The 57671-nt window shown below is 42.8% G+C and carries 54 protein-coding genes (1 of these 54 running past the window's edge); 34 read left to right on the plus strand and 20 right to left on the minus strand.

All coding sequences use genetic code 11. From position 1 onward, the window contains the following. On the minus strand, positions 1–1475 hold a 1475-nt coding region (locus BA1DRAFT_RS10640), incomplete at its 3' end, for a condensation domain-containing protein (RefSeq protein WP_235201033.1). A 1015-nt stretch (positions 1476–2490) separates the two neighbouring features. Here BA1DRAFT_RS10640 and hutU point away from each other — a divergent pair. From hutU to BA1DRAFT_RS10680, 8 genes are all read left to right on the plus strand, one after another. Next, positions 2491–4170, plus strand: a complete 1680-nt coding sequence (hutU, locus tag BA1DRAFT_RS10645) for a urocanate hydratase (protein ID WP_036778718.1) — start codon at positions 2491–2493, stop codon at positions 4168–4170. A gap of 8 nt (positions 4171–4178) precedes the next feature. Beyond that, the gene (gene hutH, locus BA1DRAFT_RS10650) at positions 4179–5711 is read left to right on the plus strand and encodes a histidine ammonia-lyase (protein ID WP_036778721.1); all 1533 of its coding nucleotides are present in this window, start codon (positions 4179–4181) and stop codon (positions 5709–5711) included. Positions 5712–5811: 100 nt separating this feature from the next. Further along, entirely contained in the window at positions 5812–7206 is a 1395-nt protein-coding gene (locus BA1DRAFT_RS10655; protein WP_036778723.1) for an amino acid permease, read from the plus strand. 231 nt (positions 7207–7437) lie between these two features. Beyond that, positions 7438–8370, plus strand: coding sequence for a 50S ribosomal protein L3 N(5)-glutamine methyltransferase (gene prmB, locus BA1DRAFT_RS10660; protein ID WP_036778725.1), 933 nt, complete (start codon positions 7438–7440; stop codon positions 8368–8370). Positions 8371–8452: 82 nt separating this feature from the next. Continuing rightward, complete coding sequence (gene aroC / locus BA1DRAFT_RS10665) at positions 8453–9538, plus strand: chorismate synthase (protein ID WP_036778727.1); 1086 nt, start codon at positions 8453–8455, stop codon at positions 9536–9538. Between the two features lie 89 nt (positions 9539–9627). After that, on the plus strand, positions 9628–10431 hold the full coding sequence (locus BA1DRAFT_RS10670) for a sulfite exporter TauE/SafE family protein (RefSeq protein WP_036778730.1): 804 nt from the start codon (positions 9628–9630) through the stop codon (positions 10429–10431). 22 nt (positions 10432–10453) lie between these two features. Next, entirely contained in the window at positions 10454–11005 is a 552-nt protein-coding gene (locus BA1DRAFT_RS10675; RefSeq protein WP_036778732.1) for an elongation factor P hydroxylase, read from the plus strand. Between the two features lie 21 nt (positions 11006–11026). After that, positions 11027–11305, plus strand: coding sequence for a YfcL family protein (locus BA1DRAFT_RS10680; RefSeq protein ID WP_036778735.1), 279 nt, complete (start codon positions 11027–11029; stop codon positions 11303–11305). 121 nt (positions 11306–11426) lie between these two features. Here BA1DRAFT_RS10680 and BA1DRAFT_RS10685 read toward each other — a convergent pair whose 3' ends face one another. The 3 genes from BA1DRAFT_RS10685 to BA1DRAFT_RS10695 form a co-directional block, all read right to left on the minus strand. After that, positions 11427–11714, minus strand: coding sequence for a type II toxin-antitoxin system RelB/DinJ family antitoxin (locus BA1DRAFT_RS10685; RefSeq protein ID WP_036778738.1), 288 nt, complete (start codon positions 11712–11714; stop codon positions 11427–11429). Between the two features lie 120 nt (positions 11715–11834). Then, on the minus strand, positions 11835–13877 hold the full coding sequence (gene mnmC, locus BA1DRAFT_RS10690; RefSeq protein ID WP_036778740.1) for a bifunctional tRNA (5-methylaminomethyl-2-thiouridine)(34)-methyltransferase MnmC2/FAD-dependent 5-carboxymethylaminomethyl-2-thiouridine(34) oxidoreductase MnmC1: 2043 nt from the start codon (positions 13875–13877) through the stop codon (positions 11835–11837). 168 nt (positions 13878–14045) lie between these two features. Continuing rightward, the gene (locus BA1DRAFT_RS10695) at positions 14046–14657 is read right to left on the minus strand and encodes a LysE family translocator (protein ID WP_036778743.1); all 612 of its coding nucleotides are present in this window, start codon (positions 14655–14657) and stop codon (positions 14046–14048) included. A gap of 177 nt (positions 14658–14834) precedes the next feature. Here BA1DRAFT_RS10695 and BA1DRAFT_RS10700 point away from each other — a divergent pair, with 177 nt between their 5' ends. After that, the gene (locus tag BA1DRAFT_RS10700; RefSeq protein WP_036778745.1) at positions 14835–15299 is read left to right on the plus strand and encodes an Lrp/AsnC family transcriptional regulator; all 465 of its coding nucleotides are present in this window, start codon (positions 14835–14837) and stop codon (positions 15297–15299) included. 1174 nt (positions 15300–16473) lie between these two features. Next, positions 16474–17688 (plus strand): beta-ketoacyl-ACP synthase I, encoded by a 1215-nt coding sequence (gene fabB / locus BA1DRAFT_RS10710; protein ID WP_036778748.1) that lies wholly within the window; start codon positions 16474–16476, stop codon positions 17686–17688. 404 nt (positions 17689–18092) lie between these two features. Here the strand turns inward: fabB and BA1DRAFT_RS10715 are convergent, their stop codons facing one another. The 3 genes from BA1DRAFT_RS10715 to BA1DRAFT_RS10725 are packed head-to-tail and all read right to left on the minus strand — an operon-like array spanning position 18093 to position 21049. Beyond that, positions 18093–19613, minus strand: a complete 1521-nt coding sequence (locus BA1DRAFT_RS10715) for a tripartite tricarboxylate transporter permease (protein ID WP_036778750.1) — start codon at positions 19611–19613, stop codon at positions 18093–18095. A gap of 10 nt (positions 19614–19623) precedes the next feature. Next, complete coding sequence (locus BA1DRAFT_RS10720) at positions 19624–20055, minus strand: tripartite tricarboxylate transporter TctB family protein (protein WP_036778752.1); 432 nt, start codon at positions 20053–20055, stop codon at positions 19624–19626. A 13-nt stretch (positions 20056–20068) separates the two neighbouring features. After that, positions 20069–21049, minus strand: coding sequence for a Bug family tripartite tricarboxylate transporter substrate binding protein (locus tag BA1DRAFT_RS10725; RefSeq protein ID WP_036778754.1), 981 nt, complete (start codon positions 21047–21049; stop codon positions 20069–20071). A 375-nt stretch (positions 21050–21424) separates the two neighbouring features. On the opposite strand from BA1DRAFT_RS10725, the gene BA1DRAFT_RS10730 reads away from it, so the two are divergent. The 3 genes from BA1DRAFT_RS10730 (at position 21425) to BA1DRAFT_RS10740 (ending at position 24364) form a co-directional block, all read left to right on the plus strand. Continuing rightward, a complete protein-coding gene (locus tag BA1DRAFT_RS10730) occupies positions 21425–22081 on the plus strand; it encodes a DUF7424 family protein (RefSeq protein WP_036778756.1) in 657 nt (218 codons plus the stop codon). A 197-nt stretch (positions 22082–22278) separates the two neighbouring features. Further along, positions 22279–22956 carry a transcriptional regulator TctD gene (gene tctD / locus BA1DRAFT_RS10735; RefSeq protein ID WP_036778757.1) on the plus strand — a complete coding sequence of 226 codons (678 nt, stop codon included), beginning with the start codon at positions 22279–22281 and terminating at the stop codon, positions 22954–22956. Beyond that, positions 22943–24364 (plus strand): sensor histidine kinase, encoded by a 1422-nt coding sequence (locus BA1DRAFT_RS10740; protein ID WP_036778760.1) that lies wholly within the window; start codon positions 22943–22945, stop codon positions 24362–24364. Before tctD ends, BA1DRAFT_RS10740 begins: the two co-directional genes overlap by 14 nt. On the opposite strand, the gene BA1DRAFT_RS10745 is transcribed toward BA1DRAFT_RS10740, so the two are convergent. Next, positions 24345–25259, minus strand: a complete 915-nt coding sequence (locus tag BA1DRAFT_RS10745) for a DMT family transporter (RefSeq protein ID WP_036778762.1) — start codon at positions 25257–25259, stop codon at positions 24345–24347. The genes BA1DRAFT_RS10740 and BA1DRAFT_RS10745 overlap by 20 nt on opposite strands. A 102-nt stretch (positions 25260–25361) precedes the next feature. Between BA1DRAFT_RS10745 and BA1DRAFT_RS10750 the strand changes: the two genes are divergently transcribed. The 11 genes from BA1DRAFT_RS10750 to BA1DRAFT_RS10800 all read left to right on the plus strand — a co-directional run bounded on the left by BA1DRAFT_RS10750 (position 25362) and on the right by BA1DRAFT_RS10800 (position 35886). Next, positions 25362–26135, plus strand: a complete 774-nt coding sequence (locus BA1DRAFT_RS10750; RefSeq protein WP_036778765.1) for a helix-turn-helix domain-containing protein — start codon at positions 25362–25364, stop codon at positions 26133–26135. An 89-nt stretch (positions 26136–26224) separates the two neighbouring features. After that, entirely contained in the window at positions 26225–27352 is a 1128-nt protein-coding gene (pdxB, locus tag BA1DRAFT_RS10755) for a 4-phosphoerythronate dehydrogenase PdxB (RefSeq protein ID WP_036778767.1), read from the plus strand. 51 nt (positions 27353–27403) lie between these two features. Continuing rightward, positions 27404–28414: an aspartate-semialdehyde dehydrogenase gene (locus BA1DRAFT_RS10760; protein WP_036778770.1), complete on the plus strand. Its 1011-nt coding sequence runs from the start codon at positions 27404–27406 to the stop codon at positions 28412–28414. A 41-nt stretch (positions 28415–28455) separates the two neighbouring features. Beyond that, the gene (gene truA / locus BA1DRAFT_RS10765; RefSeq protein ID WP_181147867.1) at positions 28456–29250 is read left to right on the plus strand and encodes a tRNA pseudouridine(38-40) synthase TruA; all 795 of its coding nucleotides are present in this window, start codon (positions 28456–28458) and stop codon (positions 29248–29250) included. 47 nt (positions 29251–29297) lie between these two features. Beyond that, the gene (locus BA1DRAFT_RS10770) at positions 29298–29987 is read left to right on the plus strand and encodes a DedA family protein (RefSeq protein ID WP_036778774.1); all 690 of its coding nucleotides are present in this window, start codon (positions 29298–29300) and stop codon (positions 29985–29987) included. 103 nt (positions 29988–30090) lie between these two features. Further along, positions 30091–31035, plus strand: coding sequence for an acetyl-CoA carboxylase, carboxyltransferase subunit beta (gene accD, locus BA1DRAFT_RS10775; RefSeq protein ID WP_036778776.1), 945 nt, complete (start codon positions 30091–30093; stop codon positions 31033–31035). Then, positions 31028–32326, plus strand: coding sequence for a bifunctional tetrahydrofolate synthase/dihydrofolate synthase (folC, locus tag BA1DRAFT_RS10780; protein ID WP_036778778.1), 1299 nt, complete (start codon positions 31028–31030; stop codon positions 32324–32326). The genes accD and folC overlap by 8 nt, the downstream gene beginning before the upstream one ends. Then, on the plus strand, positions 32316–32999 hold the full coding sequence (gene dedD, locus BA1DRAFT_RS10785; RefSeq protein WP_036778781.1) for a cell division protein DedD: 684 nt from the start codon (positions 32316–32318) through the stop codon (positions 32997–32999). Before folC ends, dedD begins: the two co-directional genes overlap by 11 nt. A gap of 218 nt (positions 33000–33217) precedes the next feature. Continuing rightward, complete coding sequence (cvpA, locus tag BA1DRAFT_RS10790; RefSeq protein WP_036778783.1) at positions 33218–33724, plus strand: colicin V production protein; 507 nt, start codon at positions 33218–33220, stop codon at positions 33722–33724. 14 nt (positions 33725–33738) lie between these two features. Beyond that, positions 33739–35256 carry an amidophosphoribosyltransferase gene (purF, locus tag BA1DRAFT_RS10795; RefSeq protein ID WP_036778785.1) on the plus strand — a complete coding sequence of 506 codons (1518 nt, stop codon included), beginning with the start codon at positions 33739–33741 and terminating at the stop codon, positions 35254–35256. 45 nt (positions 35257–35301) lie between these two features. After that, positions 35302–35886 (plus strand): UbiX family flavin prenyltransferase, encoded by a 585-nt coding sequence (locus BA1DRAFT_RS10800; RefSeq protein WP_036778787.1) that lies wholly within the window; start codon positions 35302–35304, stop codon positions 35884–35886. On the opposite strand, the gene BA1DRAFT_RS10805 is transcribed toward BA1DRAFT_RS10800, so the two are convergent. From BA1DRAFT_RS10805 to BA1DRAFT_RS10820, 4 genes are all read right to left on the minus strand, one after another. After that, a complete protein-coding gene (locus BA1DRAFT_RS10805) occupies positions 35867–36781 on the minus strand; it encodes a TIGR01777 family oxidoreductase (RefSeq protein WP_036778789.1) in 915 nt (304 codons plus the stop codon). The genes BA1DRAFT_RS10800 and BA1DRAFT_RS10805 overlap by 20 nt on opposite strands. A 154-nt stretch (positions 36782–36935) precedes the next feature. After that, positions 36936–37556 (minus strand): GSH-dependent disulfide bond oxidoreductase, encoded by a 621-nt coding sequence (gene yfcG, locus BA1DRAFT_RS10810; RefSeq protein WP_036778791.1) that lies wholly within the window; start codon positions 37554–37556, stop codon positions 36936–36938. A gap of 172 nt (positions 37557–37728) precedes the next feature. Continuing rightward, complete coding sequence (locus BA1DRAFT_RS10815; RefSeq protein ID WP_051560740.1) at positions 37729–39258, minus strand: hypothetical protein; 1530 nt, start codon at positions 39256–39258, stop codon at positions 37729–37731. A 69-nt stretch (positions 39259–39327) separates the two neighbouring features. After that, positions 39328–39738, minus strand: coding sequence for a type III secretion system chaperone (locus BA1DRAFT_RS10820; RefSeq protein WP_036778794.1), 411 nt, complete (start codon positions 39736–39738; stop codon positions 39328–39330). A gap of 812 nt (positions 39739–40550) precedes the next feature. Here BA1DRAFT_RS10820 and BA1DRAFT_RS10825 point away from each other — a divergent pair. Then, positions 40551–42428 (plus strand): lipase family protein, encoded by a 1878-nt coding sequence (locus BA1DRAFT_RS10825; protein WP_036778796.1) that lies wholly within the window; start codon positions 40551–40553, stop codon positions 42426–42428. A 481-nt stretch (positions 42429–42909) separates the two neighbouring features. Then, positions 42910–43452 (plus strand): NUDIX hydrolase YfcD, encoded by a 543-nt coding sequence (gene yfcD / locus BA1DRAFT_RS10830; protein WP_036778799.1) that lies wholly within the window; start codon positions 42910–42912, stop codon positions 43450–43452. Between the two features lie 182 nt (positions 43453–43634). On the opposite strand, the gene BA1DRAFT_RS10835 is transcribed toward yfcD, so the two are convergent. Then, a complete protein-coding gene (locus BA1DRAFT_RS10835; protein ID WP_036778801.1) occupies positions 43635–44504 on the minus strand; it encodes an AraC family transcriptional regulator in 870 nt (289 codons plus the stop codon). 829 nt (positions 44505–45333) lie between these two features. Between BA1DRAFT_RS10835 and BA1DRAFT_RS21950 the strand changes: the two genes are divergently transcribed. Genes BA1DRAFT_RS21950 through BA1DRAFT_RS10850 form a run of 3 tightly spaced genes read left to right on the plus strand, consistent with a single transcriptional unit; the run spans position 45334 to position 46808 of the window. Continuing rightward, positions 45334–46113, plus strand: a complete 780-nt coding sequence (locus BA1DRAFT_RS21950) for a DUF4225 domain-containing protein (protein WP_036778803.1) — start codon at positions 45334–45336, stop codon at positions 46111–46113. Beyond that, positions 46106–46459, plus strand: a complete 354-nt coding sequence (locus BA1DRAFT_RS10845) for a hypothetical protein (RefSeq protein ID WP_036778806.1) — start codon at positions 46106–46108, stop codon at positions 46457–46459. The genes BA1DRAFT_RS21950 and BA1DRAFT_RS10845 overlap by 8 nt, the downstream gene beginning before the upstream one ends. Further along, positions 46452–46808: a hypothetical protein gene (locus BA1DRAFT_RS10850; RefSeq protein WP_152544305.1), complete on the plus strand. Its 357-nt coding sequence runs from the start codon at positions 46452–46454 to the stop codon at positions 46806–46808. Before BA1DRAFT_RS10845 ends, BA1DRAFT_RS10850 begins: the two co-directional genes overlap by 8 nt. 222 nt (positions 46809–47030) lie before the next feature. Here the strand turns inward: BA1DRAFT_RS10850 and BA1DRAFT_RS10855 are convergent, their stop codons facing one another. Next, positions 47031–47510: an Hcp family type VI secretion system effector gene (locus BA1DRAFT_RS10855; protein WP_011147363.1), complete on the minus strand. Its 480-nt coding sequence runs from the start codon at positions 47508–47510 to the stop codon at positions 47031–47033. A 688-nt stretch (positions 47511–48198) separates the two neighbouring features. On the opposite strand from BA1DRAFT_RS10855, the gene BA1DRAFT_RS10860 reads away from it, so the two are divergent. The 3 genes from BA1DRAFT_RS10860 to BA1DRAFT_RS10870 are packed head-to-tail and all read left to right on the plus strand — an operon-like array spanning position 48199 to position 49090. Beyond that, positions 48199–48513 carry a hypothetical protein gene (locus BA1DRAFT_RS10860; protein ID WP_011147362.1) on the plus strand — a complete coding sequence of 105 codons (315 nt, stop codon included), beginning with the start codon at positions 48199–48201 and terminating at the stop codon, positions 48511–48513. Next, on the plus strand, positions 48504–48683 hold the full coding sequence (locus BA1DRAFT_RS10865; protein WP_011147361.1) for a hypothetical protein: 180 nt from the start codon (positions 48504–48506) through the stop codon (positions 48681–48683). Before BA1DRAFT_RS10860 ends, BA1DRAFT_RS10865 begins: the two co-directional genes overlap by 10 nt. 2 nt (positions 48684–48685) lie before the next feature. Continuing rightward, positions 48686–49090 carry a type II toxin-antitoxin system YafO family toxin gene (locus BA1DRAFT_RS10870; protein WP_011147360.1) on the plus strand — a complete coding sequence of 135 codons (405 nt, stop codon included), beginning with the start codon at positions 48686–48688 and terminating at the stop codon, positions 49088–49090. A 321-nt stretch (positions 49091–49411) separates the two neighbouring features. Here the strand turns inward: BA1DRAFT_RS10870 and lsrG are convergent, their stop codons facing one another. The 6 genes from lsrG to lsrA form a co-directional block, all read right to left on the minus strand. Next, positions 49412–49711: a (4S)-4-hydroxy-5-phosphonooxypentane-2,3-dione isomerase gene (lsrG, locus tag BA1DRAFT_RS10875; protein WP_036778811.1), complete on the minus strand. Its 300-nt coding sequence runs from the start codon at positions 49709–49711 to the stop codon at positions 49412–49414. Positions 49712–49723: 12 nt separating this feature from the next. Next, a complete protein-coding gene (gene lsrF / locus BA1DRAFT_RS10880) occupies positions 49724–50599 on the minus strand; it encodes a 3-hydroxy-5-phosphonooxypentane-2,4-dione thiolase (protein ID WP_011147358.1) in 876 nt (291 codons plus the stop codon). 68 nt (positions 50600–50667) lie between these two features. Beyond that, positions 50668–51687 carry an autoinducer 2 ABC transporter substrate-binding protein LsrB gene (gene lsrB, locus BA1DRAFT_RS10885; RefSeq protein ID WP_036778815.1) on the minus strand — a complete coding sequence of 340 codons (1020 nt, stop codon included), beginning with the start codon at positions 51685–51687 and terminating at the stop codon, positions 50668–50670. 62 nt (positions 51688–51749) lie between these two features. Further along, positions 51750–52751, minus strand: a complete 1002-nt coding sequence (gene lsrD, locus BA1DRAFT_RS10890) for an autoinducer 2 ABC transporter permease LsrD (RefSeq protein WP_036778818.1) — start codon at positions 52749–52751, stop codon at positions 51750–51752. Then, positions 52751–53752, minus strand: a complete 1002-nt coding sequence (gene lsrC / locus BA1DRAFT_RS10895; protein WP_036778821.1) for an autoinducer 2 ABC transporter permease LsrC — start codon at positions 53750–53752, stop codon at positions 52751–52753. Before lsrC ends, lsrD begins: the two co-directional genes overlap by 1 nt. Beyond that, positions 53746–55281, minus strand: a complete 1536-nt coding sequence (gene lsrA, locus BA1DRAFT_RS10900; protein WP_036778824.1) for an autoinducer 2 ABC transporter ATP-binding protein LsrA — start codon at positions 55279–55281, stop codon at positions 53746–53748. The genes lsrC and lsrA overlap by 7 nt, the downstream gene beginning before the upstream one ends. Before the next feature lie 233 nt (positions 55282–55514). Here lsrA and lsrR point away from each other — a divergent pair, with 233 nt between their 5' ends. Both lsrR and lsrK read left to right on the plus strand, forming a co-directional pair. Continuing rightward, complete coding sequence (lsrR, locus tag BA1DRAFT_RS10905; RefSeq protein ID WP_152544306.1) at positions 55515–56507, plus strand: transcriptional regulator LsrR; 993 nt, start codon at positions 55515–55517, stop codon at positions 56505–56507. Positions 56508–56611: 104 nt separating this feature from the next. Beyond that, a protein-coding gene (gene lsrK, locus BA1DRAFT_RS10910) for an autoinducer-2 kinase (protein ID WP_036778825.1) crosses the window boundary here: on the plus strand, positions 56612–57671 show its 5' portion. 533 nt of this gene lie beyond the right edge of the window; 1060 of the gene's 1593 nt are visible here — the first part of the coding sequence; it begins with the start codon at positions 56612–56614; the stop codon falls past the right edge of the window.

Consider the following 57671-nt stretch of genomic DNA (forward strand, 5'->3'; position numbering starts at 1 on the left):
TTATTGTACTGCTGTTGATACTGTTCGCGAATCACTGTGGCCAACTGGTTAGCCCGTTCGTTTAGTTGGCGATAAGTCAGTGTTTTCCCTTCGAACACTAACGCTATGTTGTCTGGTCTGGCTGTTGCCTGAGCCTCAAATTTCTGCTGGAGAGTGCGGTCTTGCGGATAGGATATATCGGGTTGTTTCCAGGTATGCAGTAATGTATAACGCTCCTGCTCTAATAAAATAGGTAATTCACTGACTAATGATGCAGGGTTGTTGAGTAAGGTAATAAACAGGTTTTGCAATCGTTTAAGTATTCTGTTGATATCCTGCTTATTAAAGTATTTCCGCAGATAATCTATCGTTATTTTTAATTTCTGGGCATACCCATAGTTTTTTAATCTAAAGACGATAGGATAAATATTAAATACCCCATTTATGTGATGGTGCTGATTTTCGGTGACTTCGAAGTCTGACTCAGAAAAACGTTCATAGAAAATAGATATATTAGGTAAAGAAAGCTTATGTTTATGAGCAATTCGAGCAAGGTGAGATTGAGGAAATTTACAGTGATAATAACTATTTTTGAGTTCAGATTCGGTTAATTTAATCTGTTCAATCACACTAGCCGCATGAGAAATATGACAATGCACCGGATACATATTTGCATGCATCCCAACAACATCTTTTTCTGATTTTCCTTTTCTTCCATGTGTAATCGTGTTAAAAACCAGCTCTTGTTGCCCTGTAAGTTCAGTCATAATAATGCTGACCAGACTCGAAAAGATGAAAAGCAGATTGGTTTTGTATTCTCTACAAAAAGTACGCAAATCTTCTTTAATTGGAAGAGGTAGTATTAACGTACAATTATCACTACCTGTATTTTGGTAGCAAGGTGTTAATTGATGTATTTCTTTTTGTTTCAGAAAATCAAACCAATAACTCTTATCTTTTTCATATTGAGTGTTATTAAAATATTTTCTCGACTTGATTATTGTAGTTAAATATTGTGGAATTTCTGACAACCATGCGGTAGATGTTTCATTTTCAAGACATTTGTATAATTTATGGACATATTCATGAAGTCGATATACCCCGACACCATCAATCATAATATGATGGAATTTAGTGAAAAAGTAATGTTTTTCATTATTTAAGCGAATTAGTGTAACCTGATATGGAGTTTCTTTTAAATAATCGATAGGAATACCTACTTGTTGCTTCATCCAAAGATAGGCTTTCTTTTCAGGATCAAGCTGCATCGAAACATCGTAGCACTTGATTAATTCTGGCGTACTCTGATTTTGAATATATTGAATAGGTTCATTATTCGAATTAATTGATATACGTAAACGTAACATATCAATGTGTTGATATAGTAAATTCCACACTTTTTGCAGAATAACGATATCAACATTTTTCTCTATCAATGTATACCAGCCGAGGCTGTGTATTGGACTATTCTCATGAAGCATTTGTTCGTAAAACACATCTTCCTGAGAAGGATGAAGACTATATAAGTTCGAATCCAACGAACCCTCAGATGTTCTCATAATCAGTTATACGAATGTATTCCGCTTGTAAGTTATTTGTAGTTTATGGTGCGAATGAGTAGATTTCATTACTTTCCTGACTTTAAATTATTATATTGAGCATTAATTTAATAGGCATTGGCATAATCTATCATAGCGTCATTACAGATAATCTCGCAATCTTTCAACACTCTTCCTCATGAAAAAATAGTTAATATAGTATTTATTGGCTAATGATTCACTTTCTATTAATTTCCTATACACTTAAGCACACATATTTGTCACCAACCTTATTTTTATTAAATTTACTTTCGGAATTATTATTATCTTTGTTTATCATATTATAATCATGATTTTTTGCGGCGTAATAATGATTGTCATTGAAATTGATGTCTATATTGTATAACAAGCTTTTTAATCAGAGCAAGGCCGCGAATATTTTTTAATTACGAATAAAGAATAAATCAGTTGATTCGGAGAAATAGCCGTGATCTTATACTCTCTTTTTGGGAGCAGATACTATGTACTTTGAGCAGGAACTCTTAAAAATTTTCTCAATAGCCAAATTGAAGAAAATACAGACAATGTAATTCTTGACAAGGTAATGCCGTCATTTTCTCCTGTATCTGTAGAACCGCATGCACCACAGTGATAAGGCAATATGTCGATATCAGCTTTTCCACTGCTGAACCTCGTTATGGGTTACGACTGTCGTACCAGGAAAAACATTTTCTCCCTTAAATTATATTTTCGTAAAATTAATGTAAATAATTTGTGATTGTAAACACAAAAATAAGAAAAACATTATTCCTTGATAATTAGAAAGAAATAATATTAACAAATTGATTTGTAAGAAAATAAAAATAATAACTTTGTAAATATGTTATTTTCGTTAATGATTTGGCCTATTGAATATACATGTATATACAACTATACATTTAACAAATATCTAAAGACCAGAAGGAGCCAGATCGTGAACGCCCAGAATAGTAAATTTCGTAATGCCGATATCCGGGCCTCCAGAGGAACACAATTAACAGCCAAAAGTTGGCTAACCGAAGCTCCTCTGCGCATGTTAATGAATAATCTTGATCCGGAAGTTGCTGAAAACCCTCATGAACTGGTGGTGTATGGCGGTATTGGCCGGGCTGCTAGAGATTGGGAATGTTATGACAAGATTATTGAAACACTGAAAAAGTTGGAAGACGATGAAACGTTGTTAATCCAATCGGGTAAGCCAGTTGGGGTATTTAAAACCCACCGTAATGCCCCTCGGGTACTCATTGCGAATTCGAATTTGGTGCCGCACTGGGCGACTTGGGAACACTTCAATGAGCTGGATGCTAAAGGGCTGGCTATGTACGGCCAAATGACGGCGGGTAGCTGGATTTACATTGGCAGTCAGGGAATTGTTCAAGGCACCTATGAAACGTTTGTGGAAGCTGGCCGCCAACATTATAACGGTAGTTTACAGGGTCGTTGGGTGTTAACTGCTGGTTTGGGTGGTATGGGGGGAGCACAACCGCTGGCTGCAACATTGGCTGGAGCGTGTTCACTAAATATTGAATGTCAGCAAAGCAGGATTGATTTCCGTCTGCGTACGGGTTATGTCGATGAACAAGCGAAAGATCTGGATGACGCTCTGGTTCGGATCGAAAAATACACTCAGGAAGGCAAAGCCATCTCTATCGCTCTGTGTGGCAATGCCGCTGAAATCTTGCCGGAATTAGTTCGTCGTGGTGTGCGCCCGGATTTGGTCACTGACCAGACAAGCTCACACGATCCTCTCAATGGCTATTTGCCAAAAGAGTGGAGTTGGGAAGAATATCGCCAACGTGCTATTTCAGCACCGGCAGAGGTCATCAAAGCAGCAAAAGCTTCAATGGTGGAACATGTTGAGGCGATGTTGACTTTCCATAAGCAGGGCATTCCTGTTTTTGATTACGGCAACAATATTCGCCAAATGGCATATGAAGTCGGCGTAGAAAATGCTTTCGATTTCCCTGGTTTTGTTCCTGCTTATATTCGCCCGTTATTTTGCCGTGGTATCGGGCCTTTCCGTTGGGTAGCGCTTTCTGGTGATCCACAGGATATCTATAAAACCGACGCCAAAGTTAAAGAATTACTCCCCGATGATCAACATTTGCATCACTGGCTAGATATGGCGAGGGAACGCATTAGCTTTCAGGGATTACCAGCTCGTATCTGCTGGGTTGGTTTAGGGCAACGCGCCAAACTGGGGCTGGCTTTTAACGAAATGGTACGCAGTGGCGAACTTTCTGCACCGATTGTTATTGGTCGTGACCATCTGGATTCCGGCTCTGTCGCCAGTCCGAACCGCGAAACCGAATCTATGTGTGATGGCTCTGACGCCGTATCGGACTGGCCGTTGTTAAACGCCTTACTTAACACTGCCAGCGGCGCTACTTGGGTTTCTCTGCATCATGGCGGTGGTGTCGGCATGGGTTTCTCACAACATGCCGGTATGGTGATTGTTTGTGATGGAACCGATGAAGCCGCAGAACGTATAGCACGGGTGCTGCATAACGATCCCGCCACTGGGGTTATGCGTCATGCTGATGCAGGCTATGAAATCGCTGTCCATTGTGCCAAAGAGCAAGGATTAAACTTGCCGATGCTTAATACAAAATAAGGAACATTATGAAGCAACTAACTATTTATCCAGGCAAATTGACCCTTGATGAGCTACGTCAGGTTTATCTACAACCGGTGAAAATCACGCTGGATAGTCAGATTTTTCCTGCTATTGAACACAGTGTGGAGTGTGTTAATGCGATTCTTGCTGAAAATCGCACTGCCTATGGAATTAATACCGGGTTCGGGCTATTAGCCAGTACACGGATTGAAAAAGATGATTTAGAAAAACTACAGCGTTCGCTGGTTGTCTCTCATGCTGCCGGGGTCGGCGAGGCGTTGGACGATAATATGACCCGGTTGATCATGGTATTGAAAATTAACAGCCTCTCCCGTGGTTACTCAGGTATTCGTCTTGCTGTTATTCAGGCATTAATCGCGTTAGTCAATGCGGAAATTTATCCTCATATTCCTTGCAAAGGATCGGTAGGGGCTTCTGGTGATTTGGCACCGTTGGCACATATGAGCCTGTTATTACTTGGGGAAGGGCAAGCGCGTTATCAGGGTGAATGGCTGCCAGCCAAAGAAGCGCTGGCAAAGGCCAATTTACAACCCATTACATTAGCGGCTAAAGAAGGTTTAGCATTACTCAATGGAACCCAAGTCTCTACCGCTTTTGCGTTACGTGGATTATTTGAAGCAGAAGATCTACTGGCGGCAGCGATAGTTTGTGGTTCTTTATCCGTAGAGGCGGCATTGGGTTCACGCAAACCATTTGATGCCCGTGTACATGAAGTGCGGGGGCAACAGGGGCAGATCGATGTTGCCGCATTGTATCGTTATGTATTGGAAGAGAGCAGCGAACTATCAGATTCTCATATCAATTGTCCCAAGGTACAGGACCCTTATTCATTACGTTGTCAGCCGCAAGTTATGGGAGCCTGCTTGACTCAATTGCGTCATGCTGCTGATGTTATTCTGACCGAAGCTAATGCCGTATCTGATAACCCATTGGTGTTTGCTGAGCAGGGAGAAGTGATTTCCGGTGGTAACTTCCATGCTGAACCTGTTGCAATGGCGTCTGATAATTTGGCGCTGGTATTAGCAGAAATAGGTGCATTGTCAGAACGACGTATTGCGTTGTTGATGGATTCGCATATGTCACAGCTTCCGCCTTTTCTGGTTGAGAATGGTGGTGTGAATTCAGGTTTTATGATTGCACAGGTGACGGCAGCGGCGCTTGCTAGTGAAAATAAAGCGTTGGCACATCCGGCAAGTGTTGACAGTTTACCGACTTCGGCCAATCAGGAAGATCATGTATCAATGGCGCCGGCTGCGGGGCGTCGTTTATGGCAGATGGCAGAAAATACCCGAGGTATTCTGGCAGTTGAATGGTTATCTGCCTGCCAGGGCATCGATTTCCGTAATGGTCTGAAAAGCAGCCCGATTTTGGAAGAAGCGCGTGATATCTTGCGAGCGAAAGTAGATTATTACGATCAGGATCGTTTTTTTGCGCCTGATATTGATGCTGCTGTGAAATTATTAGCCGAGCAACATCTCTCCTCATTACTTCCTTCTGGACAGATATTACAGGAGTAAAAATAACTATTAAATAAACCAATGGCCGGTGCCTGACCGGCCTGATTATCACATTTATCTTTCTGATAAAACCCAATAATAAAAGATAAGAGGGTAAATCATGCAAGCCTCATTACAACTAGAGCGAGGACTCAACGCACGCCATATCCGGTTTATGGCGTTGGGTTCTGCAATTGGTACAGGTCTTTTTTATGGTTCTGCTGAAGCAATAAGCATGGCAGGTCCGGCGGTATTGTTAGCTTATTTAGTGGGTGGTGCCGCTGTCTTTATGGTTATGCGCGCTTTAGGCGAAATGGCGGTCCACAGGCCGGATGCCGGTTCTTTCGCCAGTTACGCTCATCAATATTTAGGCCCATTGCCCGGATTTATTACCGGCTGGACTTATACTTTCGAAATGATCATCGTTTGTCTGGCGGATGTGACTGCTTTTGGCATTTATATGGGGCTATGGTACCCGGAAGTACCGCGCTGGATATGGGTACTGAGTATTATTTTCATTATTGGCGCACTTAATCTTTGTAAAGTTAAAGTGTTTGGCGAAATGGAATTCTGGTTATCGATTCTGAAAGTTGCTGCAATCAGCGCCATGATTATTGCCGGAACAGGTATTATTCTGTTTGGTTTTAGCGGCCATTTTCAGGCAACGGGAGTTCAAAATCTGTGGCAACACGGTGGGTTTATGCCTAATGGGGTGGGCGGCATTATTGAATCTCTGGCTGTTGTGATGTTTGCTTTTGGTGGTATTGAAATCATCGGTATTACATCCAGTGAAGCTAAAAATCCGGCGAAAATGATCCCGCAAGCGATTAACTCTATCCCGTTTCGTATTCTTCTGTTTTATGTACTCACTATTTTTGTATTAATGGCAATTTACCCTTGGAACAGCATCGGCCAAGAAGGTAGCCCATTTGTCGCAATATTTCAGGGGTTAGGCATTGGTTCGGCGGCGAATATTCTGAATATTATCGTCATTACGGCGGCAATTTCGGCCATTAACAGCGATATCTTTGGTGCTGGTCGTATGATGTACGGTATGGCTGAGAAAGGATTAGCCCATAAAAAATTTATGCATTTAAGCCGTAACGGGGTGCCTTGGGTGACAATCATGGTTATGACGTTGGCATTATTGTGTGCTGTGGTTCTCAATTACTTGCTTCCTAAACAGGTATTCGTCATTGTTGCTTCGATTGCGACTTTCGCCACCGTGTGGGTTTGGTTAATGATTTTGCTATCTCAATTTGCTATGCGTAGAAAGATGTCACCGGGAGAAGTACAGAAATTACAATTCCCGGTACCGATGTGGCCTGTTGCGCCGATTCTGACCATCGTGTTTATGATATTTATCATTGCTGTTCTCAGTTACTTTCCGGCGACACGCATTGCGTTCTATGTAGGAGGAGTATGGATCGTGCTGTTGACATCCGCCTATTATTTATGGATACGAAAAAATGTCATTATTGTGAACCCTCAATCAGCCAAAGAAACACAGTGTTAAATATCTAGAAAGCAAACCGTCTTGTTGTTGAATAAGACGGTTTGTGCTGAAAATTAATTAAAAATCTGCAATAAAACATCCGGGCTGCTTTTTTAATTGTCATGTCTTAATTCATTGCTCGTTGAACATTAGCACTGAAAATTCTATGTCATTAACCTGATATAAAGCTGATTTGTTTTAATGATCGTGGCAAACTAGCAGGCTAATGAATTTGCAGGGCTGGAGGCGCTTTTGGACAAGATTTTTATCGATGAGGCAGTAGCTGAGTTATATACCATTCAGGATATGTTGCGCTGGTCTGTTAGCCGGTTTAATGCGGCGAATATTTATTACGGGCACGGTACAGACAATCCCTGGGATGAGGCACTGCAACTGGTTCTTCCATCACTGTTTTTGCCGCTGGATATCCCACAAGAGATGCTAACCACGCGACTGACATCAACTGAGCGTCATCGTATTGTCGAAAGGGTACTGCGCCGTATTAATGATCGTATTCCGGTTGCTTATTTGACTAACAGAGCCTGGTTTTGTGGTCATGAATTTTATGTTGATGAGCGGGTTTTGATTCCACGTTCACCGATTGGTGAATTAATTAATAATGAATTTGCAGGATTGATTCCTGACCAACCCGCCAATATCCTCGATCTCTGCACGGGTAGTGGTTGTATTGCTATTGCCTGTGCATATGCTTTCCCGGAAGCAGAAATAGATGCCGTGGATATTTCCGCAGATGTACTGGCCGTGACTGAACAGAATATTCAGAATCACAGTCTTGACCACCGGGTCATTCCGATTCGTTCTGATCTGTTCCGCGATATGCCGCCGGTTAAATACGATCTTATTGTCACAAATCCGCCTTATGTCGATGCCGAGGATATGAGCGACTTGCCGGAAGAGTTTCGCCGTGAGCCTGAGTTGGGTTTGGCAGCGGGTTCAGATGGTTTGAAACTGGCACGCCGTATTCTGGCGACTGCTCCAGATTTTCTCACCGAACGAGGTGTGTTGATTTGCGAGGTTGGCAACAGTATGGTGCATTTGATTGAACAATATCCTGATGTGCCATTTACTTGGTTGGAATTTGAATATGGTGGCGATGGCGTATTTATGTTGACACGTCAACAATTGGTTGAACATCACGAACATTTTCGTTTATTCAAAGATTGAATAATTGAATAGGTTGTAGCTGCGGTAATAATGCAAAACGGGCAGAGTCAAATAAAAGAACGATTAACAAGAAGGAATTGGGATGGCGGGAAATAGTATCGGGCAATTTTTCCGGGTCACCACTTTTGGCGAATCTCACGGTTTGGCGTTGGGATGTATTGTCGATGGTGTGCCACCGGGCATTGCAATCACAGAAGCCGATTTGCAAATTGATTTAGACAGGCGTCGTCCGGGAACTTCCCGTTATACAACACAACGCCGTGAGCCGGATCAGGTTCGCATTCTTTCGGGTGTATTTGAAGGGGTAACCACCGGTACCAGTATCGGTTTACTCATTGAAAATACTGACCAGCGTTCTCAGGATTACAGCGCTATTAAAGATGTGTTTCGTCCGGGCCATGCCGATTACACTTATGAACAGAAATACGGTATCCGCGACTATCGTGGCGGGGGCCGCTCTTCTGCGCGTGAAACGGCAATGCGTGTTGCCGCAGGTGCAATAGCGAAAAAATATTTGCTGGATAAATATGGTATTCGTGTCCGTGCTTGTTTGACTCAAATGGGCAATATCCATTGCCAATTGAAAGATTGGGAACAGGTGGAACAAAACCCATTTTTCAGTCCTGATGAGACTAAACTTGAACAACTTGATGCCTTGATGCGTGAACTGAAAAAAGCGGGGGATTCTATTGGCGCGAAAGTGACGGTTGTCGCGGAAAATGTTCCGGCTGGTTTGGGAGAACCGGTTTTCGACCGTCTTGATGCCGATATTGCTCATGCGCTGATGAGTATTAACGCAGTAAAAGGCGTCGAAATTGGCGATGGTTTCGGTGTTATCAATTTACGCGGCAGCGAAAACAGAGATGAAATAACTGCTCTGGGATTCACCAGTAATCATGCGGGAGGAATTCTGGGTGGTATTAGCAGCAGCCAGCCAATTATTGCTCATATTGCGTTGAAACCGACATCCAGCATTATGGTGCCGGGTAAAACGATTAATCGTCAGGGTGAAGAGGTGGAAATGGTCACTCGTGGCCGCCATGATCCCTGTGTTGGCATCCGCGCTGTGCCGATTGCGGAAGCAATGGTGGCTATTGTGTTGATGGATCACCTATTACGCCAGAGAGCACAGTGTGCTGATGTCGAATCCAGCCTTCCTCGCTGGTGAACTTGAGAATGAAGCTAGCCTTGAAAATCCCAGAGACTGAAATGGGTAGCTTGAATATTGATAAGCGGTTGCTGTTGATGGGATGAAATATGGACTGGTTATTGTCGTCAGGTGCGGAAGTTTACATTTTGCTCTTTCTGGTTGCAATGATGGCTGGATTTATTGACTCGATTTCTGGCGGTGGCGGTTTACTAACCATCCCGGCGCTGTTATCCGTTGGAGTCTCGCCGGTACAGGCGCTAGCGACAAACAAGTTGCAGGCAGTGGGCGGTTCCTTTTCTGCCAGCTTCTATTTTGTCCGTTATGGTGCGGTTGATCTCAAATCTCAACGCTTTGCCATATTGATGACATTACTTGGCTCAATGGCCGGTGCGATTATTGTCCAGTTTATAAAGCCAGATTTTCTCTGTCAGCTATTACCGGTTCTAGTCATTATCATTGGTCTTTATTTCCTTTTGACGCCAGCCATTGGCATAGAAGAGCGCCATCGTCGCTTGACGCCTGTGGTCTTTGCTTTGCTTGTCGGGAGTGGACTGGGTTTATATGACGGCATATTTGGCCCCGGTGTTGGCTCATTTTATGCGTTAGCTTATGTCGTGTTGTGTGGCTATAACCTGGCGAAATCCACCGCTCATGCTAAAGTACTGAACTTTGCTTCTAACGTAGGTTCACTGGCGCTTTTTATCCTTGGCGGTCAAGTTTTGTGGGTATTGGGCCTTGTGATGTTGGCAGGACAGGTGATTGGCGCACGGTTGGGTGCAAGTTTAGTTTTGACTCATGGACAGAAACTGATTCGCCCAATGATTGTCATCATCTCCTTTTTGATGAGTATTAAATTACTGAATGATAATCACGGCGATACGATCCGTAGCTGGTTGGCATTTTATTTCTGATTCAGGGTTTTGTTTTTAATTCATGATAATACATAACTATCAACAACTTATTGATATTTTTAATCACTGTTTTGGTGACGAATACAACACACGTTTGGTTAAAGGTGATAATGAACCTATTTACCTGCCGGCAGATGAAGAGATCTCCTATAACCGGATTGTATTTGCTCATGGTTTTTATGCCAGTGCATTACATGAAATTGCGCATTGGTGCATTGCGGGTCAAGAGCGCCGGAAATTGGTGGATTTTGGTTACTGGTATTGCCCGGATGGTCGTGACGCACAGACGCAAAGTGAATTTGAAAAAGTAGAAATTAAACCACAGGCACTTGATTGGTTGTTTTGTACTGCGGCAGGTTTTCCGTTTAATGTCAGTTGTGACAACCTTGAAGGGGATTTTGAACCTGATAGATTAGCTTTTCAGCGTAAAGTTCATGAGCAGATCATGGACTATTTAGCGCAGGGAATACCGGCAAGAGCAGAGTGCTTTATTCAGGGGCTGCAATCGTTTTACAATACGCCTCCGTTAAAAGCGGAACATTTTCCTTACCCGGAAGATATATTCGCAGAATGAAACTGAATTTGAGGAAAAATGATGCTCGCTGAGTTTGAAACGCGTATTTTAGCGCAAATTGATGGCATGGTAGATCACGCCAGTGATGATGAATTGTTTGCTGGTGGTTATCTCCGCGGGCATCTCACCTTAGCGGTAGCAGAATTGGAGCAGGAAGGCGCCCATACGGCTGAACAGCTTCATGACCGTGTTGAAGAAAGTATCCAAAATGCGATTAAAGCGGGAGAATTGGCGCCGCCGGATCAGATTCTGGTGCTTAATACCTGGCAGCGCCTGCTGGATAATGCTAAAACTCAATAAGTTGAATTAAAGCAATAGAATAGAAAAAACGAGCCACCCCTTAAGAAACCATATGAGTTTCTTGGGGGCAGTGGATCAGAAACGGAGACTTATTGGCGATTTTTATTCCTTTTTCCTCCATTTAAGAGCAAGCACGAAGTTTCCTTTCAATTAATTCTTGCGCTTCATCCATTATTTGCTGATGTGGGACAGGTTGGCGCGTATCGTCGAGTGCTTCTTGCACTTTAGCGTGAAACCGGGCGTCGTAAGCTTCTAAGTCAGCAGGTAACACACCATCTTTGACGATATAGGTGAGTAGAATGTGTACCGCATCTGATATGGTTAAGCCTAAATTTGAGAGATTTTCCGTAGCATCAGCCTTGAGTTTATCGTCTACACGAACGTGCAGTATTGATGTTTGAGCAACCATTTTGTTTCCTCCACTTGTCAGACTTTATTATGTGATGTGATATCTGCAATAGTATTGAGATGTATTGAGCTGCCTCCCAAAAGTTACACAAGCATTTTACTTCTTGGGTAGCGCAGTTCCTTAGGGTCTTTCAGTTTTCACTTTACGGCCTTTCAGTAGTTTTCTGATCCAGAAACGGTTTGGATGAAGAGCTGCCAATGTTTCATTATCCAGTGGTAATGGCTCATCAAAGATCTGCCCGGCAAGAATTTCTGCACTGAGTGGCGCAGAGCATAATCCACGGGAACCTAATGCACCGATAACAAACAGATTGGAATAACAGGGTGCATCAGTGATGGTGCTCCCTGTGCGGATTTTTTCTGGCAAATCTTGATAATCTGTCATTATTTTATTGAGATCCGGCACATTTCCCACCATTGGCATATGGTCGCGGATAACGCAGCGAATACTTTGACGGGATTGTTTAGCAGAAACATCAACCTGATTTGTCCATTCGGCATCAGGTAAACATTTCAGCAATCGATCACGGTTTTCCTGCTGTTCTGTTTCAGAATATTCATTATCAAACCGATGACGCTGATAACTGGCGCCGATACAGTGGTGTTGATTGGCTGGATTAGCCGGTGTCATATAACCATCGTAGCAAAGCACATTTTGCAATTGGCTCAGATCAGTTGTGGTTGGGATGTGACTGACTTGACCACGCACGGCAGTCACTGGCAGTTTCTCGGTTTGTTCAAACTGGGGGAGATGATGACCGTTGGCAATCACCACCGTTTTATGCTGTGCGTTTAATAGTTGTCCTTGATGCATGAGATGCAGTTGCCAGCCATGCTGGTTGTAATTGAGCGCGGTAACTTGATGATTGAAGCGACAGAGCATTCCTTGCTGTTGTGCCAATTCTGTTGCTGCTTTAGTGAGTTCAGCCGGGCATAGCCATCCGCCCTGTGGATAGTGAATGCCGTGGTGATGAATATCCAGCCCACATTTTTCACTCAACTGGTGACAATTCATGCCGATGGCGAGTTCATCCGGCCACTCTGTTGCCAGCATTTTCTCAATTTTCTTACTGCTTTTTTCATCATAGGCAAGCTGGCTGACGCCACACCATTGATGGTCGAAATCAACTCCCTGCGCTGATAACTGTTCATATTGGCGGCGAGCGAAGGTAAATGCAGAGATAAAGAATTTTTCGAGTCCGTTATTACTACCGTTCAGTAGCGGATAAAGTGCTCCCTGGCGATTACCGGACGCACCTTGTGCCGGGGCTGCATCCTGACAATAAAGAGTCACCTGTGCTCCACGACGCAGTAGTGCAAGTGCGGTAAGAATACCGGCAATCCCTCCGCCGATAATCGCGATATCATCGGTGTGGCTTGCTGTCGGCCGGGCAAACCAAGGTGTTGGTAATGGCTGATGCTTCTGAGTTGCCAGAACTCCAGTCAGCATTTCTCTTTTTCGACCGAATCCTTTGATTTTACTGACATTAAAACCAGCCTGTTGTAAACCTCGACGGACGATGCCGGCAGAAGTAAAGGTTGCAAAGGTGCCTTCTGGATGGGCAAATTGTGCCATTGCAGCAAACAACCGTTCACTCCACATTTGCGGGTTTTTGGCAGGAGCAAAGCCGTCTAAAAACCAGGCATCTATTTTACCGTGAAGAGTGGAATCCATTGTGGGCAGCAGATCATTGACGTCACCGAACCATAAATCCAATGTGACAGCGCCATTTGCCATAATCAATCGGTGGCAGCCTGCTAGTGGTTGAGGCCATTGCTGGCAAAGTTGCTGTGAAAAAATTCCAAGTTCAGGCCAGCGTTGATGAGCGGCTTTTAAGTCATTGGTTTTCAGCGGATACTTCTCAAAACTGATGAAATGTAGACGTTTCAATGGCGCATCAGGATTCTGCTGTCGAAATGCATCAAATGATTGCCATAGCGTCAGAAAATTTAATCCTGTTCCGAAGCCGGTTTCCGCGATTACACAATTAGAACGGGAATGAGTGCTGAATCGTTGGGGGAAGTGGTTACCATTAAGAAATACATAACGGGTTTCTTCCAGCCCATCCTGATTTGAGAAGTAAACGTCATCAAACTGCGTTGAAACCGGGGTACCTTGATCATTCCAACTTAGGGTTGCGGTACAGATAGCAGAATTTTTCACGGTAATGCCTGCAATATTACTGATAATAATGCGATTTTAGCGAGATTGGGGTTGATGTACCACCTGACAGAAGAAAAGGGTGGAAAAGTGCTGATTTGAACAGCAGCCAGCGCCTGTATTTGGACAAGTGCTGGACATTATTGGGCATTATATCAACAATCATTCTGTTCAGCTCTTCGCCAGGTACCCGGCGGCCAAACACAAAAGCCCTGCGGCAATGCCTTCAACCCAGCGACGGCGACGATCGCTGAATGAACCTTTTTGCCCCATGCTAGCTATGGTGACACCGATTAATCCGTAAATGAGAGCGCAGGTAGTGATGAAAATTGCTGAGAGAATAATGGATTGGAGCGTATAGTTGCTGTCCGCAGTGATGAAGTTTGGCAGAATAGCAAAGTAAACCAGCAACCCCTTAGGGTTCAGAAAGCTGGTTAGGAAACCTTTGGTCAGCGAGGTCTTGGCTGATGAGGACGGGAAAATAATTTTACCGGGACGCATGGCTGAACGGAACATCTGAACCGCTAAATAGGCTAAGTAGACAACGCCAACCCAACGCATCACCTCGAACAGAATTGGTGAGGTTGCCACAATAGCAGTAACACCCAGAGCGCCAAGAATGCTATGTAGACAATAACCGGAGATGACTCCTGCATTGGCGCGTAGGGCTGCGCTTTTTCCTGCTGACAGACCTTGAGATGCCACAAACATGATATCAGGTCCGGGAGTACAGATTAACGGCAGTACAGTTGCAGCGAAAATTAAAAAGTTCTCTAACTGCATGATTTTTCCTCCATAAATGTTTAAGAGTAAGTTGGCAGGCTAGACGCTATAATCAATCTATAAAAAGATAATTTTTGGTATTTTAAGCTAATTTTTATGATATTTTGTGTCTATTTTTTCATTTTTTATATTAATATTGAAATATGCGTAATTTATTTTTGGTTTTAATGGAATCGAATGCCAATGAAATTAGATAATATTGATAAACGTATTCTGCGTGCCTTACAACGAAACGGCCGACTCCAGAATGTCGAATTAGCTAAAGAGGTTGGTTTATCACCATCGCCTTGTTTGCGGCGTGTACGGTTGTTGGAAGAAGCAGGGGTTATTAAGCGTTATGTTGCCGTTCTTGATGGCTCGAAGATCGGAGCTAATCTTTCATTGTTTGCCCGAATTTGGCTCAAGGCTCAGGATGCAGAGACAATTCAGCGTTTCACCGATGCTATCCAAGAAATGCCTGAAGTTGTGGAATGCCACTTAATGGCAGGAGAATGTGATGCGCTTTTAAGAATCGTTACAGAGGATCTCCATTCTTACCGACGTTTCCATGCCGAGCACCTAACCCGGATCGACAGTATTCAGAGTGTTAAAACGGAGGTGCCGATGGAAACGGCGAAACTTACCCATATGTTACCAATATGAGTAAGTTCTCCTTATAATAAAGCCGGGATGCTCAAGGAAATAATGCCCCGCCAGCGAAGCGGGGTTTATATTTATAAATGAATGTGAGATTCACATAATTCTTTGAATTCTTTTGATTGCCTCTCTTTTAAATGTGATGAAATTGTATCAATCATTGATATCATTTTACGCTTGGCCGCTTCCTATTAGCTCGTTTTAAGTAATCTGAGTTTTGCATAGGTGTAGGTATGAATACATCTTTTGAATTGAATTCGGCAATCTCCTTAATATTACTTCTGTATATAGACTCTAATAATCTCTGATTCCTACTGGATATAATCATAATTAGCCCATAAAGTGTAATGAATGCGCCAATTAGGATATGATTTTGTTGTAAAATAATTGGCTCCATATTGTTAAATTTGTTGCCATATTGTGATAATATGTTTATGTCCATATTAAAAGCCACTAAAATCCATATGATACCAACGCTTAGCAGAAGGTAACCAAGTCCTCTCATTATTAACCCCCATTAGGATTATTGGGTAAAGTTATTTAGGTCTTACAATGAACCGACCATTTGCATATGACATAGCATAATTACCATCACTTTTTGTGTGAATAATGGCTTTATCGGTTGATAAAGTCGGAAAATTTTCTGTTCTAAAACATTTGTTGCTGTAAGTTTAAGTATTTTACCTAATTCAGTCAGTAATATAACATAGGGATTGATTCATTTCATGAAAATTTTATTCATCCTTATTATTCTCAGTTATTAAATTTGTTTCTAATTAGCAATAAACTTAATAAAAATAGCAAGTATAGCAACTTCTATATAAATATAAGCCTACTAATCATTATTCGAATGCTTGATAAATTTATATATATTTCATTGATATTATTATCCTTAGTCTAAATTTTTGATGGAAATTAAAAGTATTTTATGATTTTATTGTTCACCAAAATAATTCCTATCTGAAATTTATTTTTGTCTATTAAAGCTCGAATGTTTTTTACCGTATTCTATGAAAATTAACAGTTATTTTAACGAGAAAACATATTGGGGTTTTTAGAGAGATGAATTTTTCTTCGTAATTTTATCCTGATCGGACTTGTTCAGCGTACAAGTGTACGCTAAAGTGCTACATAGCATAGATAGAAATCCCGCGGATAAACACATTTAATGAGGTATTTGATGAAGCGTGTAGTGATCACTGGCTTGGGTATTGTTTCCAGCATTGGTAATAATCAGAAAGAAGTACTGGCATCTCTGAAAGAAGGCCGCTCCGGGATAACTTTTTCTGAGAAATTCAAAGAGATAGGAATGAGAAGCCATGTCTGGGGGAATGTAAAACTGGATACCACCGGGTTAATAGACCGAAAAATTCAGCGTTTCATGAGCGATGCCTCTGTTTATGCTTATCTGGCGATGGATGAAGCAATTAAAGATTCTGGCCTGACTGATGATCAGGTTTCCAATATTCGTAGCGGATTGGTAGTGGGTTCTGGTGGTGGCTCTCCATATAACCAGGTTGCGAGTGCTGATGGTATGCGCGCTCGTGGTTTACGCGGTGTGGGGCCTTATATGGTAACCCGCGCAATGGCTTCCGGTGTGTCAGCTTGCCTTGCAACTCCTTTTAAAATCAAAGGAGTAAATTATTCTATCAGTTCTGCCTGTTCTACTTCTGCTCATTGCATTGGTCATGCGGCTGAACTTATTCAGTTAGGAAAACAGGATATTGTTTTTGCCGGTGGTGGTGAAGAGCTGTGCTGGGAAATGAGCTGTGAATTTGATGCAATGGGCGCACTTTCAACCAAATACAACGAAACGCCAGAAAAATCGTCCCGCACTTATGATAAAAACCGTGATGGTTTTGTTATTGCTGGCGGCGGCGGTATTGTTGTTGTGGAAGAATTAGAGCATGCACTGGCACGTGGCGCACACATATACGCTGAAATTGTTGGTTATGGTGCAACATCGGATGGCGCAGATATGGTTGTTCCATCTGGCGAAGGTGCGGTTCGTTGTATGAATATGGCATTGCAAGGTGTGAAAGGTTCCATCGATTATGTGAATACGCACGGTACTTCTACTCCTGCGGGTGATTTGAAAGAGTTGGAAGCGATCAGGGAAGTCTTTGGTGATACAACACCGGCAATTTCTGCAACAAAAGCGATGACTGGTCATTCACTGGGTGCTGCCGGTGTACACGAAGCGATTTATAGCCTACTGATGTTAGAGCATGATTTTATTGCACCGAGTATTAACATTGAAGATCTTGATGATAAAGCGGCGGGCATGAATATCATCACTAAACCTACTGAGCAAAAGTTGAATACGGTGATGTCCAATAGTTTTGGTTTCGGTGGCACTAATGCTTCTTTGGTGATGAGCAAGTATTCAGGTTGATTCCCCCCATCACAGATTATTTCGGACCAAAAATGGTCATTATTTGATACATCTTAGGTGACCGCGTATAGCGGGTCACCTTTGTGTATAGTCCCGTTTCTGCGTGTTGTTTGTATCTTGTTTATACCCATCATCTTTCAAGTTGCCTCTTTGTTGGCTGCGCTCGCTCACCTCGGTCACATAGTTGCTATGCTCCCGGGGGATTCACTCCCTTGCCGTCGCGATGCATCTTGAAATCCATAAGGTATATTCGTTTATATAAAGTAAATTCAAACCTATTTTGCTGAGTGTTGATTTTGTCTGAAATGTAATGTGAATACGGAAATATATTCTTGTTGTGATAGAAAAGCCCATAATATCTTTATGATAATTATGATTTTTTAATATTATGGGCTTTTTCTTAATTATGATTTATTTTCAGTAGCTACTTGCTGAATACGGCGCTTACGGACAATTCGTAATATTGGTGGAATAACCAAAACCAGCGTTGCCAGTATCAATAAACTCTGAGCAATTGCACTACTCCACAGAATGCCAAATTCTCCGTTGCTAATAGAAAGTGCGCGACGTAAGTTTTGTTCCAGCATTTCTCCTAATACAAAACCGAGGATTAATGGCGACATCGGGAAATTCATTTTCCTCAGAATATAGCCGAAAACGCCCAACCCTACCATCAATAGAAGATCAAACGTCGTGCTATGTATGGCATATACACCAACCGCTGAAACAGTAGCAATAGCTGGAACAAGAAACCAGAGTGGAATAGTGAGCATCCGTGTAAACAGACCTATCATTGGGATATTCATAATCAGCAGAATAACATTGGCAATTAATAAAGCCGCAATTAACCCCCAGACAATATCCGGTTGCTCAGTAAACATTCCCGGCCCAGGCGTAATGTTATAGAGCGTTAATGCCCCCATCATGACGGCAGTGGTACCTGAACCTGGCACTCCTAATGTTAGCATTGGAATAAAGGAGCCGCAGGCCGAGGCATTATTAGCTGCTTCTGGTGCTGCTACGCCGCGAATATCACCTTTACCAAATGAATCGCTATTCCCACTGAGCTTCTTTTCAGTCATATAGGTAATTGCGCTGGCAATTGTCGCTCCTGCGCCAGGCAAAATACCGACAAAGAAACCGATAAAGGATGATCTAAGCGTTGGTATGGCGCATTCAGCCGCTTCCTTGCGATTGAACAGCAGGCGGCCTGTTTTGCGAATAATGGTTTTGCCGGTTGAGGTGTTCTCTAACATCAGCAGAATTTCGCTGACAGAAAACAGACCTATTACCACAACAATAAACTGTATACCATCTGATAGATGAACACTGTCGAAAGTAAAACGATAAACCCCGGTGTTGGCGTCTACTCCGACAGTTGCCAGACTCAATCCTATTAATGCTGCTAATAGTGATTTCAGGGGATTCTGGCTCATCATGCTACCCAGACAAGCAATAGCAAAAACCATAAGTGCAAAATATTCAGCAGGGCCGAAAGCTAGTGACCACTGCGCCAGTAATGGAGCAAATAAAATAATGCCCAGAATTGCCAGCAAAGAACCACAAAAAGAACTCACCGCGGAAATAGACAGCGCCACACCCGCACGACCCTGTTTGGCCATCGGATAACCGTCTAGTGCGGTCATAATGGCAGCGGCGTCACCAGGAACATTCAGCAGAATCGATGATATACGCCCACCATACTCACAACCGATATAAACGGTTGCCAATAAAATCAGGGCAGATTCAGCAGGCAGCTTTAAAGCGAAAGCCAGCGGCAGCAGAATCGCAACGCCATTAATCGGCCCAAGCCCCGGCAACAACCCAACAATCGTGCCGACAAAACAGCCAATTAAAGCAATAATCAGGTTTTGCGGCACCATTGCAACTTCAAAACCTTGGCTAAGATACATCCACGTTTCCATAAGTTCTCCGTCAGTTGAGCCAGCTACCGAGAGGCAGGGTTACGTCAAGTAAGCGGTCAAAGGCGAAATAGAGCGTGACGCCAAGGAACACCCCGGAAATGATTGCGGCAGGCAATGTTGCGTTAAACAACAGTGCGACACTGAATGTCAGCAGCGCTGTAGCGAGAGGGAACCCCAGCCACTCAAATGCCCAGCCATAGATAACCAAAGAGATAATCAACAACATTAGGCGACGGATAACGGGGGCGCTAGGCCAATTGCTCTGTTCTGGTTTTTTGAAAAGCAGTAGTAAGGCACAGAGCGCCATCAGAGACAGAATGATCATTGGGAAAGGTCTAGGTCCCAAAGGTTCATAAGTGTATTCGCTCTGAATGCCCCAACCAATAACCATCCCAATGGCACAGAGCACTAGCCAGATAGCAGCAAAGATACGATCGCTCATAATGATGACTCTGTTATTTGGCTAAGCCAAAAGCTCTGGCTTGTTCACGATATTGTTCAACCTGTTTTTTCACATAGTTGTCCAACTCTTTGCCGGTCATGTTGAATTCGAACAACCCACGGATATCACGCTGTTTTTTAAAAACATCTGTTTGTTGTAGTTTATTAAAAGTATCGACCCACCATTGGTACTCTTCGTCAGAAACTTTTGGACCCATGTAAAATCCACGGATAATCGGCCACACCAAGTTATAACCTTGCTCTTTGGCAGTAGGAATATTGGCTAAATCGCCATCTAGCCGTTTATCTGCATAAACAGCTAAGACCCGGATTTTGTCTCCATTCAGGTAAGGAACCATCTCGCTCAGATCACCAGAAACCGCCTGAATATGATTACCTAGCAGAGCGGTGACAGGTTCGCCACCTCCCTCAAAAGCGACATAACGCATCTTGTGAGGATCAATACCGACCTCTTTTGCCAGCAGTGCGGTTTTCATCCAGTCCTGACTACCGATAGAAGCGCCAGCGCCAAATACAATGCTGTTAGGATTATTCTTGAAAGCGTTCATCAAATCGTTCAGGGTGCGGTAAGGTGAATCGGCACGGACAGCGATCATCCCATAATCAGTCCCAACACTCGCCAGCCAGCGCACATCATTAACGTTATAGCGGCCAAATTTCCCCTGAGACAGATTGAGCAGAGAACCGCCAGAAAAGGCGACAAGGGTTCCCGCTTCAGCAGGTCGTTGTGCGACGATAGCATTGTAAGCGACAGCACCAACACCACCGGGCATAAAGGTGACGCGCATAGGTTTGCTGATCTCTTTCGTATCCAGTAATGAAACTTGGATCAGTTTGCAGGTCAGGTCAAACCCGCCACCCGGTTTTGCAGGGGCAATGCATTCGGTCCTGCCAGGCGCACTGGCAGCAAAAACACTGCTTGTGCCAAATAGTAAAGCGGTTGCCGCTAATATCTTGATCGTTATAGCTTTCATTTGTTTACTCTCATCAATACCCGTGTAAGATATACCACTACAACCAAACTTGGTTGACCCAATTAGTAATAACAAAACCTTTCATTTACCTTTCATTAACAAGAAAAGTTGTTGATATGTGATTTTAATCTCTTAAATTTGCGTAGTGTTTCGCATTAATGAGCTAACAAATAGCTACAGGCTTTCTTTTTTGTTTTGGTTTGTTGTAAGTTTCTCGTAGTTTTGAGGTTGTACTGTTTTGTTTGCGAGAATTTTACATTCGGCTAAGAGGGGATCATGTAAACGGTAATTCTTTATTTGTGCAATCTGTTAAATTAAACGGAGAATTTATTGAATATAATCAGGCTTTATCTTGCGGAAATCTGAATTGAGGAAATGATGAAAAAATTGATTCTTTGTAGTGTTATGGCTAGTGCTATGGCTCTTGCTTTGACAGGATGTAAAACAGAACTCGACACCTCGGTATCCGTTAACCAGCTATTATCTGAACAGGTTAAAATGGTAACATCTGACTTGTTGGTTGAAGTCAGTGCATGTGGTGATTATAAAGATTCCAGACAGCCATCAAAATCTCTGTTAGAGGCTCAGGAAAAAGTACCGGCTATTTTTTCCGGCGTGGAATATGTGGAATGTTTTAGAAAAAATATGGATTCACTTGCTCACTTTAAAGTTCCCATCAGTGTAGGGAATTCAAGTGTGGCTGGTTCTACTCAGGGTATTCACCTTTACGGTAATGGCGTAGATATCTTAGCGATAAGCATACCAAAAGAGATGAAGAAGAAAATTAACCAGCTAAATAATTCAATAGCATCAAAAATCAAAATCTCAATTAATATTAAGAATGACACAGATAAAATTTTAAAAATGAAGGGTTTATCTGTGTTTCTTAATGATAAGGAGCCGATTGTGATATCGAATTTTAGTTTGAAAGTAGGCAGTGAAATAAAACTCACTTTGTCTAATGTCTCTGTAGCGTCTGCATTGGATGAACGTTTTGATTTTACCCCTGTGCTTATGGCAATATCTGAGTAAATGGAAGCGGTAATAGAAATTTATTACTTGATTCGGTATGACAGAATATCCTGTTATTGATAGCGCGATATTCTGGTGCTCAAATGGAGTTGAATCAGTGTCTGACTATTTTTCAGAAAGATAGGTGTGGCGATATAAACTGAAAATATAGTTATGCTTGTAATTATATTTATATTGGTCGATTAGATATTTAAAATATGCGCTTACTTTTGGTGGAAGACCACCCTGAATTATTGCACTGGCTGCAAAAAGCCTTGAGTAGTGCAGGGTTTGCTGTAGATATTGCGAGTGATGGCATCGTCGCTGATCAATTATTGCAGACAGAAAACTATGCATTGTTGATTTTGGATGTTTCTTTGCCGAGACTAGATGGCCTTTCATTATTGGTTCGTTTGCGTAAGCGTGGACAAAATTTGCCGGTATTATTATTAACGGCGAAGGCTGATGTTTCTGAGCGAGTGAAAGGGCTTAATTCTGGTGCTGATGATTATCTGACGAAACCTTTTGATTTACAGGAATTGGAGGCCCGTATCCGGGCATTACTTCGGCGTAGTGCAAATGTGCTACAGGAGACGCTGACATTCGGTTCCCTTGTTTATCAGGATGATGGTTACTTTATTCTGAACGATGAGCCATTGGCTTTGACGCCACGGGAACTTTCGGTTTTGACAACATTGTTCCATCGTCGAGGGAGACCTGTTTCTAAACAACAGCTGTTTGAACAGGTATTTGCACTGTTAGATGAAGCAAACCCACAAAGTATTGAACTTTATGTACACCGGATTCGAAAGAAATTGTCAGGCAGTAATGTGGGAATAAGTACATTACGGGGATTAGGTTATCGTCTGGAGTGCCAGAAAGATGAGATGGTTTAAAGTGCCGAACTCATTGTTTCATCAGTTACTCTTGTTTTTTGGCGTTCCGCTATTTTTGTTGGGCTGTTTATCGGTTTGCACCCATTATTGTAGCGCAGAGAATGCGGCTACGTTGGCTTATGACCGGACCTTATTGGCATCTGCTCGAACTGTCGCAGAACGGCTGGCTGTTCAGAATAATCAATTGATTGTCGATGTACCTTATGTCGTTTTGGATAGTTTTGAGCGAAATATGAATGATAGATTGTTCTATCAAGTATTATCTCCTGAAGGGAAAACCATTTCTGGTTATGATGATTTGCCTTTAATACCTAAAGATACGCTTCGCTCCAATTTATACACCGCTTTGGTTTATTTCTATGATGCTGAATATCACGGCCATCCTATTAGGGTTGCCGCCCTTTATCAGCCAATTAATGAAGGAGGGATGATGGGAATGGCGTTGATACTGGTTGCCGAAACAGTGGCTTCCCGCCATTATCTTGCGCAACAATTATTAATATCATCTTTGATGAGTCAAGGAACAGTGGTTGGGTTGACTCTGATTCTGGCTTACTTTCTGTTGAAACAGTTACTTAAACCATTGCATAAACTTTCTGGCGTCATGGTCCGTCGTCCCGCTAATGATCTCACTCCATTACCGGATATGTTGCCTTGGTCAGAACTTTCCCCGTTATTATATGCATTTAATCGTTATATAGAGCGACTGAAACTGATGGTGAACCGACAGGAGAGGTTCAGCGCGGATGCTTCTCATCAACTCAGAACACCATTAACGGTATTAAAAACTCAAGTAGCGGTAGCGCTTGCCAGCGAAGATCCCATGCAATGGAAAGAAAGCTTACAGGCCATTAATAGTACATTGGATAACACTATCTCTCTGACGGATCGTTTATTACAGCTCTCTCGTTTGAAAGCGCATGAAAAGGAAGCTGTTCGGGATTATAGGCCGGTCAATTTAGTTGAATTGTTGCAACAGGCGTGTTTTTCTCGTTTGCAACAGGCTGAAAGTAAGCATATTGATTTGGGTTATGAAGGAGAAAATGCTCAATGGATTAAGGGGGAACCTGTATTACTGACAGAAATGTGCGCGAACTTATTGGACAATGCGATTAAATATACGCCGGAAGGTGGCATTGTCACGGCTAGAGTGATTCTCAGCGCTTGTAAGGCATACTGTTATTTGGAAGTGGATGACAGTGGGCCGGGGATTGCTAAAGAAGAAGTTAATTTGTCTTTGATGGCTTTTAATCGTCTTGATAATGCAGCGGGGCATGAAGGGGCAGGGCTGGGATTAGCCCTGGTCAAAGACATCAGTATTTATCATGGCACTCACCCCCAATTATTGCCTAGCGAAATGCTAGGAGGCTTATTGGTAAGAATCCCTTTTAAGCTTTCTGATGATTAACATCCTGAGATTTTCCTGTCTTACGTCCAATAAGAGGAGTACGTAGTTGCTGTGCCAGCATAACGCCCAATAACGTTATACCGCCGCCAATCAAATGGTAACTGTGCATCTCTTCATGTAGAACCAGAATAGCGATAATTGCGGTAAATACCGGGGCCAGATTCATAAATATGGAAGCAGTATTAGCGCCAAGCTTTATAACACCTTGTATCCATAAGTAGGGAGCGAGAATTGAGGCCGGAATGCCAGCGAATAGGACTAACGAAATATTGTTGGTGTTTAGTTGAACATCTTTTGTTAACAAAAAATTGGGTAGTAATAACAGGACGCCAAAAGCGATTTGTACATACAGGGATTGCCAGTTGGGTAATGGAATAGACCAACGTTTGGTTAATACGCCATAGAGTGCATAGGAGATGGAAGCAATCAACATCATCAATTCTCCGTGACCTAAACCGTGTTGCAGCAATGACATAGGATCACCGGCGCTAACCAACCAGACTAAACCAAACAAAGATATAACGGTACCGAGAACAATACCGACAGTGGGGATAACACGTAAAATAAATATACTAATGACGACAGTTAAAAGAGGAATAAGTGAGTTAAGAATTCCCATAAATGTTGCGCTGACGCTGTGTGCTGCGTAATAAGCCAGGCTCTGATAAAGCACCATGCCAAGCGAGCTAAGTATTAAGAGTTTCCACCAGTGTTGACAGATTGTTTTCCATTGGCGAATGACAGGTAATATAACAAAGGGGGTTAATGTGAGAAAAGCAAGGAACCAGCGGTAAAAAGAGATTGCCGCTGGATCAATAACGGTGGCAGAGGCTTTACTCACTACAGCATTAATTGACCAAATCAAGACGGCCAGAAGTGGAAAAATCATATTCATATAAGTGAATCGCATTGAGATAAAAATGAAAGCTCAGTCTAAAGGTGTCTGGTTTATTATATATAACGATAATCAGACAATAGATAAGGCAATTAAGACAATATGACAGAAAAGCTGAATGAACCTGTAGATATTATGGCTATTCCTGCGAGTATCTCTTTTCGTAACGAATTATTCAGTGCGAATACAGAATGTTTACGTCATGTCCATCCATTTGGGCAGCTTATTTATGTCGTTTGTGGCGTAATGGCAATGAATGTTGGGGAACAACATTTTTTGGCTCCACCACAATTTTGTGTCTGGATACCAGAAGGAGTAGAACATTCGGGCTATAGCAAAAAGGCCATGCGATTCAGGGCAATAGATATCTCTCCTCAGTGGGGAAAATTATTACCAGATCAACCTTGTATTATCCGGCTGAGTCCAATATTCAATATCATTATGGCTGATTGTTTTGAACGTGGCTTGAAGGTACCGGAAACAGAGCAGGATTTGCGGTTAGCTCAGGTGCTGATTGATCAATTGGTTCAATCTCCTGTGCAGTATACCTATCTGCCTTCATCTAAAGATAAACTTTTGGCATCGATATTACAGGAAATCGAACATAATCCAGCTGATAACACTTCATTGGCGCAATGGGCAAAGCTGCGTTATACCTCGGAGCGTACTTTGTCACGGCGTTGCCAACAAGAATTGGGAATGTCATTTCGTGAGTGGCGGCAACGGTTACGGTTTTTACATGCTATTTCCTTATTGGAACAAGGGAAAACAGTGAATGAAGTCGCTTTTGATGTGGGGTATAGCTCATCTTCTGCGTTTATTGCTATGTTTCAGCAGTTGGCGGGTACGACACCGGAGCGTTTCAGGAAGAGTTAATAATAAAACAAACCGTTATTATGGGTTTTGTTATGATTCAGTGGCAAAATAGCTGGCTACGTCCGTTTTATGCCACAGGATAGAATTAAATGAAGATTCTGGTTGATGAAAATATGCCTTATGCTGAACAACTATTTCAGCCATTGGGGGATGTGCGAGCTATTCCGGGGCGTCCAGTGCCGACAGGTGTACTGGATGATGCTGATGCCTTTATGGTCCGTTCAGTAACTACAGTCAATGAAGGGCTGTTGGAAGGTAGCACGATAAAATTTATCGGTACGGCTACCGCAGGGACTGACCATGTGGATCAGTCGTGGTTATCGCGCGCAGGAATTGGATTCTCTGCTGCGCCGGGATGTAATGCCATTGCTGTGGTTGAATATGTTTTCTCTGCATTAATGTTGCTGGCTGAACGTGACAATTTTGAGCTCAAAGATAAGGTTGTAGGCATTATCGGTGTCGGTAATGTCGGCAGTAGACTGGCGGAACGGTTAGCTGCCCTTGGTGTGCGGACACTCTTATGTGATCCGCCAAGAGCTGCCAGAGGGGATGTTGGCGAATTTTGTCCACTGGAAAAACTGGTCAAAGAGGCGGATATTCTGACATTCCACACGCCATTGAATAAATCGGGGCCATATAAAACATACCATTTAGTGGATGCTGAATTATTGTCGGCTTTGCCGGATAATTGCATATTGATTAATGCCAGCCGTGGTGAAATTGTTGATAATCAAGCATTGCTTACCGAGTTGAAACGCGGCAAAAAACTCCGTGTTGTTCTGGATGTATGGGAGCCGGAACCTGATTTATCCCTACCATTACTGGAATTAGTTGATATTGGTACACCGCATATCGCGGGTTATACCCTCGAAGGTAAAGCGCGTGGTACCACACAGGTATTTGAAGCTTACTGTGAATTTCTTGGCCAACCCCGCAAAGTAGCTTTATCTGATCTGTTGCCGGAGCCAGATTTCAGCCGGGTTACCCTGCATGGTAATGTGACTCAAAGCACACTGAAGCGGCTGATGCATTTAGTGTATGATGTGCGCCGCGATGATGCCCCGTTACGGCAAGTGGCCGGTCAAAAAGGGCAATTTGATTATCTGCGTAAAAACTATTTAGAACGTCGGGAGTGGTCATCCCTGACGGTATGTTGCGATAACCGAGAGAGTGCTGAGTTGTTAGCCGCTCTTGGTTTCAGTACAGAACTGATTTAATCCGTGCAGAAATATATCTGCATGTCAGAAATATAGATGGAGAAAACCAACATGTCAGAAGGTTGGAATATTGCCCTGTTGGGTGCGACAGGAGCAGTAGGTGAAGCGATATTGGCGTTATTACAAGAGCGTCAGTTTCCCGTTGGTGAATTGTATCCTCTCGCCAGTGAGCGTAGTGCCGGTGAAAGCCTGCGTTTTAATGGTAAAAATTTTGTTGTTGGCGATGCCGCTGATTTTGACTGGTCACAGGTACAACTCGCTTTTTTCGTGGCTGGATTAGAAGCCACAGCACGATATGTTGAAAAAGCGACAGAAGAAGGTTGCTTGGTGATTGATAGCAGTGGGTTGTTTGCTATGGAGCCGGATGTACCTTTAGTTGTTCCGGGTGTTAACCCTCATTCATTGGCGGATTATCGCAACCGTAATATTATCGCTTTGGCGGATAATATGACTAGTCAGGTACTGACAGCCATTAAACCGCTGGTGGATGCTGCTGGAATTGCACGTTTGCATTTGACTAATCTGTTCTCTGTTTCTGTTCACGGCAAAGCGGCAGTTGATGAATTAGCAGGGCAGAGCGCCCGTTTACTTAACGGCATCCCACCGGAGCCGGGCCGTTTTAGTAAACAACTGGCATTTAATCTTTTGCCGTTGCCGACAGATGTTGAAGGTTCTGTGAGTGAAGAGCGTCGTCTTGTGGATCAAATCCGCAAAGTTTTACAGGATGAGGGATTACCCATTTCAGTGAGTTGCGTTCAGTCTTCTGTTTTTTATGGTAATGCTCAGGTCGTTCATTTGGAAACCTTGCGTCCGGTTGGGGTAGAAGAAGCGCGAGAAGAATTAGCGCGGATGGTTGATATTAACGTTGCAGATGAAGGCGATTATCCGACTCCAGTGACAGAAGCATCGGGTAATGATGCGCTGAGTATTGGTTGCCTGCGCCATGATTATGGTATGCCGGAAGTATTACAATTCTGGTCTGTGGCCGATAACATCCGGTTTGGCGGTGCATTAATGGCTGTTGAAACCGCGGAAAAACTGATTCAGGAGCAATTTTACTGATGTTCGGTACAGAACAAACAGAATCTGTGCCAGGTTCAAAAATGAAAATTGCATTGGGCATTGAGTACGACGGCAGCCGATATTATGGTTGGCAACGTCAGCAAGAAGTGAAAAGTGTTCAAGGATGCCTTGAAGAAGCATTATCAAAAGTCGCCGATGAACCTGTATCGGTATTTTGTGCTGGTCGGACCGATGCTGGGGTACATGCAACAGGGCAAGTTGTGCATTTTGAAACGGCTGTTCAACGCAAGGATGCCGCATGGACAATGGGTGTCAACGTACACTTACCGCCGGATATTGCTGTTCGTTGGGTAAAAACCGTGGATGAGAGTTTCCATGCCCGTTTTAGCGCAACTGCCCGGCGATATCGTTACATTATTTTTAATCATCGTTATCGCCCGGCAGTGTTGGCTAATGGCGTGACTCATTTTCACTATTCATTGGATGAAAAGCGAATGCATCAGGCAGCGCAATGTTTGTTAGGGGAAAATGATTTTACCTCTTTCCGTGCAGTGCAATGCCAATCTAAAACACCTTGGCGTAATGTGATGCATATTAATGTCAGCCGTTATGGGCATTATGTCGTTATAGATATTAAAGCCAATGCTTTTGTACATCATATGGTGCGTAATATTGCCGGTAGCCTGATGGAAATTGGTTGTGGGAATCAGGATATTAACTGGATGGCCCAGTTGCTTGTTTTAAAAGACCGGACGAAAGCCGCTGCGACGGCAAAAGCGGCAGGGTTGTATTTGGTTGCTGTTGATTATCCGGCGCAATTTGATTTGCCTGGCGCTGCTATGGGACCTCTGTTTTTGGCAGATGATCTGATTTAACATTTGTTAGTTGCCGACACGGATGTTTTGGCATAGCGGGGAATATGATGGAATTTCTGACTCATTTTGTTGATTTTGCTAAATTTATTATTGATTTCATTCTCCATATTGACATTCATTTAGCCGAACTGGTCGCACAATATGGTCATTGGGTGTATGGCATTCTGTTTCTGATTTTATTTTGTGAAACAGGATTAGTGATTACGCCGTTTCTGCCGGGAGATTCGCTGTTATTTGTCGCCGGTGCTTTAGCGGCTTTGGACTCAAATGATCTGAATGTACATCTCATGGTGGTATTGATGATTATTGCGGCTGTTATTGGCGATGCTGTGAACTATGCTATTGGCCGCATCTTTGGCGAAAGGTTATTTACTAATCCAAATTCAAAAATTTTCCGTCGCAGTTATTTAGATAAAACACATGAGTTTTATGAAAAACATGGTGGGAAGGCAATTATTTTGGCGCGATTTGTACCGATTATCAGAACATTTGCACCATTTGTTGCAGGTATGGGGAAAATGTCTTATCGTCGTTTTGCTGCTTATAACGTGATTGGCGCACTAGTTTGGGTTCTGTTATTCACCTATTCTGGTTATATATTCGGTGATATGCCAATGGTACAACAGAATTTGAAACTGTTGATTGTCGCTATCATCTTTATCTCAATCCTGCCCGGAGTGATTGAAATTTGGCGTCATCGTCGTGCGGTGATGAAGCAGAATAGTGATAACCGGTAACAGGTTTGAGCAGTTTTTTATCCACACTGTAATAGCATTGTGGTTTAATGGCACACAAATAACAAAACTGGCATAAGCCAGATTCAGACGGAAAGATCATTCAATGAGCTGGATTGAAAAAATTCTTAATAAAAGCAACATTACCCAAACTCGTAAAGCGAACATCCCAGAAGGGGTTTGGACTAAATGTGATAGTTGCAGTCAGGTGCTCTACCGTGCTGAGTTAGAGCGCAATCTTGAGGTTTGCCCTAAATGTGATCATCACATGCGTATTTCGGCGCGTACCCGATTGGCTACATTCCTTGATGAAGGAGCAACGACGGAATTAGGGGGGGAATTAGAGCCAAAAGATATTCTTAAATTCCGCGATTCCAAAAAGTATAAAGATCGTATATCAGCGGCGCAGAAACAAACCCAAGAGAAAGATGCCCTGATCGTGATGAAAGGCACTCTGAGTGGGATGCCAGTTGTTGCTGCTGCTTTTGAATTTGCATTTATGGGCGGTTCTATGGCTTCGGTTGTTGGAGCCCGTTTTGTCCGTGCCGTAGAACAAGCGTTGGCAGACAATTGTCCTCTGATTTGTTTTTCTGCCAGTGGCGGCGCTCGTATGCAAGAGGCATTGATGTCATTGATGCAGATGGCGAAAACTAGTGCTGCTTTAGCAAAAATGCAAGAACGTGGTTTGCCTTATATTTCTGTCATGACCGATCCGACAATGGGCGGTGTTTCAGCAAGTCTGGCGATGTTGGGTGATATCAATATTGCTGAACCAAAGGCATTGATTGGTTTTGCCGGGCCACGAGTTATTGAGCAGACGGTTCGTGAAAAATTACCGTCCGGTTTCCAGCGTAGTGAGTTTTTGCTGGAAAAGGGAGCGATTGACATGATTGTTCGTCGTCCTGAAATGCGTGACACACTTGCCAGTTTACTTTCTAAACTCACTCATCAGTCACAGCCAGGTACTAAGCCAATTGTTGCTGAATTTGTGGCAGAACCCGCTGATGTCGAGGCGGATATTCAAATAAACACCAATAAAGAAGATGTCTGACACTTTACAAATTCCTCAAGCCACGTCGCCATTGATGACGTGGCTTTCCTATCTTGGGAACCTGCACGCTAAGGCCATTGATATGGGGCTTGAGCGTGTGGGGAAGCTTGCCCAAACGTTAGAATTGGTTAATCCTGCGCCTAAGGTGATAACTGTATCCGGGACTAATGGCAAAGGAACCACCTGTTGCACGATAGAATCTATTTTGTTGGCGTCCGGGCTGAGAGTGGGTGTTTACAGCTCTCCGCATCTTGTACGTTATACCGAAAGAGTGCGTATTCAGGGGAAAGAGTTACCTGAACAGGAATTCTGCCGTGTATTTGCGGATATTGAATCTCGTCGCGGCGATATTTCACTAACTTATTTTGAATATGGCACATTGGCGGCTTTGCAACTGTTTAAACAAGCTTGTCTGGATGTGGTCATCTTAGAAGTAGGCTTAGGTGGGCGGTTGGATGCGACAAATATTGTAGATGCCGATATTGCCGCTATTACCAGCATTGCAATTGATCATATTGATTGGTTGGGGTCGGACCGCGAGCATATTGGTCGTGAGAAAGCGGGGATTTTCCGTAAAGATCGCTTTGCCGTAGTGGGTGAGCCGGATATGCCATTTTCTATTGCGGAAGTTGCGGGCGAATTAGGAGCCAAGCTGTTCCGCTGTGGCATTGATTGGCGTTTCTCTCAACAGGATAAAAACTGGCACTGGCAATCTGATGATAGGCTATTTAGCAATCTACCTTTGCCAAATGTTCCTCTGATGAATGCTGCAACGGCAATGGGTGTTATTTGTTGTCTGTTACGACAAGAGGATAAAGTCGGTCAGGCTATTAATGAGAGCGCCATCCATCAAGGGTTGCAAAATGCACAGTTGCCGGGGCGTTTTCAGGTAGTTCGTGAAAATCCACTGTTGATCTTGGACGTGGCGCATAATCCCCATGCGGCGGCTTATCTGGTACAGAAACTGGCTCAATTACCTCGTCAACCGGGTAGCAAAATCCTTGGTGTCGTGGGTATGTTAGGTGATAAAGACATTGCCGGTACACTGACTTGCCTGTCACAGCAAATAAATGAGTGGTATTGCGCTCCGTTGACTGAATTTCGTGGTGCCGATGCACAGACATTGGCGCAGTATCTTGAACAGCCACGGCTATTTACTGATGTGGAAAGTGCCTGGCATCAGGCGATGGCTGATGCTGATGAGCAAGATATTGTTGTCGTTTGTGGTTCATTCCACACAGTAGCGCATGTCATGGAGGCTCTGGACAGGGAGAAAGGAAGTGGCCAGTAGATTTCAGAATCGTTTGGTTGGAACAATTGTCTTGGTAGCATTGGGTGTCATTGTGCTGCCTGCGTTGCTAGACGGCAACAAGAAATATAACGAAGATAAATTTGCATCAATTCCCCTGGTTCCAAAGCCAGGGGACGAGCAGGAAATTGAATCTATACCTCCTCTTAATCCACCAATATTATCAGTGCCTCTGGAAGATGAGACAGAGGCATTGCAGCCAGAAACACTGGAGCAGCCGGAAATCCCATCGGTTACTATTCCTCAACCCACGCCGATAGTCCCTCCTGCTGTTCAGCCAGAAGTGAAGCCTCAACCACAGATTAAGCTTGAACCAAAACCAGAGACTAAGCCGCCAGTTCCGGCGCTTAAACCTAAACCAGACATTAAGCCAGAGCCGAAACCTGAAGTTAAACCGGTTGAAACCGCCCCGCAAGGGCAGGCTTATATCGTACAACTGGGTGCTTTAAAAAATGCCGGAAAGGTAGATGAAATTGTTGCCAGACTACGTTTGTCTGGTTATCAGGTTTATACGGTTCCTTCATCTCCGGTTCAGGGTCAATTAACCAGAATATATGTTGGTCCGAATGCCTCTAAGCAACAACTTGACTCGGCATTATCAGAATTGAAAAGTTTGACTGGATTACAAGGGCAGGTAAGGAGTTATCGGCCATAATAGTTACAGATTGTAATAAAAAGTGGGCGGATACCTATGTGACGAATAGGACAACGATCATGAGGAAGTAAATCTTAATGATTGCGGTGATGATGATTACTCAAATTCGCCGCCCAATTATTTTCAGTGAGATAGGAAATCTTGCTACGCAAACGTTTTCGTTTTCTGTTAGAATGCACTTGAAACGGATGCCGAGGTGTCTATTTTGGAATTAAAACATGGTTTGGATTGATTACGTTATTATCGCCATTATTGGCTTCTCGGCATTAGTTAGCCTGATTCGTGGGTTTATTCGTGAGGCATTATCGCTGGTTACTTGGGGATGTGCTTTCTTTGTGGCAAGCCATTTTTATACTTACTTAGCGGTCTATTTCACCCGTTTTGAAGATGAATTGGTGCGTAACGGGATCGCTATTGCGTTGCTGTTTATTGCTACTTTGATTGTCGGTTCCGTGGTGAACTATGTGATAGGTTCTCTTGTGCAACGGACTGGATTGTCAGGTACTGATCGAGTACTGGGGGTCTGCTTTGGGGCATTGCGTGGTGTACTGATTGTCGCGGCTATTCTGTTTTTTCTGGATACATTTACACCATTGGCTCGAAGTGAAGATTGGAAACAGTCACAATTGATCCCACAGTTCAGTCATATCATTAGGTGGTTCTTTGACTACCTGCAAAATGCGTCAAGTTTCTTGCCGGAGAAATATACCTCTCCGTTTGGCTGATGAGGAAAAACTACATGTGCGGTATTGTTGGTATCGTCGGTTTTACACCGGTTAACCAGTCGATTTATGATGCGTTGACGGTGCTTCAGCACCGTGGGCAAGATGCTGCGGGCATTGCCACTATTGATGGTAACAATGGGTTTCGTTTACGCAAGGCCAATGGCTTAGTGAGAGACGTGTTTGAAGCCCGGCATATGCTGCGTTTACAAGGAACGATTGGGATTGGTCATGTTCGCTATCCGACAGCGGGCAGTTCCAGTGCATCGGAAGCTCAACCGTTTTATGTGAACTCTCCATTTGGTATTACACTGACACACAATGGTAATTTGACAAATGCTCATGAGTTGAAGAAAAAGCTGTTTGAGAATGCCCGTCGTCATGTGAATACCACGTCAGATTCTGAGATTTTGCTTAATGTTTTTGCTAGTGAACTGGATTGCTTCCAACATTATCCATTGGAGCCTGATAATATTTTTGCGGCGGTAGCGGCACTGCATAAACAGGTGAGTGGCGCTTATGCCTGCATTGCGATGATTATTGGTCATGGATTAGTGGCTTTCCGTGATCCGCATGGTATTCGTCCGTTGGTTTTAGGCAAGCGTACCTTGGATGATGGCCGTAATGAATATATGGTTGCTTCTGAAAGCGTTGCATTGGATACGCTAGGCTTTGAATTCCTGCGGGATGTCGCATCAGGTGAAGCAGTTTATATTACTGAACAAGGTCAGCTATTTACTCGTCAATGTGCTGAAAATCCTTCTCTGACTCCTTGTTTATTCGAATTTGTCTATTTGGCTCGTCCAGACTCCTTTATTGATAAAATTTCGGTTTATAACTCCCGTATACGGATGGGACATAAACTGGGGGCGAAAATTGCCCGTGAATGGGAAGATTTGCATATTGATGTGGTGATTCCAATCCCCGAAACATCTTGTGATGTCGCGCTAGAAATTGCCCGCATACTCGGTAAACCCTATCGTCAGGGATTTGTGAAAAACCGTTATGTTGGCCGGACATTTATCATGCCTGGGCAACAGGAACGCCGGAAATCAGTCCGCCGTAAACTGAATGCCAATCGCGCGGAATTCCGTGATAAGAATGTGCTATTGGTGGATGATTCTATTGTGCGTGGTACAACGTCAGAACAGATTGTTGATATGGCTCGTGAAGCGGGCGCGAAGAGAGTTTATCTTGCTTCGGCAGCACCGGAAGTGCGTTTCCCGAATGTCTATGGCATTGATATGCCCAATGCAAATGAACTGATTGCTCATGGGCGTGAAGTGGATGAAATTCGTCAACTTATTGGTGCAGATGCATTGATATTTCAGGATTTAACCGATCTGATCGACGCTGTTCGTGAAGAAAACCCGGATGTTGATGGGTTTGAGTGTTCAGTATTCAATGGTGTTTATGTTACCAAAGACGTCGACCAGACTTATCTCTATTATTTGGAGAATCTGCGTAAAGATGATGAAGTAAAACTGAATAATCAGAATGAAATCGAAAACCTGGATATCTATAATGAAGGTTGATGGCCTTCGGGTTTAAATAGCTGTTCGGTGTTTGATGAGGAAAAAATGAAAAGATTGATAGTAGGGCTTACAGGAGCAAGCGGGGCTATTTATGGCGTAAGGCTACTGCAAGTTTTACAACCAGTTGAAGGAGTAGAGACACATCTGGTTATCAGTCGTTCCGCTCGCCAGACACTGGCGCTTGAAACAGATTATAGTTTACGAGATGTGCAGGCGCTGGCTGATGTTGTGTATGACAACAGAGATATTGCCGCTGCCATCTCTTCAGGTTCATTCAAAACTTCGGGCATGGTCATTCTGCCATGCTCAATAAAAACCCTTTCAGGTATTGTTCACAGCTATACTGATGGATTAGTGACCAGAGCGGCAGATGTTGTATTAAAAGAAAGTCGTAAGCTAGTGCTTGGGGTGAGAGAAACGCCGTTGCATTTGGGGCATCTCAGGCTGATGACTCAAGCGGCGGAAATTGGCGCGGTGATTATGCCGCCTGTGCCTGCATTTTATCATCAGCCTCAACAGATTCAGGATATTATCGACCAGACGGTTAACCGCGTGCTTGATCAGTTTGATATTGAGCTGCCTCATGATTTATTTACCCGCTGGCAAGGGGCTAAAAGCGTTGAGATTTAGCATTTAGCAGGTCTTCAAATGCCTCTTTTAGCTGAAAATAGCGAAAGCCAAAACCTGCTTGCTCCAGGTTATGCGGTATGGCCTGTTGTCCGCCGAGTACCAGCGCCGAAGCTTCTCCCATCAGTAATTTCAGCACAAAAGCGGGTGTTCGAATAATGGCGGGGCGATGCAATACTTCTCCCAATGTTGCGGCAAATTGATCATTATGTACTGGATAAGGGGCGGTCATATTAAAAGGACCGCTCAAATCAGGCGTCATTAACAGGTAATAGATGCCATTCACCATATCATCAATATGAATCCAGGGCAGATACTGTTTCCCGCTTCCCATAGGGCCGCCAAGCCCAAGACGGAACAGGGGAAGAATTTTTTTCAGTGCTCCGCCGTTTTTTGCCAGTACAACACCAGTACGTAAAAGACAAACACGGGTTTTATCACTGGCTGCCTGTAATGCAAGTTGTTCCCACTGCTTACATAGCTGATGAGTAAATTCATCATGAGGCGGCTCATGCTCTGTGATGACTGTTTGATTCTGATCCCCGTAATAGCCTACCGCAGAGCCGGAAATAAAAACTTCCGGTGGTGTCTGGCTGGCATTAATCAGCTTGCTGAGTTGCTCTGTTAATGTCCAGCGACTCTGGCACAGCTTCTCTTTTTGCGTTGAAGTCCATAGCTTGTTTGCTATGGGTTCGCCAGCAAGATTGATTACGGCATCAAAATCGTTGAGATCGGTTTTATCTTTCAGGCTGGTCCAGCATTCAGCTTGATTGCTGAATAGAGAATAAACTTTTTGAGGTGAGCGGCTTAGAATAGTGATGGAATGGGATAGAGAAAGAAGTTGGCAAACCAGACGGCTACCAATCAAACCTGTTCCGCCAGTGATTAAAATACGCATAACCACTCCTATAACCTAAATTGTTGATATAATAACTGTTGTTGATATAAAAACTATAGCATATAGCAGAGATATAAGGACTGGTGGTTAAAGATATAGCTATCTGTCAGCCTGATCAAGTTTTGCGGGGAAATAGTTACCCCGCAGACAGGTATTAGGCTTTGCTATAGGCAATTTGAGTGGCGGGGCGTTGGCTGATAACGTCAAACCATTTTTTCACTGCCGGATAATCGTTCAGATCAATATTTTGACGTTCATAGGCACGAACCCACGGATAAGTTGAGATATCAGCAATACTGTATTCCTGACCGCCCAGATAGGGTGTTTTTTCCAATTGGGTATTCAGGACTTGATACAAGCGCTTTGTCTCTTCTTGGTAACGATTAATCGCGTAAGGGACTTTCTCTGGCGCGAAATGACTAAAATGGTGATTTTGTCCTAGCATTGGGCCAAAGCCGCCGACCTGCCAAAACAGCCATTGCAGGCTTTGAATACGCTCACGCATATCTTTGCTGAGTAACTTACCCGTTTTTTCTGCCAGATAAGTAAGAATGGCGCCAGATTCGAAAATGGCGATAGGTTTACCCCCATCGACTGGTTGCTGATCAACGATGGCGGGAATCTTATTATTCGGCGAAATGGCAAGAAATTCAGGTTTGAATTGATCCCCGGCGCCAATATCAATTCGGTGAATATGATAGGGAAGACCCGCTTCTTCCAGGAAGAGGGTGATTTTATGGCCGTTTGGCGTTGGAGCATAATACAGATCGATCATGGAACCTCCAGTGGAACACGTAATTGCGTCACACATTACCATTAATTTATGCAGCGTGTAAGGTATGTTGATACCCTTCCTAGCCTAAGACCAACGTGATCTTCCTGAATAGCACGACAGGAAGATCTATTAATAAAGAGGTGATCAGCTTTTCTTCTGGAGAAAAGCGTACTTATTTGGAGCTTGTTTTTATGCTGCCATCGGCGTTAACTGTTGCCCGATTTCCGCCGTACAGATCTTTCCTGAAAGTAGAGTAATCTGTGTGGACATCATCACGGCCTTCTAATTCTGCCAATATTTCTTGGCTGGATACGCTAAACCCTTTGGCATAGATAGGAGAAGAAAAGGGTTCGGTATAGAGATTCAATCCCCACTGAGGCGCTAAACCGTGGTTAGCCGCGCCTAAATTAACTTCAATCATAGAGTGGTGATTATCATCAACCAGATAACCCGTTGCCAGCCATCGAGTCAGTTCTTTCATTTCCCGATCCCCACGTTGAATTGACTGCTCTGTTGATTCGCCGTTAGTAGGTGTACCTAAAGCAAGATCATTTTTCAGGCCCGCACCCAACAACCTGGCCGCAGTAATAAAACGATCTGTGGTGCCAGAAGGCGCAGCGACAGTTGGCAAATTGTGTAGAGCGGCATCCTGAGAAAATCCGGTATTTTCTTTCACATTCCAGACAGAAAAGCCGTTACCACGTTGTACGATAATGTTTTCCTTAGCTAACTCTTGATGTGCTTTGATAGGTTCTGAACGACCAAATTGATAGTCAGTTCTGTCCAGCCGGTTGCGAGGATTTAAACTGGCAAACGCCAGCTCTCGGTTGGTCAGACGATTATCGGCCTCAAGTGAAGCGGCGGTTGCCCAGACACTATCCTTATCAGGCGCTGCTGTTCTGAAATCTCTCTGGACTTCTGTAAGGCTATTGCCGGCCAAAGCCGGGTTACTGATAACTTCTTTCCCGTCTTTCTGTTTAGTCACCTGATATAATTCGGGATTTTCAGAGGCATTAAGTTTATTTTCATTTTTAAAAGTGTAGAGATTCAATTGATCAGGTAAGGGCTTTTCCTTAGTGGAACCGCGGGCAGGTGCAAAGTTTTTACTTTCCAAGTAACCAATATCAATTATATCCTTGAATTCTGATTTCAATTCAGGTGATGAATAAATTTTCTCCAGAGTGTCCCGGAAATAAGCTGAGTTAGTGAGATCATAATAAGCAGTGGCCTTCTCCCTCAATGTTAGCGGTTCTGTATCTGCCCTATCAGGTCTCACTCCATTTTGCCGTGCTTCACTAATGATTCGAGTAAATCCACCTGCGCCAAGCTGGCCGACAATACTAAAACCGGGCTTATCTCCGGTATAGGCATTAAGCATTTTAGTAACTGCTGTTAACTCATTACCCTCCGCCAGAACAAAAAGTTTCACCAGATTGGACAAGAGAGAATCAACTGTTTTATGGGCGGCAGTGCTTTCGCTGGCTAAACGAGAAATATTAGTTTCAATTTGCTTGTTAGTTACGACGGATTTTTCATTCCAACGTGTGATAACCGAGGTTGGCGCTGTCAGTGGATTATCAATGGTATTATTTAATAATGGCTCGCAGCAATGGCTAGTTTTATCTGTTGCCGTTGGTTGATGCAATTCAGTTTGATGAATATCGATTCTGGTGTTAGCTCTCTGTATTGAAAAATCTGGCATATTTTTTCTCCGTTATTTTATTCTATTTTCTGTTGTGAACCCTTTGAATTTACAGTCTGAAAAAACGTGTCAAACAAAAATATCGTGGGCCGAAGCGGAAGTGGTGGGTTTAGTTTCTGGAAAAGGAAGTTCAGCTCTTATTTTTTGCAGGTTTCCCAGAATATTAGCCAAGTCAGTAGCATCGATTCGTTCTATATCTTGTAATAAACAGAGACGAATAGTTTGCGTTGGCTGATGTAATGCAAGCCATGCTCCTCCAAGCATATTTATATTACTGTTTAATGAGAGCCAAAATTCCGCATCACTATTAACAAACGGAGCCACTGTATGATGGAAAGTCAGCATCGATCCTGTTGAATCTACTTCTAACCACCAGGGGCCATAATCACCAATGTTCAATTGCACTGCGCCGGTGGAAAGATTCAACATAATGTTGGTTTGAGCGGCAAAATCTGTGCATAATTTTTCTAATTTGGACATCAATAAATCTCATCAAAAAAATTAACAGTAAAATATTGCCACAAATTATGTGGCAGGAGCGTGGGATCGTCTATCAAAAACAGGCAATGATATTGTAGGAATTAATCAGATAGATGGGTTCTTAGTCGGATGTCAACATACGGTGAGGGTTGGTTTTTATGAAGAATGTGGTGATAAACCTGACGGAGTAAAGCGACATGCTAATACTGAATTCGGCGATGATTTCCGAGTCCTGGTAGATTAAGGAGCTAGTTCGGACATATTGCGTAATGATTATTTTATATGATGATTATGGCAAGAATATGGAAGTGTCAGGCATTGCTATTATATAGATTATAAATTATTGACATAATATTTATGTCAATAATAAAGTGCTGATATATTATCACTTGATCTTCTTCGCTATTTTTGTTTGGGATAGATAGGCTATTTTTATTATTTGATTCATTAAGGATAAAATTTAATGATTAATCATGATAGTGAGTAAGGATAATACTTTTCTCATGTAAATCAAACTATTATTTCTTCTGCTTTGTGGTGATAATAACTTCATATCAGGATAATGAGTTTTTGGTTTTTATTTTTTGTGGATTTAGTATTTGTGAAATTAAATAAATCAATGATCTGCATTGTTATTTGGTTGCCATTTTTTACCTTGTGTTTTTCATAATGATATTCGTTTTGCATTTATTGAATTTTATTACAATTACAGACTTGAGTGAATGAATTTTCTCTCCCACTATTATTGATGTATCGACCTAATAATAAGTGTCGAATTAATATTCCAGAATAAAAAGAGGGAGATAATAATTATGAGCGAATTATGCCCAGGTGACATTATTGATAGCCAAAAAACTACAGAAAATTGGGTGGAGTTCCAATTAGTTGATGAACAAGGTAATCCATTAGTGAATATGCCTTATCGTCTGATAAGTAGCGGGAGGTTTCGAGATGAACGCAAAGGTGTGACTAATAATCAAGGATTGCTTAGGGAAGAAAACTTATCACCTGATGCGGTGACGTTATATATCAGCGCTCAGCCATTAGCTGATGAAATGGAACAACGTCCATTACGGGAAAAACGCAGTATTAGGGCGTCAGTTGTCAAACCCAAAGCGGAAACGGAAGGTCATCAACACCATTATGTGACGATTGGACAGATAAGTGATGGCTTGCCTGTCATTGATAAATGGATAGAAGAGAAACCGCCACGCTATCATTTCCCGGATTCGGTACCGAAAGGTTTTCGTGTTCTCTCAACAAACTGCCGGTATGTTTTGGAAGTATGTCCATTTCGCGCATGGGTACTATTGTTACATCATCAGAAAGATTATTCCTTGGTGAATGCTTATAATTTGGCACTAATGGGATTACTGTCATATTTTGATGATAATGTCGATATAGCTGGTTCTATTACTCATTTTTTTAACCGACAGATGCTGGATATATCTCAATTGCCTGGTAAGGTGGAAAAAATAGCGCGTACTCCCATTGTTTATGATGTGCCATTTAGTGAACGTTACACTGATGTTGTATTTATTGATTCAAAAGCAGGTGAAAGCGGGATAGGAGATACGGAATTATTTTATGCAGCTAACCAACAGGATATTATTATCAGTTGGAGGGGGACGGCGAGTGTTGATGACGCCATTACTGATATTATGTATCAACCATTGAAATTGGGTTGTGAACCAGATGGGGTATGCAGTGGTTTTATTAATAATGGTAAAGTTCATAGGGGATTTTGGGAGGCATTTAATCTTATTGGTCAGTTAAAAGTTCCCGGTTCTGATGAAAATATGTTTGATAAAATTATTAATTTAGCTAAAAACCGAAACGTATTTGTTTGTGGACATAGTTTAGGTGGCGCTTTAGGGTTATTGCATAGTGCCCAACTGAAAGAATATCATCCTTGCTTGTATAGCTATGGGATGCCTCGGACATTAACCCGCAGCGCGGTACAAGAATTGGAAAATATGACACATTACCGTCATGTGAATGAAAATGATTTGGTTCCCTCTATGCCCCCGGAAAAAGATTTGGATAACTGGCTTTATAATTATTGGGGACCATTGGGTTATCTATTTAGTGCTATTGAATTGTTGGGTTTGACGAAAGGTCAGGAGGTTTTTTTACATCATGGAGAAATAGTTCATTTTTATAAGGCTGATCTTATTATTGAGAATTTAAAAAAGGATGATTCAAGCAACTTTATACGGCTTACAGAGGTATTGCCTGTCATGGCAAAATTGTATTTGATTCCGTCACTGAATCATGAAACTGAAGATAATATGAAGATGGCATCGGAGATTCAAAAGGAATTTTTTAAACATATAAGTAGTGCTGATAGGGATAAGTGGTTCCCACGTAATGCAAATCCGACCTTAAAATATGCTTTAGGTGTCCCTGATCACCGTATGCTAAACTATATTCATTACATTGGTGATAGAATTGCAGAATTGTTTTCTCCCGATAAATATTATTTTTATCAAGAACAGAAACAATTATTTGAAAAAACAATGAATGAAAGGAATGATATTATTCCTGATATTCGGCAACGCAATACGCTGTTTTTGAATATGGATAACCAATTAGAGCTAGCACTTATTGATACTCTGCAAGATCAACGTGGTATTTTGGCTTTAACACGTTATAGCAATATTGCTACGCGGATTGAGAAAGAATTATGATGAAACAGAGGTCAATAAATTAAATATTAAGATTAATGAATTGATATTTATACCCTATGGATTTCAAGATGCATCGCGACGGCAAGGGAGCGAATCCCCGGGAGCATAGAAAACTATGTGACCGGGGTGAGTGAGTGCAGCCAACAAAGAGGCAACTTGAAAGATGACGGGTATATAACCGAATAATAGAACGCTAGGAAATAATGCCGCCATAATGAATAATATGGACGGACGACGGTTTGAATTTCTCTTTTCTAATTTTCAGGGTTGATAAGATGAAGCTGTCAACCCTGTTATCATTACCAGTAAAAACCTTATCAGACTACAGTTTCTTTACAGTTCTATTTCAAGTTTAGCGAAAAGGTTGCATGAGCCGTCTGAAACGAATAACTTCGTAGGGTCCCTATCGATTTGGTTGTTTTGAGTAGAATAAACATTTTGTAGATTTACAAGTTCTTGCTAATAAAAAAGGTTTTTGAAGATGGAACAAGAGAATGTAGTGAGTGTTGAGTGGATCGATATCGTTAATGAAAATAATGAAGTCATTGCTCAGGCTACGCGTCGACAAATGCGTGCCCAACGTTTACGACACCGTGCGACTTATATCGTTGTTCACAACGGCATGGGAAAGATTTTGGTTCAACATCGTACAATAACTAAAGATTTTTATCCGGGAAAGCTGGACGCGACCGCAGGCGGTGTTGTGATGGCGGGTGAAAATATGTTGGATTCTGCCCGGCGTGAAGCAGAAGAAGAGTTAGGTATTGCCGGTGTACCTTTTGCAGAACATGGTAGTTTTTATTATGAAGCAGAAGATTGCCGTATTTGTGGCGCATTATTCAGTTGCATCAGTCATGGTCCGTTTGCTTTACAGGAAGCGGAAATTGATGATGTGTGCTGGTTGACGCCGGAGGAGATAACCGCTCGCTGTGATGAATTCACCCCTGATTCGCTGAAAGCGCTTTCTCTGTGGCTGACACGTAATAACGATTTTGATGCAATTATTGTCAATAGAAAAAAATGAGAATAGTCCAAAAAGAATTTCCAATTAATCTGAGTAAAAATTAATGAGGTTGTACATTCTTATTGATGAAATGCGGGAGGATGGCTGGCGGCCATCCTCCAATACGACCGTACCGTTCTTTCGAGGTTTTGAGCGAACTGTTAATAACGTGCTGTAAGATATATGTCTGGTGATACAAGCCTCTATTTAAGCGGCAAGTAAATATCCGTCAGTAATTTGTGTGTAGCGACTTCATGCACAAAATTAAAGTAATGAAAGTACAGTGGGAAATCGCGTAGTTCTTCTCCGCTGGCAGGGAGCCAGTCGCGATACAAATATCGCGCACTCTCTGATAAAGAATCATGTGAGCCATAATGGCGAGCTACGGCGCAACGTCCACCGGGTATGACGCCGTTAGTCACTCCGAACAGATTGTCCTCTTGGATTGGCGCCTCGACTGTGCCGCAAATATCAAAGCGGAAATCTTCTCCTTTTATCGTTGCCGGATCGTGTGGCGCGATACCGTAGGTTTGACTGCTGGTAACAGGTGACAGTCCTGTGGTTTTGCGCCATTCGATAAAACGTGCGGCGGTTGCATTGACCAATTCGGGTTGACCGTGATGGAGCAATATAGCAACAAGTGTTTCTGGAAAATTAACAATTTTTACATTCATGGTTTGTCTCCTGATATGTTTTTGTTCAGGAATACATTGGTGCCAATTTATCCAAGCCGGTTGTTTTCGGAATTGGCTTGGTGTCAGACCAAATGACTGCTTGAAGGCTCGGCTGAACGATTTTGGGTTTTGAAAACCTGCATCCAACGCAATATCGATGATTTTTTCTAACGGATTGAATGCCAGACGGTAGGAAGCACGTTTTAATCGCATTAATTGGAGATAGCGTCCTACAGGTATACCGCAGTAATTGGCAAACTGCCTATGAAAGTGATAACGCGAAAAATTCGCTACCTCACTCAGTTGTTCCAATGTGAGCGGCTCATCCAAATGGCGCTCAATATAATTAAATACCTGATTGAATCGTTTGACGTAGGCGTCAGTTTTATCATTGTGCATTGCATCCTCCAATTAGAGAGCACTATGCCTGAACATAAGAGACATTGCCTGACTGATATTGCTGACTTTTGCGTTAAGCCGGTGTGGAAAACGTTATTTCAAATGAAATTCTAATCGTATAAGTAAGGAAATAACAGCACATAGCAGGGCAATGAATTTAAAGCGTATTAGGTAGTAAAAGAGTATGAAGATTTTAAGCCTCTTGATTTTGTTAATGAAAATAACCGGGTTCTTTAGGGATGAGAAACTCTATGGGGATATAATTGTTATTATTGAAGAATAGATAGTGTTTAAAAAATTAGGTTTGAATAATGGTTAGTATTTAGAAGATAGAATATCTGGGGAAGAAAAGACTATTTATTGTTCTATTATTGTGATTTAATGGATTTGGTTTGATTTGATAGAAGTCGTAAAGATATTGTATGGCCCAGATAATCTGGGTATCCGCTATGATATACCCTATGGATTTCAAGTTGCATCGCGACGGCAAGGGAACGAACCCCCGAGAGCATAGATAACTATGTGACCGGGGTGAGTGAGTGCAGCCAACAAAGAGGCAGCTTGAAAGATAACGGGTATAAAAGCATTTCTCGATATTAGCGTGCTTTAATAGGTATTATCAGGAATTAGGATCATGTGGGACCAAATCATAGCTATCTGATTCAGCCGTGGATGAGGACCTTTTTATATAACGGTTATCCATTGGAGTTTAGAATCAGCATTCTAAGGTTAAGGGCTTACAATGTTCTTTTGGACAGGATCATGGAATGGTTATCACATTGTTTGGGGATCGGTATGAGTCAAAATTAACGAGTTATAGAGGTTTAACATGGCGTTTTCATCAAGACAGAGTTTGCATTATTTAGAGCTCAAAATTAAAGAATTACATGAGATATCATCCAAGCTTAATTTTAGATATCTTTCTGATGCTAGAAGCGGAAGTCGTTTCCTTTTTGAAATAAATGAACTCATCAGAAGTGTTAATCATGAGATAGGTACAAATTGTTTGTCTGTTGATGGTGGTATTGCAATCTTGCAAGATGAAATAGATAACCTGAAGAGACAGGAATTTGACTTGTTAATGAATGATAGCCAGATATATATGATTGTTCAAAAAGAAAAAAAAGAAGAAGAGGATGAAAAAACCAATTTAACTTTGAAACGAATTGGTTTTGTTAGCGGTGGTTCTCAGATTTTTGCCGGTCTTGGCGTATGTGTGGCCTCTCTTGGCGCCGCTTGTGCCGGTTTTGGTGTACCTCTACTGATACAGGGAGGAAATAATGTTTATGAGAATGGGTATTACCTGTTATTAAGGAAAGAGGTTTCAGGTCCGGTAAGAGATGTTTATCGTGATGCAGCTAAAACGCTTGGTTATAGTGAAACTGATGGTGATAGAGTTTACGGTTATGTAGATCTGGCGTTGTCTGGGTACGGAATGGCAAGATCTGTTGTGAGGCCCGGAACTTTTCGTTTATTTCGGTATATAAAAACTGATTACATTAGGGGATGGCAGGTGATGGGGAGGATACCTTTGATTGCTGAACTTATTGGTGATATGGTGACAGGTCTCAGTATTTATTCGATTTCTGAAGGTGAGAAACATGAATGATGATGTGACATTATCCTATTACAATGTCTTTTTTGTAATTATTTATTACGTAATGTCTATTTTGGTGCTTATTGTACTGTTTAAGATGAGTGAATATGTCAGGGGCTATATTAGAGAGGTGATTTTTACTGTTATTATTGTGGTTATTGGTGCTATTCAATATGGTATTTTTGTAAATGGTGGTGTTCTGGTATATATATTCCCACATTATTTTAGCATTGACGATTATGATTCAATTAGATATGGTGCGAATTTTCTTTTATTTTTATATCCTTGTCTTCTTATTATGGATAGACCCTATAGTAAAGAAAAGGAAAGCAGAGATAATGGTGAAAAAGATGAGTGATGGTATAACGTTATCCAATTATAATATCTTTTTTGTAATTATTTATTACGCAATGTCTATTTTGGTGCTTATTGTACTGTTTAAGTTGAGGGAATATGTAAGGGGTCATATTCGAACGGTGCTTTTTACTGTTATTTTTGTGGTTGTTAATACTGTTCAGCATAATATTGCTGTAAATGGTGGTGTACTGGTATATGTATTTCCACATTATTTTAGTATTTATGATTATAGATCAATCCGGTTTGGTGCTTTGTTTTTTGCAATTGCATATTCTTGTCTTCTTACTATGAATAAATCTGATAGTGAAGAAAAAGAAAAAGAAAAAGAAAAAGAAAAAGAAAATAATTGATATTTATTTAATGGATTATAGAGTGAAATTTATTTTGAAGTTTGTTTTGAGGTTTATCTATACCTTATGGATTTCAAGATGCATCGCGACGGCAAGGGAGTGAATCCCCGGGAGCATAGATAACTATGTGACTGGGGTGAACGAGTGCAGCCAACAAAGAGGCAACTTGAAAGATGACGGGTATAAATACCTCCCGTTTGGGAGGTGGTATCTTATTGAGAGTTAATATACCGTATCTTCCCATATACTATAACCGCCGGTCCCTGCGATAATATGGTTCCACGTTATACTTTTATATATTAACGATAGCGTTTCTTGAGGTTGCTGGTCATTATTTTCTAAAGAGTTAGGATGGAGTACACTGTATTCCAATATTTGAGCTCCGATTAGCTTTAAATTAAAATATAATTCTAATCCTCCATTTAAACTTGTCCGATAATGGTTAATAAAACAATCCATTACTTCATTATTGGAAATTGCAACACCTAACAGAGGTGTTGATTTATCAATGGGTTTTCTAATTATCACCGGTTGATGTTTAACGTTTTTCTTACGTAACATTGAGTGGCTCAAACCGTAAACCAGAATTTCATCTTGATGGTTAACTTGGTATTTATTACCAATCGAGTCAATTGATGAACAACCCGCAGAGATGAGTCCCTGATTTTTCCCTTTTATCGTCAAATAGATTAAGTCAGCCAAAATATATTTACTCCTATGTCATTGGTATGAATGATGTAGATAAGAAAGTAGTTTGGTTTTCAGACTCATCTCTCTTTCTTCTAACTTTCGTCATGCTGCCAAGAAGGTAAAACATAAGTATGCTTGCCTGTTTAGAAAGCATATTTAAAAATATTCCAAGTTAGTATCAAAGAGAAGAATGCTAATCAAGGTTCTTTCCATTCCTCAAAAATAGCGCAATTCGATCAAAAGTCAACCTTTTTGGTTGGTTTTAAAACAATTGTTTGTTGGCGATATCGGTATTATTAACACGACATTCAGTAATGCAGATTGTGACTTTGAGAGATTCTGTTGGGAATTATTGTTGGTTGATTTTATTAATAGACAGGAAGAATGCAGCGTTATTCTTGGAAGATAAAGTTTGTTGTAAGCATTCTGTAAGTCAATAAATTCATTTTGCAAACGGCAATATATAGCTGCTTTATAATGATTCATCAGGACTAATAACTGCACTATAGGCGAGTGTTTAATTAATATGTATGTATATTCAGAGTAAACGGTAACTAAAAAGTGTAGGAGCGGATTGCTCGCTAGACGCTGATAGGTTGTTGTCTACAACCAACAAAATGTTGGTTGTATCCAAATATAGATCTATACTTAGAGCTGAATTTGGAACTATATATGGCAGTGTAAAGTGGAGGTATTCTATATGTTACAGAAGGTTATGTGTGGTTACACCATACCGATAAGCAAGTTTAAATCCAATCCTAGCGCGGCCTTGGCGGAAGCCCAAGGAGATGCTATTGCTGTCTCATCAAACAATCAGATCCAGTTTTATGCTGTGCCTGCACATATGTATGAAGAGATTATTAATTTTGTTGAGTTTGCTCAACGGGGGACAACTGAGTTAAAAAACATTCCTGCTAATTTTACTGGTGAAGGTTTGGATATGAATCAGATTGCTACTGAGATGGCAACGAAGCTTAAACACGGCTCCACTGGAGATTACGAAGAATGGTCATAAAAAACATACAAATTTCTTCAAAGAAGGGGCAAGGCAAGCCATTAGTGATTTGCGAGTTTGATGAACAAGGAGTGCTTTCAGCTACCGGCAATTTTCACCTTAATGAAAGTGAGATGAAAAAAGTTGCAGATAAAATGGCGGAATTGCTGATCAAGAAAAAGGGAAATTAACGGTGGTAAGAATATTCACATACAGCAATTTGAAAGATGCTTTGGGTGAACAAAAAACCAAAGCCTTGGTTGATGACTTCAAAGCCTACAAAGAAGGAAAAGGTTTGCCCATTACCTTTGGTCGGGATGTTCCCTATAAGTTCACGAATAACCGTTCTTACCTTGAGTTGCAACACTTGCATTACAGAGAAAGTGGTTTTTCACTCAAGCTGGTGCAATTTAGACGAACGAGCGGTTATGTTCTAGTTTACTGTTCTGGGTTCTTTGACCGAAGTACCTATTTGTTAATTGCGATTATTAAGCACTGGAATCACAATGAATCTAATGACATAGTGGGAACTGACAGAGACATTGGATTAATGGACGAGCTTGAAAAGATTGCCGAACGCTTCAGGGAAAAATTTTAATTTTGTTGATCTTCAATCTTTATATGAATTTATTGTTGATTGATTTTACTGATATACCTAATGGACGCAATGTTGTTCTTGGTTGTGAAATATTAAGAGTGATACGAGAACAAAACCCCCAAGCAGAATATTCTGTCCTGGGTAATTTAGTGATTTAAACGAAGTTGTATTTTCTCGTTATATTGAAGCGTTTTATACCCTATGGATTTCAAGATGCATCGCGACGGCAAGGGAGCGAATCCCCGGCAGCATAGATAACTATGTGACCGGGGTGAGTGAGTGCAGCCAACAAAGAGACAGCTTGAAAGATGACGGGTATATTTATTTTATTTCCGGCATCACACCAACAAACGATCTCTTCTTCCTGGGTTCAGACATCAGAGATTCGAGTTGTTCAACACATTTCAGATAATGAGGGGTTTGCTTGTGTATGTTAGCCGCTTTTTCATCAACATAGGCTTCATAAATATAAAAGCGGGTAGGGATATTTTCATCCCGTAATACATCAAAACGTAAATTGCCCGCTTCTTTAATTGATCCCAGATGATTAAGGCGAAAAACTTCAATAAATTCGTCTAATTTGTCTTGCTTAACATTAATTTCAACCAAAGTTACGTGCATCTTATATTCTCCTTATTGTTTTTCACTTAAAAATAACTCGTAAGCTTTGCTGGCATTCTCATTCTGGTGTACGACTGCTTGAACCGCTTTTAACATGGCAACCGGTGCTTCGGATTGGAAAATATTACGTCCCATATCAACACCGGCAGCCCCTTGATCAATAGCCTGGTAACACATTTCCAGAGCCTCTTTTTCTGGTAACTTTTTACCACCGGCAATCACAATAGGAACTGGACATCCGCTGGCAATACGCTCAAAGCCAGTATCGACATAGTAAGTTTTAATGATTTGTGCGCCCATTTCGGCCGCAATGCGCGTCGCCAGAGAAAAATAACGTTGATCCCGAACCATGTCTTTCCCAACGCCGGTGACTGCCATTGTTGGCATACCGTAACGCATTCCCTGATCGACTAATTTGATAATGTTCTTAATTGATTGATGCTCATATTCAGAGCCGATATAGACCTGAGCGGCTACTGCACAGACATTCAGGCGTAAAGCATCTTCCATCGCAACCGCGACTGCCTCATTAGACAGCTCCGTCAGAATCGAGTTGGCGCCAGAGGCCCGCAAGACCACGGGTTTGTTGGTTGCGGGTGGAACCTGACTACGCAGAATACCGCGGGTACACATCAAGACATCGGTATGGGGAAACAGCGGAGCAATATTGATATCAATGCGTTCAAGCCCGGTTGTTGGCCCCTGAAAATAGCCGTGGTCGAAAGCCAGCATAACCGTTCGATTGGTTTTAGGATTAAAAATGCGTGAAAGTCGTGATTGCATTCCCCAATCCAGTGCGCCACAGCCTTTCAGTTCAAACAGGCTGTTCTTCTGTGGGATATCAATACCAAAATCTTTACCATCTTTAATATCATCTAAATCTGCCATTTTTCTTCTCCTAACTCACTGACATTGGGCCAGCAACCATGCATGGCAGAGATTGCTGGGCCGTAGTATTAGAAATCGTATTGATTGATATTGTCTTTGGTGAAAATGACCCGTTCAGGCAGAACAACAATACCGTTTCCTTTGGCTTCATAGCGGTAGCCCTGAACGCGGTTTGGTACTACTTCAACAATGCCAATATCGGGAATATCTAGTTTATCGCCGACATTTAAATCACCTTTTTTGAGTAATTCATTGGCGACATAAATTGATATTTTGCCTTGGTTGACCACATCCCAGAGTCCGAATTGCTTGACGGTTCCGCGTTCAACATAAGGACGCATGACATTGGGGGTGCTGAAACCGACGATCGCAACATCTTGTCGTTTCAGATTTTCTGCCGCTTGCGCCGCGGCTGGCAGGGCGTTAGCATCCGGGGCAATAATGGCGTCTAGATCACTCCAGGCTTTTAAGATCCCTTCTGCGGTTTGTAAGGATTTGGTGGCATCGTTATAACCAAACTGAGTGGTAACAATCTCCCAACCGGGATGTTCTGCGGCAATTTTATTTTTGGCTTCTTTTACCCATTGATTCTGGTCAGTTACCGTTGGGCTGGAGTAGAAAAACGCGATCTTGGCTTGCTTTTTTTGCACCTGATTAGCCGCCATATCCACCAGCATTCCGCCCAATTGGGTTGGCGTTCCTTGGTTAATATAGATAGAACGGCATTCCGGCGAAGTGTCTGAATCCCAGGTTAGAATTTTCACCCCCCGTTGCATGGCTCGTTTCAACGCGGGGCATAGGCCATCCGGTGAAACCGCCGAGACCACAATAGCGTCATAGCCTTGGTTCACGAAGTTGTTGATAAGCTGAACTTGCCCGGCAACACTGGGTTCTGTCGGTCCATCATAGGTAACATTGACACCCAGGGCTTTCCCGGCGGCTACCGCGCCTTGGCCGCCACTGGTAAAAAAGCCGACACCGACCAGTTTAGGGATGAAAGCGATTCTTTCGGCGGCGTGTACCCAAGAGGCGCAAGCCAGACTTAATAGGCTAATTAGAGCCAGTTTTTTCAGGATTAATGTTTTCATTACTCTCTCCATATTGTTGGGTTTCAGAGGGACTGTAATGTCATAAAATTCAACCTGTCGATTTAGGAAGACAACCTCTGATTTCGCCATCGCTGTATCCAGTCACGGATTTGGTGGTGGTGCAGGCTGATGGAACGTCCTACCACGGCAATGATCAACAGGGCGCCGGCGAGGGCGCTGGATACCTGATTGGGAACGCCGGCCATCTGTAATCCCTGTTGTAAATAACCAATTAATAATATAGCCAGCGCGGTGCCGATGATTGAACCTGAACCACCGTAAATATTGGCTCCGCCCAATACTACCGCGGTGATTGCCGGCATCAGAAATGACGCGCCAAGGTCAGAGCGAGCTGATCCAAAATAGGAAACTAATACAATGGCGGCGATAGCAGAAGCTATGCCGGTCAGGGTATAGAGAAGATACAGTGTTCGGGCAATGGGAATTGCCGCGTAACGGGCAACCTTACTGCTTTGCCCAATTAGAAAAATATTGCGTCCACTGTGGGTACGATGCATGAACAGCCAGCAAATAAGGAGGCAGAGTAAAAACAGCACTAATGGCATAGGTAGGCCAAACACAGTCAAATTAGCGAAATCAGTCAATGCTTGTGGAAAGCCGCCAATGCCTTCGTAACCGGTTGCACCCGAGATGCCGGAAAGCAGTAGGGCGCTGCCGCCGAACAGATATAGGGTACCGAGTGTGATAACCAGCGGGTTAATGCCGGTATATAAAATCAGCGCGGCATTGATTATTCCACATATTGCACCGACCAGTAGCGTTAAAGGAATGGCGGCGGCCATTGGAATACCGACCTGATTCATCACTCCGAGCGATATCGCGCATAAACCAATAGTTGAGCCGAATGAAATATCGATACCGCCACTCACAATAACCATAGTCAGCGGCAAGGCCACAATCCCGATGCAAATAAAATCACTGGTACTCAGCAACAATATATTAATATCCAGCATGCGCGGGTTTGCTATGCCAAACAGCAGAATTTCAATAATCAGTAATGCGGCTAGGGCGAATTCCCAACCATAACGTTGACCGATACTCATTATGTCACCTGATTACTTTTGTCATTTTTGAGGAAACGGGCATATTTTTGTTGGCGGATATTTTTTTCGATGGCACAACGAAGGCGTCCATCAAAAATCAATACCGCCAGCAGAACAAATCCGGCAATAAAATCATTCCACCAGGCAGGGAGTTTTAGCAGTACTAATCCGCTGTTTATCTGCGTCAGGAAAAATGCGCCTAAAATAGCGCCGATTACTGTACCGGTGCCGCCAAGCAGACTGATGCCGCCTAGCACACAAGCTGCGATAGCTCTCATTTCCAACCCATTACCGGTCTGATTTGGGATAAAACCAATCTGGGAGGCAAAAACAATCCCGGCCAGCGCGGCCATCACGCCATTTACGGAAAAGGCGATAATTTGAATGCTATCTGTACGAACGCCCAATTGACGAGCGCCTTGCAGGTTGTCTCCTGTGGCGTAAAAGCTCCGGCCAAATGGGGTTTTTGCTAGTATCCACGCCATTGCTAATATCAAGATCATTAACAGCCAGCCGATAGGTGAGATATTGAGCCATAAAGGTGCGGAAAGGCGCTTTAATTCGTCCGGTAAGCCTTCAATCCATTTACCGTCAGTCAGCAATAACATCAGGCCACGGTAAAGCCCCAGCGTGCCGAGAGTGGCAACAATCGCGGGAATTTTCAGCCAGGCGACCAGTACGCCATTGATGAATCCGGCACCCATACCGAGTAGAAGAGTCAACAGGCAGGAAACGGGCAGGCTAAAACCGGCATTCAATGACATTCCCATCATGACCGCGCATAAGCCGACAATGGAGCCGACAGAGACATCAATATTGCGAGTCAGCATGACCAATGTCGCCCCCATTGCAAGCAAGATAAGGATCTGCGCACTACTGAAAACGAGGGTGACAGTTTGTAAGTTAAAGTACTGGTGGTCGATGAGACTAAGTAAGCCAAATAGACAGAGAATGGCAATTAATGCGGTAATTTCTCGATTATTCTGGATAAGTTTCAACATGATGCCGCCTGTTGTGATTTATGTTCGCCGAAAGCGATGTGCATAATGGTATCAATATCCATTTGTTGCTTAGTTAATTCGCCGTTGATTTCTCCCTGATTCATAACTAACACCCGATCAGCCATCTGAACCACCTCATCCAGATCCGATGAAATAAAAATAATCGCCACTTGTTGTTGGGCGATATGGCGAATCAGTTGGTAAATATCATTGCGTGCCGCGACATCCACACCACGTGTAGGTTCATCAATAATAAGAACGGCGGGGTGAGCTTCCAGACATTTAGCAATCAGCACTTTCTGTTGATTACCGCCGGACAGCGTTTTGATCGGCTGGTTGATATGGCTGAATTTGATATTCAGGATTTGGCAATAGCGCTCAAGTACCGCGGTGTCATAGGCGGGACGTATCCAGAATGTATCGCGATTGTGGGTTAGTGAACAGATATTCCAGCCGAGTGATGAATCCAGAAATAGTCCTGATGACTGCCGATCTTCCGGCAAATAAACCAAACCCTGAGCCAGACGTTGAGCGGTTGTTAGCTCATTAATAGCGTGTTGTTTTAACTTGACTTCACCGGATATCGCAGGGCGCAGGCCATAAAGTGTTTCAGCCAGTTCTGTACGACCTGCGCCAACAACCCCGGCCAAGCCAAGAATTTCACCCGGTTTCACTGAGAAAGTGATATTACTGAAACCCTCGCCGCTCAGTTTTGTGACTGTCAGTATTGGTTGATCGGGTGCTGTTTGGCGCCGGTTATTGCCGAGATCCAGGCTCAATTTTGGGGCGCCATTTAATGGCTGATTTTTCGTGATTGGTGTAATGGCCTGAATAATGTCATCGGTTGTGTAATCGTGGATTTTGCCACTTAAAGCAATACTACCATCACGCATGACACTGACCTGATCCGCTAATTGGTAAATTTCAGGGATTTTGTGAGAAATAAAAATGATGCCGACCCCTTGCTGTTGTAACTCGCGGAGCTGGGCAAATAGGCGTTCGGTTTCTGCTGGTGTCAGGGAAGCGGTAGGTTCATCAAGGATTAAGATTTTCGAATTACGCATCAGGCCGCGCATAATTTCTACCAGTTGCTGATCGGCGACATTAAGGCTGCTAGCACTGACATGCAGATCTAATTGACAGCCAAGTAATGCCAGTAGCTGTTTCATTTTAGACTTATCTACCTGATGCTTTGGCAAACGAAACAGAATGTTTTCTTGTACAGACAAATTCGGAAATAGCAATGGTTCTTGTGGTATCAGATAAATACCGAATTGATGGGCTTTAGTGGGATTAAGGTGGCTAACATGATCACCGCTAATCTTGAGAGTGCCTTTATCTGGTTGTTCGATACCGGCAATAATCTTCATCAGTGTTGATTTGCCCGCGCCATTACCCCCTAACAGAGCATGTATCTGCCCCGGGAGCAGAGTAAAATCAATATGTTTCAGTACCATTACGCCGGAAAACTGCTTACTGATGCCACTGACTTCTAATAGTGGTGGTACTGCGGTGTTGTTATGTAACATCGCGGCATCCTCTTAACATACAGGTGCGGAGGCAGACAAAATGAACATTTATATATTTAAAAAACAATTGTTCAACATGGTAGCTGTTAAATTATGATATTGGCAATATTTAGATCACATTTTGTGAAAAATTTGCATATTCATTGAATTATGTTCAAATTTTTGCGGTAAGACTCTGGCGTGTTATACGTTTTAATGGTTATCTGTTGAGTGCGGATAAAAAGAAAGTGGTTATGTCGATAAAATCAGTGAAAGAAAAGTCAGCTAAAGAGAAAAATGAGGACACCTATCCGGGTAATAGCATGAGTGAAGAAGAGCTGCTTGCGCGTATTGCATGGTTTTACTATCACGATGGCCTGACACAAGGCGACATCGGCGATTTGCTTGGTTTGAGCCGGTTAAAAGTTTCCAGATTACTGGAGAAAGGGCGGCAATCAGGTGTCATTCGGGTACAAATTAACTCTCGTTATGAGGGGTGTCTGGAGCTGGAAGATACCCTGCAAAAACATTTCTCTTTGAAACAGGTGCGTGTTTTACCTGCGCTGGCGAATATGAATCTTAATGCCAGATTGGGGGTTGGCGCGGCACATTTGCTGATGGCATTGATTGAACCGCAGCAATTATTGGCAGTGGGATTTGGTGAAACCACCATGTGCACATTGCAACATTTAAGTGGCTTTATCTCATCACAACAAATCAGGTTAGTCACACTATCCGGTGGCGTCGGTCCTTATATGACCGGTATTGGTCAACTGGATGCAGCTTGTTCAATCAGTATTATCCCCGCTCCATTACGTGCTTCCACGGCTCAGGTTGCTGAAACATTCCGTCAGGAAAGCAGTGTCCGAGATGTTTTGCTGGCGGCTTGCGCGGCTGATATTGCTATCGTTGGCATTGGCGCGGTTAATCAGCAACAGCAGGCGACAATTATGCGTTCTGGTTATATCAGTGGCGGTGAACAGCTAATGTTTGGCCGCAAAGGCGCTGTGGGCGATATCCTTGGCTATTTTATGCGTGCTGATGGTGAACTGGTGGAGGATATGCAGATTCATCAGGAACTGATAGGTATCTCCATGCCAGAACTAAAAACCATCCCGACAGTGATTGGCGTCGCGGGAGGGGAAGAGAAAGCGGAAGCCATTATTGCTGCGTTGCATGGTCAATATATCAATGGACTGGTGACGGAAGAACAGACTGCCAAAGCAATGCTGAATTTGCTGCGTTGAACCCTGTATTGACTCTATCCGTGAAATAAGCAGAAAAAATTTGAGGTAAAGCTATAAGTTTAAAAAGTAATAGTTCAAAAAGTAATTAAACTGAGGATAGCATCATGAATCAACGCCGTAGTGCTAATCCATCAGGAAAATATCTGATGGCGCTTGATGCAGGAACAGGGAGTGTTCGTGCAGTGATATTTGATCTTGAAGGGAATCAGATCGCCGCAGGACAGGCTGAATGGATACATCAGCCTGTGCCTGATGTACCGGGCTCAATGGAGTTTGATTTAGCGACGAACTGGCAACTTACATGCCAATGTATCCGCCAGGCGCTGAAAACCGCAGAATTGCCCGCCAGTGCTATTCAGGGGGTGGCATCCTGTTCCATGCGGGAAGGCATTGTGCTTTATAACCGCAATGGTGAGCCGATCTGGGCTTGCGCGAATGTGGATGCGCGTTCCAGCCATGAAGTGAGTGAATTGAAGGCGCTGTATGACAGCACTTTTGAATATGATGTTTATCAGTGTTCAGGGCAAACATTAGCCTTGGGTGCAATGCCTCGTCTGTTATGGTTGGCTCATCATCGTCCTGATATCTATCGTCAGGCAGCGGCTTTAACCATGATTAGCGACTGGCTGGCAAATATGCTCAGTGGCGAGTTGGCTGTCGATCCCTCCAATGCCGGTACGACAGGTATGCTGGATCTGGCAAGCCGTGATTGGCGTCCTGACCTCCTTGAGATGGCAGGATTGCGCTCTGATATTCTTTCGCCGGTAAAAGAGACCGGAACCTTGTTAGGTTACGTCACTGAGAAAGCCGCTGCTCAATGTGGATTGAATGTTGGCACACCGGTCATTATGGGCGGTGGCGATGTGCAGCTCGGTTGCCTTGGTTTAGGTGTTGTCAAGCCAGCTCAGACCGCCGTGATTGGCGGCACATTTTGGCAGCAGGTGGTCAATCTGCCGGAACCGGTCACTGACCCAAATATGAATACACGGATAAATCCTCATGTTATTCCCGGCATGGTTCAGGCGGAGTCTATTAGTTTCTTTACTGGCTTAACCATGCGTTGGTTTAGGGATGCATTTTGCGCGGAAGAAAAGCTGTTGGCGGAGCGTCTTGGTGTTGATACTTATAGCTTACTGGAAGATATGGCGGCCAGAGTCCCGGCAG

Origin of the sequence: Photorhabdus aegyptia (genome assembly GCF_000612035.1) — a bacterium.
GTDB lineage: Bacteria > Pseudomonadota > Gammaproteobacteria > Enterobacterales > Enterobacteriaceae > Photorhabdus > Photorhabdus akhurstii.

Excerpts from the sequence above, each read along its gene's own strand:
- BA1DRAFT_RS10715 (WP_036778750.1), bottom strand. The coding sequence starts at position 19,613 with ATGGAAACGTGGATGTATCTTAGCCAAGGTTTTGAAGTTGCAATGGTG.
- BA1DRAFT_RS10725 (WP_036778754.1), bottom strand. The coding sequence starts at position 21,049 with ATGAAAGCTATAACGATCAAGATATTAGCGGCAACCGCTTTACTATTT.
- pdxB (WP_036778767.1), top strand. The coding sequence starts at position 26,225 with ATGAAGATTCTGGTTGATGAAAATATGCCTTATGCTGAACAACTATTT.
- BA1DRAFT_RS21950 (WP_036778803.1), top strand. The coding sequence starts at position 45,334 with ATGGCGTTTTCATCAAGACAGAGTTTGCATTATTTAGAGCTCAAAATT.
- BA1DRAFT_RS10680 (WP_036778735.1), top strand. The coding sequence starts at position 11,027 with ATGCTCGCTGAGTTTGAAACGCGTATTTTAGCGCAAATTGATGGCATG.
- BA1DRAFT_RS10800 (WP_036778787.1), top strand. The coding sequence starts at position 35,302 with ATGAAAAGATTGATAGTAGGGCTTACAGGAGCAAGCGGGGCTATTTAT.
- BA1DRAFT_RS10730 (WP_036778756.1), top strand. The coding sequence starts at position 21,425 with ATGATGAAAAAATTGATTCTTTGTAGTGTTATGGCTAGTGCTATGGCT.
- yfcG (WP_036778791.1), bottom strand. The coding sequence starts at position 37,556 with ATGATCGATCTGTATTATGCTCCAACGCCAAACGGCCATAAAATCACC.
- BA1DRAFT_RS10750 (WP_036778765.1), top strand. The coding sequence starts at position 25,362 with ATGACAGAAAAGCTGAATGAACCTGTAGATATTATGGCTATTCCTGCG.
- purF (WP_036778785.1), top strand. The coding sequence starts at position 33,739 with ATGTGCGGTATTGTTGGTATCGTCGGTTTTACACCGGTTAACCAGTCG.
- BA1DRAFT_RS10745 (WP_036778762.1), bottom strand. The coding sequence starts at position 25,259 with ATGAATATGATTTTTCCACTTCTGGCCGTCTTGATTTGGTCAATTAAT.
- BA1DRAFT_RS10700 (WP_036778745.1), top strand. The coding sequence starts at position 14,835 with ATGCCAATGAAATTAGATAATATTGATAAACGTATTCTGCGTGCCTTA.
- aroC (WP_036778727.1), top strand. The coding sequence starts at position 8,453 with ATGGCGGGAAATAGTATCGGGCAATTTTTCCGGGTCACCACTTTTGGC.
- lsrB (WP_036778815.1), bottom strand. The coding sequence starts at position 51,687 with ATGAAAACATTAATCCTGAAAAAACTGGCTCTAATTAGCCTATTAAGT.
- BA1DRAFT_RS10670 (WP_036778730.1), top strand. The coding sequence starts at position 9,628 with ATGGACTGGTTATTGTCGTCAGGTGCGGAAGTTTACATTTTGCTCTTT.
- cvpA (WP_036778783.1), top strand. The coding sequence starts at position 33,218 with ATGGTTTGGATTGATTACGTTATTATCGCCATTATTGGCTTCTCGGCA.
- fabB (WP_036778748.1), top strand. The coding sequence starts at position 16,474 with ATGAAGCGTGTAGTGATCACTGGCTTGGGTATTGTTTCCAGCATTGGT.
- folC (WP_036778778.1), top strand. The coding sequence starts at position 31,028 with ATGTCTGACACTTTACAAATTCCTCAAGCCACGTCGCCATTGATGACG.
- BA1DRAFT_RS10865 (WP_011147361.1), top strand. The coding sequence starts at position 48,504 with ATGGTCATAAAAAACATACAAATTTCTTCAAAGAAGGGGCAAGGCAAG.
- BA1DRAFT_RS10850 (WP_152544305.1), top strand. The coding sequence starts at position 46,452 with ATGAGTGATGGTATAACGTTATCCAATTATAATATCTTTTTTGTAATT.
- lsrG (WP_036778811.1), bottom strand. The coding sequence starts at position 49,711 with ATGCACGTAACTTTGGTTGAAATTAATGTTAAGCAAGACAAATTAGAC.
- hutH (WP_036778721.1), top strand. The coding sequence starts at position 4,179 with ATGAAGCAACTAACTATTTATCCAGGCAAATTGACCCTTGATGAGCTA.
- BA1DRAFT_RS10720 (WP_036778752.1), bottom strand. The coding sequence starts at position 20,055 with ATGAGCGATCGTATCTTTGCTGCTATCTGGCTAGTGCTCTGTGCCATT.
- BA1DRAFT_RS10770 (WP_036778774.1), top strand. The coding sequence starts at position 29,298 with ATGGAATTTCTGACTCATTTTGTTGATTTTGCTAAATTTATTATTGAT.
- BA1DRAFT_RS10805 (WP_036778789.1), bottom strand. The coding sequence starts at position 36,781 with ATGCGTATTTTAATCACTGGCGGAACAGGTTTGATTGGTAGCCGTCTG.
- BA1DRAFT_RS10845 (WP_036778806.1), top strand. The coding sequence starts at position 46,106 with ATGAATGATGATGTGACATTATCCTATTACAATGTCTTTTTTGTAATT.
- BA1DRAFT_RS10685 (WP_036778738.1), bottom strand. The coding sequence starts at position 11,714 with ATGGTTGCTCAAACATCAATACTGCACGTTCGTGTAGACGATAAACTC.
- truA (WP_181147867.1), top strand. The coding sequence starts at position 28,456 with ATGAAAATTGCATTGGGCATTGAGTACGACGGCAGCCGATATTATGGT.
- BA1DRAFT_RS10695 (WP_036778743.1), bottom strand. The coding sequence starts at position 14,657 with ATGCAGTTAGAGAACTTTTTAATTTTCGCTGCAACTGTACTGCCGTTA.
- lsrR (WP_152544306.1), top strand. The coding sequence starts at position 55,515 with ATGTCGATAAAATCAGTGAAAGAAAAGTCAGCTAAAGAGAAAAATGAG.
- BA1DRAFT_RS10815 (WP_051560740.1), bottom strand. The coding sequence starts at position 39,258 with ATGCCAGATTTTTCAATACAGAGAGCTAACACCAGAATCGATATTCAT.
- BA1DRAFT_RS10820 (WP_036778794.1), bottom strand. The coding sequence starts at position 39,738 with ATGTCCAAATTAGAAAAATTATGCACAGATTTTGCCGCTCAAACCAAC.
- BA1DRAFT_RS10760 (WP_036778770.1), top strand. The coding sequence starts at position 27,404 with ATGTCAGAAGGTTGGAATATTGCCCTGTTGGGTGCGACAGGAGCAGTA.
- lsrF (WP_011147358.1), bottom strand. The coding sequence starts at position 50,599 with ATGGCAGATTTAGATGATATTAAAGATGGTAAAGATTTTGGTATTGAT.
- BA1DRAFT_RS10860 (WP_011147362.1), top strand. The coding sequence starts at position 48,199 with ATGTTACAGAAGGTTATGTGTGGTTACACCATACCGATAAGCAAGTTT.
- BA1DRAFT_RS10740 (WP_036778760.1), top strand. The coding sequence starts at position 22,943 with ATGAGATGGTTTAAAGTGCCGAACTCATTGTTTCATCAGTTACTCTTG.
- lsrC (WP_036778821.1), bottom strand. The coding sequence starts at position 53,752 with ATGTTGAAACTTATCCAGAATAATCGAGAAATTACCGCATTAATTGCC.
- lsrD (WP_036778818.1), bottom strand. The coding sequence starts at position 52,751 with ATGAGTATCGGTCAACGTTATGGTTGGGAATTCGCCCTAGCCGCATTA.
- tctD (WP_036778757.1), top strand. The coding sequence starts at position 22,279 with ATGCGCTTACTTTTGGTGGAAGACCACCCTGAATTATTGCACTGGCTG.
- BA1DRAFT_RS10835 (WP_036778801.1), bottom strand. The coding sequence starts at position 44,504 with ATGCACAATGATAAAACTGACGCCTACGTCAAACGATTCAATCAGGTA.
- BA1DRAFT_RS10825 (WP_036778796.1), top strand. The coding sequence starts at position 40,551 with ATGAGCGAATTATGCCCAGGTGACATTATTGATAGCCAAAAAACTACA.
- BA1DRAFT_RS10655 (WP_036778723.1), top strand. The coding sequence starts at position 5,812 with ATGCAAGCCTCATTACAACTAGAGCGAGGACTCAACGCACGCCATATC.
- yfcD (WP_036778799.1), top strand. The coding sequence starts at position 42,910 with ATGGAACAAGAGAATGTAGTGAGTGTTGAGTGGATCGATATCGTTAAT.
- BA1DRAFT_RS10675 (WP_036778732.1), top strand. The coding sequence starts at position 10,454 with ATGATAATACATAACTATCAACAACTTATTGATATTTTTAATCACTGT.
- accD (WP_036778776.1), top strand. The coding sequence starts at position 30,091 with ATGAGCTGGATTGAAAAAATTCTTAATAAAAGCAACATTACCCAAACT.
- lsrA (WP_036778824.1), bottom strand. The coding sequence starts at position 55,281 with ATGTTACATAACAACACCGCAGTACCACCACTATTAGAAGTCAGTGGC.